Source organism: Sphingomonas sp. ID1715 (genome assembly GCF_013044515.1).
In the GTDB taxonomy this organism is placed as follows: domain Bacteria; phylum Pseudomonadota; class Alphaproteobacteria; order Sphingomonadales; family Sphingomonadaceae; genus Sphingomonas_B.
Genome location: NZ_JABEPR010000006.1, coordinates 114,863 through 171,814, shown reverse-complemented (window position 1 = coordinate 171,814; position 56,952 = coordinate 114,863). Strand labels below are relative to the sequence as shown.

Here is a 56,952-nt window from a genome sequence, read left to right as displayed (position 1 = left end):
GCGCCGGCTGCTCATAGCCGAGCAAGAGCAAAACACGGCCCAGATTGTTGTCGATCGAGCCGAGCCTATCCACCCGCTCGCGCGCCGCCTGTGTGGTCTTGACCAGATCGGCATAATTTCCAGCCGTCCAGTCGATCGCATAATCGCAGAGGAAGGCGTCGGCCGTGGTCGTCTGTCGCAGCCGGGCGGCGTAGCGCTCCGCCTCCTCGGGATAACCCATTTCGAGTGCGGCGACGGCTGCCGAGCCGGTCGCGCGATGCCAGAGCGGGTCGAGCGCAACCGCGCGCCGCAATGCCTGCAGGCGTGCGGCAAAGTCGCCCTCGTTGCCCAGCACGTTGCTGAGCCAGAACTGAAGCTCCGCATCCATCGGATCGAGCGCGGCAGCCTTCTTGATCTCAGCGCGTGCCTCAGCCGGCTCGAAGCGCAGCACCATGCCCAGCACGCCATGAGCGCGCGCCGAATTCGGATCGATCTGCACCGCGCGCCGCGCCAGCCGGACCGCTTCGTCGTGCAACGCCGGCGTCGGGTTGTCCATTTCGGTGACCGCCGCCAAGGCCGCCACCGCCGGCGCATAGTCGGGCTGCAGCACAAGCGCCTTGTTCAGCAAGGTCTTGGCCACGCCGAACTGGTCACCCCTTCGATAGTAGATGATCTCGCGTGCGTTCTCGTAAAGGTCCCGCACCTCGTTCGAGGGCGCAGCCGCGACCGGCGACCTCTGCGGACTGGAGAACCACCAAAGGGCCGTCCCACTGCCCGTCAGAAGCAGCGCAGCAGCCGCGGCGACCAGCGTTGGCGAACGGCTGCGCGGGGGCGATGGCGTGCTCAACGGAGGCACGGGCGCGGCTATCGAAGCGGCTGCAGGAGCGGGAGCGGAGCCGTTTCCGGCGTCGCCCAGCTCCAGCAACCGAGCGTGCAGCGCCCGCGCGGCCCGCGTCTGCCCTTTCGCCAGTGCGCCCGCCGAAGCATCGGCAACCAGGGCCATCAGCACTTCCTGTTGACGCGTGCGTTCGACCTGCAGCCATTCGTCATAGCTCTCGTCGATCCCGTCGAGATTGGCGAAGAGCGTTTCGCCGCGCTCGGGGAGCTCGCCGAACATCTCGTCGCAGCGGCCCTGAGCGGCCAGGCGCTGCCAGCGCTGCATGTCGGTTTCGACCGCCTCGCCACGGAGCAGCACCGTTTCGCGATCGATCAGCAATAACGGCCGGTCAGCCCGGGCGAGCGCGCGCAGCTCGAACAGCGTCTGGCGGAGACTTGCCCGCGCCTGCTCGTCAGGCCGGTCTCCCCACAGCAGTCCCATGATCCGCTCGCGGCTGATCGCCCGATCCGGATGCATGACGAGATAGGCGAGCAAGGCGCGCGCCTTGCGGCCACGGAGCCGGATATCCTGATCGGCCGCGCGGTCGGTGAGCGCGAAGTCGCCCCAGCAACGCAGCGCATAAGGCTGCGAGGCCGTTGGTACCGCTGCCAACCGAGTCGCCATGGGCTCACCCTCCGGCGCCGCACATACCGCATTCGGCAGGCGCATGCGACCGACATGCTTGGCAAATGGCGGTCAGACCGGCCATCATCCCCGCCATGGCCGTCTACACCCAAGTGCCGACCGAGGAGCTCGCCGCGCTGATCGCCCGCTATGGCGTGGGTGAGCTGGTCTCCGCCAAAGGCATCGCGGAAGGCGTGGAGAACTCCAATTATCTGGTCGACACCACCGAAGCCCGGTTCATCCTGACGCTCTACGAGAAGCGGGTCGATGAAGCGGACCTGCCCTTCTTCCTGAGCCTGCTCGACCATCTGGCCGCGCGTGGCAATCCGGTACCGCAAGCGCTGAGGGACGCGAACGGCACACAGATCCAGCGCGTGTCGGGGCGGCCCGCCTGCCTGATCGAGTTTCTGCCCGGCGTGTCGGTCACGCGACCCACACCGGCCCAGGCGCGCGCTGCTGGGGCTGCGCTCGGCCGCATGCACGTGGCGTTGCGCGACTTCCCGCTGGAGCGGCCGAACAGCCTGGGACCGGCCGGCTGGCACGATCTCGCGCGGCGCTGCGGCGCGCAGCTGGACGGGATCGCTGAAGGACTGGGGGATCGGATCAAGGTGGAGCTCAATTGGCTCGACGCCCATTGGCCCGCCGACCTGCCGCGGGCGGTCGTGCATGCCGACCTCTTCCCCGACAATGTGCTGATGCGCGGCGACCAAGTGAGCGGCCTGATCGACTTCTATTTCTCGTGCACCGAAGTGCGCGCCTGGGACCTCGCCGTGATGCACAGCGCCTGGGCCTTTGCGCCGGACTTCGACCCAGCGGTCGGCGACGCGCTGATCGCCGGCTACGAGTCCGAACACCCGCTGCTTGGCGAAGAGTGGGCGGCCTTCCCCGCGCTCGCCCGCGGTGCCTGCCTGCGCTTCCTGCTCACCCGCGCCTGGGACTGGCTCAATACGCCCGCCGATGCGCTGGTCACGCGCAAGGACCCCCTCGCCTTTCTGCGCCGGCTCGACCACTACGCCGCGCTGTGAACGAACTTCCGCTGGTCGAGATCGCCACCGATGGCGCGTGCAAGGGCAATCCGGGTCCCGGCGGCTGGGGCGCGATCATCCGCTATGGCGCGCGTGAGAAGGAGCTGTCGGGCGGCGAACCGCTGACGACCAACAATCGCATGGAGCTGACGGCCGCGCTCGAAGCGCTGAACGCCCTCAATCGGCCCTGCCGGGTCCAGCTCTCGACCGACAGCCGCTACGTGATGGACGGCCTGACCAAATGGCTGAAGGGGTGGCAGCGCAACGGCTGGAAGACGGCCGACAAGAAGCCCGTGAAAAACGCCGACCTCTGGCAAAGGCTGATCGATGCGGCGGCGCCGCACCGGATTGAATGGACCTGGGTGAAGGGTCATGCCGGCCATCCCGACAATGAACGTGCGGATCGGCTTGCCAGCGACGCCGCGCGCGCCCAGCCGCGTTAAGTCATTTCACCCTTCAACTTGATCTGGAATGTTGTGCCGAAGTGACACACAATGATTGTGTCCGCTTATGTCGGCTTGCGGACAGACGTGTCAGCTAAGTGGCGGTAGTCGTTACGCCAATGACGGTTTTGGTCCGTGGGGGGCCAGCCACGCCGGGGGGCGCGATGAACAACGATAATAATGACGTGCGCAGCGACGTGGCGACCTTGAACGTGGCCCTGCAGTTCGCGGGCAACCGCCTGCTCGCTTCGCTGAAACCCGCCGAACGCGCCATGATCGAGCCGCTGATGACGGCGGTGATCCTCAATCGCGGCGACGTGCTGTTCGAGCCGGGCGAGGACGTGACCCAGACCTATTTTCCAGGACCGGGCGTGGTCGCGTCCCTTGTCGTGACGATGAGCGACGGGCGCGCCGTGGAAGCCGCGACGATCGGCCGCGAGGGCGCCATCGGCGGTATCGTCAGCGCCGGCAGCAAGCCCGCCTTCGCGCGCGCGGTCGTGCAGATCGGCGGTACCGCGCTCAAGATGGATACGATAGCGCTGGAGGCGGCCAAGGAACGCTCGGCGGCAATCCGCGACCTGTTCAGCCGCTATGCCGACACGCTGCTGGCGCAGACGATGCAGTCGGTCGCCTGCAATGCTCTTCATCCCATCGATGCCCGGCTGTGCCGGTGGCTGCTGACCACGCACGACCGCGTCGATTCCGACGAGATCGCGCTTACCCAGGAATATCTGGCGGAAATGCTGGGCGTGCAGCGGACCACCGTCAGCGGCGTCGCGCGGGTGCTGCAGGAGCGCGGGCTGATCGCCTATAGCCGCGGCCGCATGGTGATCCTGGATCGGCCGGCGATCGAGCAATGCGCCTGCGAATGCTATCGCGACGTCCAGCGTCATCTGCGCGCCGTGCTACCCGATACGCGCCCGCAAAAAGTGGTGGACGCGAAGACAGCCGTCTAGCGCCTAGTGCCGGTGCTCCCGGCGGAGCTGGTAGCGGCCGTCGCGATAATCCTCGAAGATACCGTCGATCGCCGGGTGGCTGACCGGCCCCGCATCGTCGTCGGACACGAGGTTTTGCTGACTCACATAGGCGACGTAGCTGCTCTCCGCATTCTCGGCGAGCAGGTGGTAAAAGGGCTGGTCCTTCCGCGGACGCACCTCTTCCGGGATCGCCTGATACCATTCCTCGGAATTGGCGAAGACCGGGTCGACATCGAACACCACGCCGCGGAAATCGAACAGCCGATGCCGGACGACGTCCCCCACCGCGAAGCGGGCGTGAACGATCGGCGGAGCGGCGATGGCGGTTTCGGACAGGGCGGACGTCTTGTTCATTACGCACCTATTTAGGTCGCGCCGAAGCACACGCAAGCAGACGCTTGTGCCCTGTCATCCGTTCCGCTAGGGGCACCGCTTCGCTCGACCGGGTGCTCTTCCCCGTGCCCAAGCATCTCGCGGAGAGGTGGCTGAGTGGTCGAAAGCACCGCACTCGAAATGCGGCGTGCCGGCAACGGTACCGAGGGTTCGAATCCCTCCCTCTCCGCCAGCGACTGCGACGGCCGGACGTCGATTTGACGCTCGTCCACCGAAGCAGCGCTGCAGGGAGAGCCGGGGTGCTCAGGCCGCGCGTTCGAACACCGCGGCGATGCCCTGGCCGCCGCCGATGCACATGGTCTCCAGGCCATAACGGCCGTTGCGCCGCTGCAACTCCCGCGTCAGATTGGCGAGGATGCGGCCGCCGGTCGCGCCGATCGGGTGGCCGAGCGAGATGCCGGAACCGTTGACGTTGAGGATGTCGTGCCGGCTGTCATCCTCGCTCCAACCCCAGCCCTTCAGCACCGCGAGTACCTGCGGCGCGAAGGCCTCGTTCAGCTCGACGACGTCCATGTCGGACCAGCTGAGGCCGTTGCGCGCGAACAGCCGTTCGACGGCCGGCACCGGGCCGATTCCCATCCGGCTGGGATCGCAACCCGCCGCCGCCCAGCTGTGGAACCAGGCGATCGGCTCCAGCCCCAGTTCCTCGAGCCTGTCCTCGGCGACGACCAGGCAGGCAGCCGCCGCGTCGTTCTGCTGGCTGGCATTGCCGGCGGTGACGACGCCCCCTTCGATCGGCCGCAGGCTGCCGAGCGTCTCCATGCTCGCATCGGGCCGATAGCCCTCGTCATGCGCAAACGTCAGCGGTTCGCCCTTGCGCTGCGGGACCGCCACGGGAACCAGCTCGTCATCGAAGAGGCCGCCGGCCCAGGCGGCCGCGGCGCGCTGGTGGCTGCGGACCGCATAGGCGTCGCATTCCTCCCGGCCGATGCCATAATCCTTGGCCAGGTTCTCGGCAGTCTCGATCATCCCGCTGATCACGCCGTAGCGTTCGATTGGCTGGCTCATCACCCGGCCCCGGGTCAGCCGGTCGTGCAGCGTCAGCCCGCCCATGCGCGCGCCCTTGCGCAGCTCGGTCGTGTAATGCTCGACATTGGACATGGATTCGCAACCGCCGGCGATCACCACGTCCGAGACGCCGGTCTGCACCATCATCGCGGCGTTGACGATCGCCTGCAGCCCCGATCCGCAGCGCCGGTCGAGCTGATAGCCGGGCACGCCTTCCGGAAAGCCGGCCAGCAGCCACGACCAGTGCGCGATGCACGGCGCCTCGCCACTGCCGTAGCCCTGCGCGAAGATGACGTCGTCGACGCGCGCCGGGTCGATCTTCGTGCGCTCGACCAGCGCCTTCAGGATGACGGCGCCGAGTTCGCCCGCGGTCAGGCTGGACAAGGCACCGCCAAACTTGCCCACGGCAGTGCGGATCGGAGCGACAATAGCGGCACGACGGAGAATCACGCGTCTTCTTCCTTCAACGAGGGGCCATGGGAATACAGCCGGATTCGCCACTGAAGCATCAAAAATCGAATGTCGCAGGCGCTGGTTTGGCGCTTTCCGCCATGCTGCCAACCGGTTCCCAGAAGAGCATCGAACAGCCAGACCGCCGATGTGGGGAGGCGCAAACCCCACCGCTGTCGACCAGCGTCTGGACCATATAGTGCGGCATAAGGAGGGTAGTCGCGCGCATGTACCAGCTCTTATCCGGCCTGACCGTCGTCGAAGCATCCTCCTTCGTCGCGTCGCCCACCGCCGGCCCTTATCTCGCGCAGATGGGCGCGGAGGTAATCCGCATCGACCAGATCGGCGGCGGCCCGGACTTCAGGCGCTGGCCGCTCGGGCCGGATGGCTCCAGCGAGGGCCGAGCCTTGGTGCGCCGATGCTGGAACGGCAGCGGCCCCGCGCCGCACCCAGGCTGGGCGCGCATAGCGGCGAAGTGCTGTCGGACCTGTTGCACCTCGGCGACGCGGAGATCGCCCGGCCCGCCGAAGACGGAGTCGTCGCGTTGGGCTAGCCGGGACAGGCGATGGCGATCTCAGAAGTCCGCCTGAATGCCCCCATAGATGGCCCGCCGCCGGCCGGGCTCGAGGCCGGTCTGGAACACGCGGGCATAATATTTCTCGTTGAACAGGTTCTGCACGCCGCCCTGTAGCCGGACATGGGGCAAGACCGTCCACTCGCCGGCCAGGTCGAACACGCGATAGCCGGGCACCTTGGCCGGCACCAGGCTGGCACCACTGCCGACCGGAAGATTGGAATCCTGGAAATATTGCGCGCTGACGGCCAGGCCCGTCAGGGCAAGGCTGTATTTGCCCGTTTCCCGCCAGGTGATCCCGCCCTTGACGATCGACTTGGGGGCAAAGGCCGGCCGCTTGCCGATCTGCGCCGGATTGTCGGAGTCGACGAATTTCGCGTCCAGCAGCGACAGGTTGACGAACGCCGTCAGATGCTCGGCCGAACGGCGACCGGCGAGGAAGTCGTAATGAACCTCCCCCTCGAAGCCGCGATGGCGCGTGTCGCCGGTATTGACGTTGATCACGTCGGTCGCGTTCAGGCGCCGGCTCTCGATGCGGTTGCTGAAGTTGATCTGGAACAGGCTGACATCGTAGAACAGGCCGGTGAGCGGCGTGCCGTGCACGCCGGCCTCGTAGGAAGTCGAGCTGGGCGCATCCGCCTCCCGGCCGGGGCGCAGGTTCGAGAAGGGCGAGGCCACGTCGAAATAGCGCAAGGGGCGATAGCCCTGGGTGATGCTCAGATAGGTCTCATTGTCCTTGCCGAAATCATTGCCGATGCCGACGCCGAGCAGCGGCACCGTCCGGCTCACTTCGACATTGGCGAGTGGCCGGGTAAGGTTCGGCGGGCGCACCGTTTCGCGGATGCGCAGCTTCTCCACGTCGAGCCGGCCGGACAGCACGACATGGAAACGGTGCGGCAGGCGGAACACATTTTCGGCGAAGACCGCGCCGTACCAGCTGTCGCGCGCCTGATCGAGCCGCGGCGTGCCGCCATGATCACCGCGGTCGGCCTTGATGTTGGTGCTGGTGAACTGCTTGAAGGGCGCGTCGCTGTGCGTGCCGGTCACGCCGAAGGTAAACGCATTGCCCCGCCCCCAGCGCTTGCGCGCGCGAATGTCGAGCCCCTCATTGTGGAAATATTCGTCCTGCAGCGTGGTCGTGGCGGGGTTGGCACCGGCTGCGGCCGCACGCGTGTACAGCTGCAGCGTCGACGCCCAGGCCTTGCCCTCCAGGCGCCAGCCGTCGCCCAGTTCGAGCTCGTTGCCGAGGATCACGGCGCCCCGCCGCACCCAGTCGCGATTGAACGGCGTCGGCGCGAAATTCTGATCGGCGAGAAATTGCGGCTGGCTGATCCGGCCGGGATTGCCGGCCTCGGCGCTGTGGCCTTGGACCCGCACATACCAGAGCGCGCGATCGCTCGGCCGCCAGCCGAGGTAAAGGTCGCCCTGCAGCAGGTTGGAGGCACTGTTCCGCCTTTGCCCGTCGCTGTGAGTATAGCCGAGCGCGGCGCGATATTCGAAGCTGCCGGAGGCACCCTCGGCGACATTGTAGGTCGAATAGAGGCCGTCGCTGCCGGCCAGCTGCTGGGTGGAGGCACGGAAGGCTGGGCCCTTCGGGTCCGGCCGCTTGGACACGAAGTTGATCGCAGGCGCGGGTTCCGGGCCGTAGATCAGGCTCGAACCGCCGCGGATCAGCTGCACTTCGGACAGGCCTTGCGGGAGCGGCACGTAAAAGAGCGTCGGAAAGCCGATCCAGTCGGACTGTATCGGAATCCCGTCCTGCAGCACGAGCACGAACTCCGCTTCCTGCGGATTGCCGAGCCCGCGATAGCTGATGTTGTACTGGGTCGGTGTCTGCTGCTCGGACACGAGCACGCCGGGTGAGCGTGCGAAGAGCTCGCGGCCCTGTGTCTCGACCACCGGGGGCTGCTGATCCAGCTTGGTCGTGCTGTTCTTCTTGGTGACGGTGATGCGCGTCCCGTCCACTTCGGGCAGCAGGTGGTTGAGCTTCGGCCTTGTGCCTTGCTGCGGGACGGGACGCGCGCCCTCTACCCGGATGGTGCCGGGGCGCGTGTCCTGAAGCCCCGCCGCCGCAGCGGCGAGGCCCAGTGCCAAGTCGATCATCTCAGTCCTTTTCGCCCAATGCCGTCAGCTTCGTCAGGTCGCCGACGAAGCGCAGGCCCACCATGCCTTCAGCAAGCGCCTCCAGGTCACCGCCGCCGGTCTCTTCCGGCAGTTCGATAGCGGCAAGGTCGACCGGCTCCAGCCCATTCGCGACAGCGGCGGTCTGCAGCTTCTTCATTGCGTCGCCCTTCAGCGCGGCCCATTGCGCCTCGACTTCGGACAGCTCCTTTTCGAGCGCATCAAGCCGAGCGATCGCATAGTTGGTCGGCCGCTCCTCGCTGGAAGTGACCAGGCCATAGGCGCGGTCCATATGCTCGCGCAGCCGCTCCTCGCCCGTGATGGCGCCGCCTTCCTTCGTCGCGACCAATTCCTTACGGATCGCATCGGCCTTGTCGGAAAAAGCCTGAGCCTGGGCCTTTTGCGCAGCGGATGAGTCAGGCTTGGCCGCGATCTGGGCCGCCATGCCGCGAGCGCCGTTGATCTCCATCACCACCCGCGTCATCCGGCCGAACAGCGCCTTGACCCGCTCCGCCGCCGCATATTGCGCCGCCCGGTCTTCCGCTGTGAAGGTGGCGCGGCGATCGAGACCGATGACCAGCGGCGCAGTCGAGACTTCGCCGGCCTTGGTCAGCCGCACCGTGTAATTTCCGGGCATGATCCGCTGGCCCTGCGTCGCGTTGAAGGCGAGCTGGGCGGCGGGCGGCACCACCGGCGGCTTGGTGCGCATCGACCAGACCACCCGATTCAGTCCCTTGCGCTTGGACGCCGGCAGCTCCTCGACGACATTGCCCTGCGCGTCCAGCACCTCGAGCTTCATCCGCCCGATCACGTGCCGCGCCTTCTGGTAGTACGTGATCACAGCGCCATTGGGAGGATTGTCGCCCGAATAGACGTCGTTGCCGTCGGACCAGCCGCCATTGCCTTGGATGCGCTGCTGGACCGGCTGGCCGGGCAGCAGCGCCGCATTAGCGGCGAGCTTGGTGGCATCGAGCGCGCGCAATGGGCTCAGATCGTCGATCACCCAGATGCCGCGACCATGGGTGGCAAGCACCAGGTCGTCATCGCGGTCCTGCACGGCAATGTCGCGCACCGCCACATTGGGAAAATTGTTCGGCTTGAACTGCGCCCAGCTCGCACCGCCGTCGGTCGAGGCGTAGAGCCCGAACTCGGTGCCGACGAACAGGATGTTCGGATTGAGCCGGTCTTCCTTCACCACATGCGCATAGCCGCGCACGCTGTCGGTCCGTGGCCCGATCAGCGGACGCCAGGTGCGGCCGAAATCGGCGGTCCTGAACAGATAGGGCGCGAAATCGCCCGACATGTGCCGGTCCACCGCCACATAGGCAACGGCCGGATCGTGGCGGCTCGCTTCGACCCAGCTGATCCAGCTGTCCTTCGGCAGCTTCAGACTCTTGGTGACGTTGGTCCAGTTGGCGCCGCCGTCGCGGGTCAGCTGGACATTGCCGTCATCGGTGCCGACCCAGATCTGGCCCGGTGCCCTGGGGCTTTCCGAGATCGAATAGATGGTCGTGTGCATCTCGGCGGCCGAGTTGTCGACCGTGATGCCGCCCGATTCTTCTTGGCGCTGCTTCAGCGGATTGTTGGTGGTAAGGTCGGGCGAGATGCGATCCCAGGTCTTGCCCTGATCGCGCGTGCGGAACAGGAATTGCGAGCCGATATAGAGCGTGCCCTTCTCGTTCGGGCTCAGGTGAATCGGCGTATTCCAGTTCCAGCGCAGCTTTTCCTTATAACCCGCCGCCGGCTGAATGAATTTCTGCTCCAGCGTCGTGCGATTGATGCGCGAGATCGAACCGCCCTGATATTCCGCATAGACGAAGTTCGGATCGGCCGGGTCGGGGAAGGCCCAGAAACCGTCGCCGCCGTAGAGATTCTCCCAGCGGTTGTTGGTGACGCCGCCCGGATATTCCTGGTCGCCGACCCAGGAACTGTTGTCCTGCAGGCCGCCATAGACCTGATACGGATCGCGGTCGTCGGTGCTGACGTGGTAGAATTGGCTGATCGGCAGGTTGCGGGCATGCTCCCATTTGTTGCCGCCGTCATGGCTGATCCACAGCCCACCATCGTCGCCGCCGATCAGGTGCTTCGGATTGGTCGGATCGATCCAGACATCGTGCCAGTCGGCATGGCTCGCGCCGGCCGAGTCGGCGAAGCTCTTGCCGCCGTCTTCCGAGGCGCTGACGCGGTAGCCCATCTTGAACAGGCGCTTGTCGTTCGTGGGATCGACCGAGATCTTGCCGAAATAGAAGGGGCGCCAGACCATGCCCTGGCTGCGGTCCCGCTCTTCGAACGTCTTGCCGCCGTCTTCCGAGACATAGAGCGCCGAGCGCACATTTTCGACGAACGCATAGACTTGGCGCGGATTGGACGGCGCGAACACGACTTCGACGCGGCCCCAAGGCTGTTTCGGCAGGCCCTTGGTGTTGCCGTCATTGAGCTCGCGCCAGCTGCGGCCGCCATCGAGCGTCTCAAGGAGGCGGCTGCCGGAGGGCGCGTTGGGCCCGTCGCCGCCGGACCGGAAGGTCCAGCCCTTGCGCCGGAAATCCCAGGTGCCGGCGAGCAGCCGGTCGGGGTTCGACGGGTCCATGGTCAGGCCCGAGCAGCCGGTCGACAGATTGGCCGCGCGCAGGATCAGGGCCCAGCTCTTGCCGCCGTCGGTCGTCTTGTAGACGCCGCGATCGGCGCTGTCCGACCAGAGCCGGCCCGGCGCGCAGACATAGACGGTGTTGCCGTCGCGGGGGTGGACCAGGATCTTGACGATCCGCTCGCTGGTCGGGAGCCCCATAGACTCCCAGGTGTCGCCGCCATCGCTGGACTTGTAGATGCCGTGGCCGATCGAGACGGAATTGCGCGTCCAGCTTTCGCCGGTGCCGACCCAGACCGTCTGCGAATTGTTCGGGTCGAGCGCGATGGCGCCGATCGACTGGACGGGCTGCTTGTCGAAGACCGGCTTGAAGGTCGTACCGCCGTCGTCGGACTTCCACACGCCGCCTGAGGCGGAGCCGACGAAGATTGTCGTCTTGCCGTCCTTTTCCGCGCGCGCGGCGATGGCCGCGACCCGGCCGGACATCTGGGCCGAGCCGATGTTGCGAATGCCTAAGCCCGACAGGTCGGGCGCGGTCGTCGCCGCGAGCGCAGGAGCCGCGATCAGCAGGGCGGTGGTGGCGAGAAGCAGGTTGCGCATCGGTCGGCTCACTTGGCGCTGGAGGGGGAAACGGGCTGGGCGAACATCGCGGGCGTCACCGGCACATTGGCGACCGCCTTCTCGATGGTGACGCGCTGCCGCTGGCTCGACTGGCCGTCCTGCCAGCTCTCGATCGACATCGGAAAATAGACGCCGGCGACCTTCTCGTAATCGCCCAGCTCATATTCGGTGACCTGCTGCGCACCCCGGATGCGCCGCGTCTCCGTCATCTTGATCGCCAGCATCGTCTCGGGCTCGAGCAGATAGACGAACTCGTCGCCGTCCTTCTGCACGACCTTCAGCCTATAGGCGTCGGTGCCGTCGAAATCCTCGCGGCCCAGATAGCTGACCGCGGAGCCGTCCGCTTTGGCGTTCACCAGCGGCCCGAGCACCGATCCCGAGTCGGCGATCGAACGCGCCTCGTCCGCAGACATGGTCTCGGCGTCCTTGCGGCCCTGAAAGGGATTGATGCGCCAGCCGGACTTCCCGTCAAAGCCCTGGGTCAGGGTCAACCCTTGCAACGCCGCTTCGGTGCGCGAAGCGCCGTTCTCGCGTGCGCGCACTTCCTTGTAGGTCAGCTTGAAATCGCCGGGAAAGCGCAGCTCGCCGTCGAATTCCACCGAGTTGAGCGCGGCCAGCGCCTGCTGCCCGCCCAGCGCATCGATATGGCGGGCAAGCAGCGACTCGGCGGTAGGCTGCGCCTGTGCCCATGCGGCGGGCGCCAGCGCGATCGCCGCGGCAAGCGCCGCAACTGCCTTCAACGTCATGAAATCCTCCCGGTTCGACCTATCGGGAAGGTCTGGGAGATTATCCGAGGAGGGTCAACCGATCGACCGACGGATGGTTTATTCGGGGTGGAGAATAGCGAGGCGGTTCCCCGACCCCCCGAAAGATAATGGGGGCTGATGTCGCCATCAGCCCCCACTTTCCCGGTCCGCTGCGCTGCCCCAAGGGGTGGCTGCAGGACTGGGCGGATCGGAAGTCCTTGACCTCGCGGCCAGGTGCCTCCTCTCGGGTCTCGCCTTCGCATCGCTGCTCGGACGCTCCCCATTTGCGGATCGTCAATCAGAAGCATTTCTGCTTCGATCAACAATCCTTTTGCAACACCTCGCCCGAAGGCACGAGCATCGCCGGACTGTTCCAAGATCGAAATCAAGTCACCGCTTGCGCGCTTTCTTGACTAGATCTTCTCGCTCGCCCTGCCCTCTGTCTGCTTCGTCTCGAAAGACTTGGCTTCCGTCGAGCTGTGCTTCGGATCGTCTTCCCGTTTCCGGTGGACCGCTCCGAACCACAAAGAGAAGCTGTCATGACTTCTGAGTCGCGGCAATACACAATGGCCTGTGGATAACGGGGATATCGGGAATGGAATGAAGCAATTCTGCACCCGCTTGCCCGCCTCCAATAGCGGCGATAAGGGATGCGCCGGCACCGGCGGGTATGATGTAATGGTAGCCTGTCAGCTTCCCATGCTGAACGCGCGGGTTCGATTCCCGCTACCCGCTCCAGAATTCTCCAGGAAGATCAGGGGATCAGCTGCGCGATGATGGCGTCGGCCGCTTCTTCCGGCGTCATCAGCGTGGTGTCGATCCGGATCTCCGGGCGCTCGGGCGGCTCATAGGGGCTGTCGATGCCGGTGAAATTCTTGAGCTGCCCTGCCCGCGCCTTGGCGTAGAGGCCCTTCACGTCGCGCCGTTCCGCTTCGGCAAGCGGGGTGTCGACGTGGACTTCGAAGAACTCGCCTTCGGGCAGCATCGTCCGCACCATGTCCCGTTCGGCGCGGAACGGCGAGATGAAGGCGGTGATGACGATCAGCCCGGCGTCCGTCATCAACTTGGCGACCTCGCCGATGCGGCGGATATTCTCGACGCGGTCGGCATCGGTGAAGCCCAGATCCTTGTTCAGCCCGTGGCGCACATTGTCGCCGTCGAGCAGGAACGTGTGGCGGTTCATCCGCGCCAGCTTCTTCTCGATGAGGTTGGCGATGGTCGACTTGCCCGCGCCCGAAAGGCCCGTCAGCCACAAGACTGCGGGCCGCTGGTTCTTGAGCTCGGCGCGCCGCTCGCGGGTCACGTCCAATGGCTGCCAATGGACGTTCCGCGCGCGGCGGAGCGCGAAATGGATCAGGCCGGCGGCGACGGTCGCATTGGTGAATTTGTCGATCAAAATGAAGCCGCCGAGCGTGCGGTTGCGCGCATAGGGTTCGAAGACGAGCGGCCGGTCGGTCGAGAGATTGGCCACGCCGATCGCGTTCAGCTCCAGCGTCTTCGCCGCGACATGCTCCAGCGTGTTGACGTTGACCTGATATTTGGGCGCCTGGACATTCGCGGTGACCGTCTGCGTGCCAAGCTTCAGCCAATAGCTGCGGCCCGGCAGCATCGGCTCGTCGGCCATCCAGATGATCGTGGTTTCGAACTGGTCCGCGACTTCCGGGGGATCGCCGGCTGACGCGATCACGTCGCCGCGGGAACAGTCGATCTCGTCCGCAAGCGTGAGCGTCACCGACTGGCCGGCCACCGCCGTGTCGAGATCGCCGCCCGAAGTGACGATCCGTGCCACCCGGCTGGTCTTGCCCGATGGCAGCACCCGCACCTCCGCGCCCGCCGCCACGGTGCCGCTGGCGACCTGGCCGGCAAAGCCACGGAAGTCGAGATTGGGCCGGTTCACCCATTGCACCGGCATGCGGAAGGCACTGGTGGCATCGGCCGCAAGGTCGAGTTCGACCGTCTCCAGATGCTCGATCAGCGACGGCCCGTCATACCAGGGCGTGTTCGCCGACGCGGCCGTGATGTTGTCGCCCTTGAAGCCGGAGATCGGCAGGGCGACGAAGGCGCCGATGCCGATCGAGGCCGCGAACGTGCGATAATCGGCGACGATCGCATCGAAAACGGCCTGATCATAGCCGACCAGGTCCATCTTGTTCACGGCCAGCACGATGTTGCGGATGCCGAGCAGGTGGGCGAGGTAGCTGTGCCGCCGCGTCTGGGTCAGCACGCCCTTGCGCGCATCGATCAGGATCACGGCCAGGTCCGCGGTCGAGGCGCCGGTGACCATGTTGCGCGTATATTGCTCGTGACCCGGCGTATCGGCGACGATGAACTTGCGCTTCTCGGTGGCGAAGAAGCGGTAGGCGACGTCGATCGTGATCCCCTGCTCGCGCTCGGCGGCAAGACCGTCGACCAGCAGCGCGAAGTCGATCTCCTGCCCCTGCGTCCCCACGCGGCGCGAGTCCGCTTCCAGAGCCGCCAGCTGATCCTCGAAGATCATCTTGGAATCGTAGAGCAGCCGCCCGATCAGCGTGGACTTGCCGTCATCGACCGACCCGCAGGTGATGAAGCGGAGCAGCGACTTGTGCTGATGCCGGTCGAGATACGCCTCGATGTCGCGGGCGATCAGCTCGTCGGTGCGATAGGCGGGGTGATCCGCCATCAGAAATACCCCTCCTGCTTCTTCTTCTCCATCGAAGCGTCGCCGGCATCCTTGTCGATCGCCCGGCCCTGGCGCTCGGAGGTGGTGGTGAGCAGCATTTCCTGGATGACGTCGGGCAGCGTCGTCGCCTGGCTCTCGACCGCTCCGGTCAGGGGATAGCAGCCGAGCGTACGGAAGCGGACCGAGCGGGTGACCGGCGTCTCTCCGGGCGCGAGGCGGAAGCGGTCGTCGTCGACCATCAGGATCAGCCCGTCGCGCTCCACCGTCGGGCGGGGCGCCGCGAAGTAGAGCGGCACGATCTCGATCCCCTCCAGATGGATGTACTGCCAGATGTCGAGCTCGGTCCAATTGGAGATCGGGAAGACGCGGATGCTCTCGCCCTTGTTCTTGCGGGCATTGTAGAGGTTCCACAGCTCCGGCCGCTGGTTCTTCGGGTCCCAGCGGTGATTGGCGGAGCGGAAGGAAAAGACGCGTTCCTTGGCCCGGCTCTTCTCCTCGTCGCGCCGCGCCCCGCCGAACGCCGCGTCGAAGCCGTGCAGGTCGAGCGCCTGCTTCAGCCCTTCCGTCTTCCACATATCGGTGTGGAGCGGACCATGATCGAAGGGATTGATCCCCCGCTCTTTCGCCTCCGGATTCTGGTGGACCAGCAGCTCCATGCCGGCATCGCGCGCGGCCTTTTCGCGCAGCGCATACATGTCGCGAAACTTCCAGGTCGTGTCGACATGGAGCAGCGGGAAGGGCGGCGGCGCGGGGAAGAATGCCTTTTTGGCAAGGTGCAGCATCACCGCCGAGTCCTTGCCGATCGAATAGAGCATCACCGGCCGCTCGGCTTCGGCCACCACTTCGCGCATGATGTGGATGCTTTCGGCCTCGAGCCGTTCGAGATGGGTCAGGTGCCTTGCCACTTCGATCCTTTCGCCGCCCGACTTAAGCGGTAGAAGCTGCCTCACAAGAAACTTTTACCTGCCGTCGCTCAAGCCGCGCGCAACAGGTTTCTGGCAATCACATGCGCCTGGATCTCCGCCGCGCCTTCGAAGATGCTGAGGATGCGCGCATCGCAGAGCAGGCGGCTCGCCTCGAATTCCGGCGCATAGCCGTTGCCGCCGTGGATCTGCACGCACTGATCGGCATTGGTCCAGGCGACCCGTCGCGTAGAGCTTGGCCATGCCCGCCTCGACATCGCAGCGCCGCCCGGCATCCTTGGCGCGGGCGGCGGCGTAGCAAAGCTCACGGGCGATCACCGTCTCGACCGCCATCAGCGCGATCTTGTCGGACACGCGGGCGAAGGCGTGGAGCGGCTTGCCGAACTGCCGGCGATGCCTTCTGCGCGTCCGTGCCGGCGGCCGAGATGAGCTCGGCCGCGATCTCCGCGCGGGTGCCGAGCGAACCGGCGCAGATCCAGGCGCGGCTCAGTTCTTCGGAGACGATCGCCATGGCCAGCTTGCCAAGGCCGAGGCCGCCATGTTCGGGCGCAATCGTGACCCCGACAGGCCGAGATCGGCCATTTCGGCGACCACTTCGGCGGGGATCAGCGCATCGGCCCGATGCCAGCGATGCGCGTGCGGCGCGATCCGGTCCTTCGCGAAGGCGCGCACCTGATCACGCACCCCGTCCAGCGTGTCGTCGCCGCTCCGCTCGCTCGGGCGTTCCCCTGCGAGCAGCCGGTCGGCCAGTTTGCGCCGGGTGTCCCGGTCGCCAGCGGCGAGCCAGGAGGCCCTCGCTTGCTGGAGCCGGTGCGATTTGGCCTCGAGGCCGAGTTCCCACGGGCGCACCACCTCGTTCCCGCTCATCGCGATGCCGCCGACCAACTCGCCCAGCAGCTGCGCGGCGCCGATCCGCTTCATGCTCCAGTCGAGATCGGTATCGGCTTGCCACGCGAGCAAGGCGTCCAGCGCCGCCGCGATGGTCGCCATCCAGGCAAAGGCGTGGGTGTCCAGCTGGACTACGTCTCCATCTGCTGCGGGGTGGTCGGCAGCGCGGTCACGAGCAGCATCGAGGAAGCGTCGGACTTCGCCGATAAGAGATCCTTCGTTCGTCACTGCATGACGCTAGGGGACTGGCGGCCGTTCGCCACCTTGCTCCACCGGCGATGGAGGCTAGGGGAACAAGGATGACCGAAGCAGCCAAATGGCATTTCTGGATCGATCGCGGCGGCACCTTCACCGACATCGTCGCGTTGCGGCCCGATGGGCAGATCGTCACGCATAAGCTGCTCTCCGCCAATCCGGATCGATATCGCGACTCCGCGATCCAGGGCATTCGCGAGCTGCTGGGCGTCGACGCCGGAGCGCCGCTGCCTGCCGACCGGATCGGCAGCGTGAAGATGGGCACGACGGTCGCCACCAACGCCCTGCTGGAGCGGGCCGGCGAGCCGGTCGCGCTGGTCGTGACGCGCGGTTTCCGCGACATGCTGCGCATCGGCTACCAGAACCGTCCCAAGCTGTTCGACCGCAACATCGTGCTCCCCGATCGGCTGGAAAGCTGCGTGATCGAAGCCGATGAGCGGATCGATGCGCAGGGCGAGGTCCTTTCCCCTCTCGACGAGGCAAGGCTGCGCAGCGACTTGCAGGACGCGTTTGGCAAAGGTCTTCGCGCTGCCGCGATCGTGGTGATGCACGGCTATCGCTATCCGCAGCACGAGGAAGCGGCAGCCCGGATCGCGGAAGAGGTCGGCTTCACCCAGGTCTCGGTGAGCCACCGGGTCAGTCCGCTGATGAAGATCGTCAGCCGCGGCGACACGACGCTGGTCGACGCCTATCTCTCGCCGATCCTCGACCGCTATGTCGGTCAGGTGCGCGAGGCGCTCGGGCCGGAGGTGCCGCTCTCCTTCATGCAATCGAACGGCGGGCTCGCGCCGGCCGAGGCGTTCCGGGGCCGCGACGCCATCCTGTCCGGCCCGGCCGGCGGGATCGTCGGCATGGCGCGGACGAGCGAGGCGGCCGGCTTCGCCAAAGTGATCGGCTTCGACATGGGCGGCACCTCGACCGACGTGTCACATTATGCCGGCAGCTTCGAACGGACATTGGAGACGGTTGTCGCCGGCGTGCGGCTGCGCGTGCCCATGATGAGCATCGACACGATCGCGGCGGGGGGCGGCTCGATCTGCAGCTTCGACGGCGCGCGGATGCGAGTCGGGCCGGAAAGCGCCGGCGCCGATCCCGGGCCGGCCTGTTATCGACGCGGCGGCCCGCTCACCATCACCGACTGCAACGCCGCGCTCGGCAAGCTGCAGCCCGACGTCTTCCCGCATGTGTTCGGCGCGAACGGAGACGAACCGCTCGACATCGCTGCCGCACGCGCCCGGCTGGTCGAGATCGCCGAGGCTATGATCGCCGCCGGCCTGCCCGCCCGCACGCCGGAACAGATTGCGGAAGGCTTTCTCGCCATCGCTGTCGACAACATGGCCAATGCGATCAAGAAAATCTCGATCGCGCGCGGCCATGACCTTGCCGATTATGCGCTGGCCTGTTTCGGCGGCGCCGGCGGTCAGCACGCCTGCCTGGTCGCCGACGCGCTCGGCATGACCAGCATCGTCATCCATCCGCTGGCGGGCGTGCTGTCGGCCTATGGGATCGGCCTCGCCGACCAGCGCGTGCTCCGCACCCGCGCGGTCGAGGCGCGGCTCGACGAGGGGCTGCTCGGCTCGCTCAATGCGAGCTTCGGCGCATTGGAAGCGGAATGCCTAGCCGGCATTGCCAGCGACGGCTTCGACCTCGCCGGGCGCCGCTTCGAGCATCGGCTGAGCGTCCGCTATGAAGGTACCGATACGGCGTTGGACGTCGCTCCCGGAGATGCGGCGACGGTCAGGGAGCGTTTCGAGGCGCTCTACCGGCAGCGCTTCGCCTTCACCTCACCGGGCACGCCGCTGATCGTCGAAAGCATGACCGCCGAACTGATCGTGCCCGCGACCGTCGCGCATGGCAGTCTCGGCACCGAATCACGCGATGCCGAGGCAGCCATCGTTCCGGCCTTCGTGTCCGGGGAATGGCGCGAAGCGCGACTGCTGGCGCGCGAAGCCCTTGCTCTCAACGAACCTCTGGCAGGTCCGGCAATCCTCCATGATGCGAGCGCGACGACCGTCGTCGAGCCGGGCTGGAGCGTCACCCGGACCCAAGCCGGTGACCTGATCCTCAGCCGGACCGGAAGCGGACGATCGCACGAGGAAGCCAGCGACCTGGCCGCTCCCGACCCGGTGCGGCTCGAAATCTTCAACAACCTGTTCATGGCCATTGCCGAGCAGATGGGTCAGGCGCTGCAGAACACGGCGCTGTCGGTCAACATCAAGGAACGGCTCGATTTCTCCTGCGCGCTGTTTGATGCCGAAGGCCGGCTCGTCGCCAATGCGCCGCACATGCCGGTGCATCTCGGATCGATGGGCGACAGCGTCCGCGCGATGCGCGAAAAGGCGCAGGCGAGCGCACGCGGGCTGAGGCGCGGCGACGTCTATCTGATCAACAATCCCTATGACGGCGGCACGCACCTGCCCGACCTGACCGTGGTGATGCCGGTATTCGGCGAGGGTGACGCGCCCGACTTCTATGTCGCCGCTCGTGGCCATCATGCCGATATCGGCGGCCGCACGCCCGGCTCAATGCCGCCCGACAGCCACACGTTGGACGAAGAAGGCGTGCTGTTCGACTCGCTGCTGGTGGTCGAGGACGGCACCTTGCTCGAAGCCGAGTTCCGCGCCGCCTTGGCGTCCGGCCCGTGGCCGGCGCGCGATCCGGATCGCAATGTCGGCGACCTCCGCGCCCAGATCGCGGCCTGTGCCCGCGGCGCAGCCGAACTCGATCGCATCGTCGCCCAATATGGCCGCCCGACCGTCGTCGCCTATATGCGCCACGTCCAGGAAAATGCCGCCGAGGCCGTGCGGCAGGTGCTCGACCGGCTGCCCGATCGCAGTTTCGAATATGAGATGGACAATGGCGCGGTCGTGCGGGTCGCCATTACGGTCGATCGAACCGCCCGGCGGGCGCGCGTCGATTTCACCGGCACCAGCGAGCAGCTGCCGTCCAATTTCAACGCGCCGCCGTCCATCTCCCGCGCGGCAGTGCTCTACGTGATGCGGACGCTGGTCGACGACGCCATCCCGATGAACGATGGCTGCCTGGAGCCGATCGACATCGTGATCCCCGACGGCTCGATGCTGAAGCCGCGCCATCCTGCCGCCGTCGTTGCCGGCAATGTCGAGACCAGCCAGGTGATCACCGATGCCGTCTATGGCGCGACCGGAGCGCTGGCAGCGGCGCAGGGCACGATGAACAACTTCACCTTCGGCAATGCGCGCCACCAATATTATGAGACGATCTGCGGCGGTGCCGGTGCGGGCCCGGACTTCGACGGCGCCTCGGCCGTGCACACGCACATGACCAACTCACGGCTGACCGACCCGGAAGTGCTTGAATGGCGCTTCCCGGTGCTGCTCGAAAGCTTCGCGGTTCGGCACGGCTCCGGCGGTGCTGGACGGCAGCGCGGCGGGGATGGCGTCGTGCGCCGCATCCGCTTTCGTGAGCCGATGACTGCCGCCATCCTCTCCAACCGCCGCCGTGTCCCGCCCTTCGGCCTGGAAGGCGGCGGGCCCGGTGCCTGCGGCCGGAACAGCGTCGAGCGGGCGGACGGCTCCGTCGAGGAGATCGGCGCAGCGCAGGCCGTGGAGGTGGCCGCCGGCGACGTGTTCGTGATCGAGACGCCGGGTGGTGGCGGCTTCGGTCAGCCCCGAGGCGGCATCGTGTAGTTGAGGCCCAGCCGCCCGCCGTCCGGGTAGATGGTTTGGCCGGTCAGATAGCTGCTCTCGTCCGTTGCGAGGAACAGCGCGATCGAGGCGACCTCCTCCGGCGCGCCTGTCCGCCCCAGGGGCGTGCGACTGAGGACGCGTTCCTCGGCCGCCTTGTCGCTCATAATGCCCCGCGCCAAGTCGGTGAGGATGGTGCCCGGACCGATCGCATTCACCCGGATGCCGCGCGGCGCCAGCGCCAGCGCCGTGACGTTGGTCAGCTGCTTGAGCGCGCCCTTCGAAACGACATAGGGAATCTGGTTGGGGATCGCGAGCACGGCATTGACGGACGACATGTTGATGATCGCACCACCCTCGCCCATCAGCCGCGCCGCGCGCTGCGTTCCGAACAGCGCCGCCTTCAGGTTGATCGCGAGAACGCGGTCGAAATCGTCTTCGGTGAGTTCGTCGAGCGTCGCCGCGTGCGTTACCCCCGCATTGTTGACGAGAATGTCGAGCCCGCCCCAATCCTGGTCCACCCGGGCGAAGATCGCGTCGAGCCCGGCCGAGCCGCACAGGTCCGCTACGACCCAACGCTGACCGAGCCGCGCCGCCACCGCCTCAAGCTCCGCCGCCGCGATATCCGCGAGCAGCAACTCGGCACCCTCCGCCGCGAAGCGTTCCGCGATCGCGCGCCCGATTCCATTCGCCGCGCCGGTGATCACCGCGCGCTTGCCGTCCAGTCTTGCCATTCAACGCCTCCTGACGCGCTCGCTTGTCTCCCTCGCGCGCGCTCGGCAAGAGGGACGCGGGGGTATGCCGATGTCCAGGCGCAAGCCGCTCTTCTTCATCCTTGCGACGATCTTCATCGATTCAATCGGCTTCGGGCTGATCATGCCGGTACTGCCGCGATTGCTGATGAAGGTCGGCGGACTCGATCTGGCACAGGCGATCGAACTCGGCGCCTGGATGGGGCTGGCGATCGCGGTCACCACCTTTTTCGGGGCGCCCATTCTCGGCAATCTGTCGGACCGGTTCGGCCGACGCCCCGTCCTGCTGATCGCGCTAGGCGGTCTCGCCATCGACTATCTGCTGCTGGCCATCGCGAACACCATTCCCCTGATCTTTCTCGGCCGCTTGCTCTCCGGCGCGTTCGGGGGCAGCTATGCGCCGGCCCAGGCGGCGATCGCCGACACGACTCCGCCCGACCAACGCGCCCGCACCTTCGGCTATGTGAGCGCCGCGTTCGGCGTCGGCTTCGTGGCGGGACCGGCGATCGGCGGCCTGCTCGGCGAACTGGGGGAGCGTGCGCCCTTCTACGCGGCCTCGGCGCTGGCCGCGCTCAACTTCCTCTACGGGCTGACGCTCTTCCCGGAGACGCTCGCCCAGGACAAGCGCCGCGCGTTCGACTGGCGCCGCGCAAACCCGCTCGGCGCGGTCGCCGCGGCCCGCGCTGTGTCGGGCATGTGGGGCGCGGTGGTGGTGCTGACGCTCTGGCAGACCGCGAGCATGGTCTATCCGATGACGTGGAGCTTCTACGTCATCGCCAACTTCGGTTGGTCCAACGCCATGATCGGCGCGAGCCTGGCCGCCGTGGGCGTGGTGATCGCCCTGTCCCAGACCCTCCTGACCGGCCCCGCGGTGCAGCGCTTCGGCGAACGCGACGCGGCGACGATCGGCCTGATCGCCGCCATCACCGGCTTCATCGCCTATGCCTTCGCGCAGAGCAGCTGGCAGGCCTTTGCGATCATGATCGCGATCGCCGTGCAGTCGCTGGTGCAGCCGAGCCTGATGGCGATGCTGTCCCGCCGTGCCACCCCGGAGACCCAAGGCGAAGTGCAGGGCATCGCCAGCATGAGCATGGGCGTCGGCAACATCGTCGCGCCGCTGGTGCTGACCCGCGTGATGGCGGAGTTCACCGGGGCGGATGCGCCGATCCACTTCCCCGGCGCCGCATTCCTTGTCGCCGCGCTACTCGGGCTCGCGGCGCTGGTCCTGCTCCGTCGCCTACCGCGCGCCGACCAGGTCCAGCAGGGCTTCGACCGCTAAAGCTTCCTGCGTCGGGGCCAGCCGTGCGCGAAAGCCGGGCGCGAGCTCCCGGGCACGACGCTGGAAGCTGTCATTCTGGTAGAGCTGGCGAAGGGACGTCGCGAACGCGTCCGCCTGGATCGATCCGGTATGGACATGGCCGCCCAGCTGCATGCGCGTGACCGCCTGGCCCGTCAGTCCCTTTTCCAGATCATGGTGCATGACCACGACGGGCAACCCGGAGGCGAGCGCGCTGCTGACGAAGCCCAGGCCTCCCGAGGTCATCGCCAGGCGCGAGCGGGCGGCGATGCGCTCGAACGGCACCGGCTGCACCTCCACCTTAAAGCCGAGCCGCACCATTTCCGCGCGCTGTGCCGGGGTCGAGCTGGGCGCGTAGACGCGCACCGGCAGACCCGACCTGACCAGCCCGTCCCACAAAGGTCCGGCGCGGAGCAACGTCGCATCGGCGTAGAGGAAGATTTCCTCCCCTTCGGCCGTCTCGCCCAGCGGATGCGACACGGACGGCGCGACGACCGGCTCTTGGCGCCACGGCGCATAGGGGTCGAGTTCGGTGAACGTGCCGGCGAGCACTCGATCGGCGCCGAAGATGGCGGGCAGCCGGTCGAGCGTCGGCACGCCCATCTGCGCAAGTCCCTTGTTCACCTGCTCCAGCAAGGGCGCTTCGGCATAAACGGGCGGCTTGCCGGTCAGGCTGGGGAACTGTTCGAGCTGGGGCGGAATCGTGTCGAAGCCCAAGCCAACGGCAACCACCGGCACCGAACCCCGGACTGCACAAAGCAGCGCCGGCGCGAAGTCCGCGGCGACGGCATCCGGCTTCACCGCGGCCATCAGCGCCTGCCATCCCGCGATCAGGGCCGGCAGCGCGTCCGGGTTCTCGAGCGCGACGCGATAGAGAATGTCGCCCATGGTGTTGGGCAAGTCGCCGCCCACGGCACCGACATTGGCGAGGAGGCGCGGCCATAGCGGGGCCTGCCAGAGCGTGACGCCGGCCGGCCAATCGAAGCTGAGATCGAGCCGTTGCGACGCGACGGCGACCTCATGCCCCCGCTCGACCAGCCCGCGCGCCATTTCCGCCAGCCGCACCAGATGGCCGCGATTCGCCCCCAGCTCCCAGCCCAGCAGAAACCGCGCCATGAACGCTCAGATGCCGCCATCGACCGGTGCGCGGCCGGCATCGATCAGCCGCGCGCGAAGGTCTCCCAGGCACGCCGCAAGCGAGTTCGCGTCGGTCGACCGTATGACGAAGTTCGCGCCCACCTTGCCTTCGCGGAAAAAGGGGTAGCTGCCGATCTGACAGCCTTCATGCGCCTTTTCGGTCGCACGCAGGAGGTCCGCCACTTCGCTTTCCGCCACCCAGCAGCCGAGCGTCTCCGACAGCAATGGCCGGCCGCCCTCCAGCGTGCCGGCGAGCGCGTCGAGCATCATCGCGGTGATGTGCGGCACGCCCGCCATGATGAAGATATTCTGCCAGCGGATGCCGGGCGCGCCCGACATGCGGTTTTCGATCAGGTCGGCGCCTTCGGGCACGCGCGCCATGCGCAGCCGCGCCTCGCTCACCCCACCGCGCGTCTCGTAATAGCGCTCCAGCATCTGGCGCGCGCGGGGATGCACCACCACCGCAACGCCCAGCGCGGCGGCGATTGCGTCGACGGTGATATCGTCGTGAGTCGGACCGATGCCGCCGGTGGTGAAGAGATAATCGTTGCGGGACCTGAGCGCGTTCACCGCCTCGACGATCGCCGCTTCGGTGTCGCCGACCACCCGCACTTCGGCCAGGCGGATACCCTGCAGGTTCAGCCACAAGGCGATCTGCGCGATGTTCCGGTCTTGCGTCCGCCCGGACAATATCTCGTCGCCAATGATGACGAGCCCCGCGGTCCAGATGCGTTCGGCAACCATTCGCCGGCTCTAACCCCGCCGCCACGCGGTGCAAGCATTCAGAGGCGCAAAAGAAAAGGGCGCCGGCATCGCTGCCGGCGCCCCGTCCTGTTTTGCAAGCCGCGATCAGTTGCTGGCGGGATCGTCGTCGTCGAACACGACGAACACGGCCAGGGCCACCACGGCTGCGACGGCAAGGCCGATCAGCACGAGGTTTCCGCCGAGCTGATTGCCGTTCTCGACCTGGGCAGAGGAGCGCGCCGCGCTCGTCAGCGAGAGTTTGGATGCGCTCGTCTGAGCCATCGCCGGCGCGGCGGCCATGCTCAGCGCGGCAGCAAGTGCGATCAAGCTACGCTTCATGATTCTACTCCCTTCGCGACCCGCGTGGGTGGTGCGGATCGGAGCCAGCATAGCCCGGCGTTTCGCAAGCGCATCAAAAATCTGGCACTTCGCCCATAATGGAGACATTTGGTTCCTTCGGTGCGACGGCTTATATGAGCGCCATGACCAGCTATATCGACGCCGACTCCGCCTCGACGCGCACCAACGCGATCAAGCTGCACGGACCCGAGGGATTCGACGGCATGCGCAAGGCCGGGCGCCTCGCGGCCGAAATCCTCGACGCCATCGTGCCGCACATGGTCCCAGGGGTCGAGACGCAGGCGATCGACGCCATCATCCGCGAGCATATGCTGCGCGCGGGCGCCGTACCGGCCACGCTCGGCTATCGCGGCTACACCCATTCCAGCTGCATCTCGATCAACCATGTCGTCTGTCACGGCATTCCGTCCGACCGAACGTTGAAGGATGGCGACATCGTCAATGTCGATGTGACTCCGCTGCTCGACGGCTGGCACGGCGACACCAGCCGCATGTACCTGATCGGCGATGTGCCGGTGAAGGCGAAGCGGCTGGTCGACGTCACCTATGAGGCGATGATGCGCGGCATCGAACAGGCAAAGCCGGGCAATCGGATGGGCGACATCGCGCATGCGATCCAGAGCTTCGCCGAGAAGCACCGCTATGGCGTGGTGCGCGATTTTTGTGGCCACGGCCTCGGCCGCCTGTTCCACGACGCGCCGGAGGTGGTGCATGCCGGCCGCCCGGGCACGGGACCGGAACTCAAGCCGGGCATGTTTTTCACGATCGAGCCGATGATCAATATCGGCCGGCCCGACTGCAAGGTGCTGGAGGACGGCTGGACCGCGGTGACCCGCGACCGCTCGCTATCCGCCCAGTTCGAGCATTCGGTCGGCATCACCGAAACCGGCTGCGAGATTTTCACGAAAAGCCCGACCGACCGCGACAAGCCGCCTTACGCCTGAGGGTGTCGGCCGATCATCAACGCGACCACGGCCAACGAATAGAAGACCAGTCCTCGCCTGACCTCTGGCAGCAATGCGGCCGGGGGCAGCGCGAGGAGCTTGTGCATGGCGAGCGTCACCGCCAATCCGGCCGCCGCGCAAAGCATCGCGATCGGCAGGTGCGCGAGCGGCAAGGCCGGCCAGGGGACTTTCGGCGGCTGCAAGGCGTATGTCGCGCGGCGGGCGAAGGGCAGGATCAGGAGCAGTCCCGGCCAGCGGGCCAGCCCCCACTCGCCTAACGCCACCAGCAGATAGCCGAGTCCCGACAGCGCCAGCGCAAGCAGGATCACTGCCTCCCTGCCCTGCCGCGGATCGTCACTCTTCACCAGCCGAGCCATTCGAAAAGCCGTGGCAAAACGCAACCTGTTGTCGCACAGTGCCGACAAATAGAGCGTGGAGAGGTGGATGCGGGCGATGGTGGCGGCGGCGCTGGTGCTGGGCGCGGCGGCTTATGCGAAGACGGGCGAAAAGGTGGACGGCGCCTATCTGACCAAGGGCGGCGACGGCAGCGACTGGCCGGCGATCGGCCGCGACTATCGCGAGCAGAGGTTCAGCCCGCTGACCCAAGTCACGTCCGGCAATGTCAATCAGCTCGGCATCGCCTGGTTCGCCGACCTGCCGGACGCGCGTGGCCTCGAGGCGACGCCGGTGATGGTGGATGGCGTGCTTTATGTGACCGGTCCCTGGTCCAAGGTCTTCGCCTTCGACGCGGTCAGCGGCAAGCCGCTGTGGAGCTACGATCCCAAGGTCGATGGGCAAAAGGGCGTGCAGAGCTGCTGCGATGTGGTCAATCGCGGCGTCGCGGTGTGGAAGGGCAAGCTCTATCTGGGCGCACTGGACGGCCGGCTGATCGCGCTCGATGCCGCGACCGGCAAGGAGCTGTGGAGCGTCCAGACCACCGACACCACGCGCCCCTATACCATCACCGGCGCGCCGCGCGTCGTGAAGGACATGGTCGTGATCGGCAATGGCGGCGCCGAGTTCGGCGTGCGCGGCTATGTCACCGCCTATGACGCTGCCACGGGCAAAAAGCGCTGGCGCTTCTACACCGTGCCGAACGCTCAAGGTCAGCCGGATGGCGAAGCCTCCGATCCGATCATGGCGAAGGTGGCGGCGACCTGGAGCAAGGACGGGCAGTGGAAGTCGTCCGGCGGCGGCGGCACCGTCTGGGATGCGATTGTCTACGATCCCGAGCTGGACCAGCTCTATCTCGGCGTCGGCAACGGTTCCCCTTGGAACCATGGCATCCGCAGCGGCGGCGAAGGCGACAACTGGTTCCTGTCGTCGGTCGTTGCGCTCGATCCGAACACCGGCGCATATAAATGGCATTACCAGGAAACGCCGGGCGAGAGCTGGGACTATACCGCGACGCAGCCTATCCTGCTGGCGGACATGGGCGGCCGTAAGGTGATGTACCACGCGCCCAAGAACGGCTTCTTCTTCGTCATCGACCGGACGACGGGCAAGCCGATCTCGGCCGACATGTTCACCGAGGTGAACTGGGCGACTGGCTATGATCCGAACAGCTGGCGGCCGATCGAAAATCCTGACGCCCGCTTCTACAAGACCGGCAAACCGTGGATCGGTGCGCCGGCGCCGATCGGCGCCCATAGCTGGCAGCCGATGAGCTATTCGCCGGCGACCGGGCTCGTCTATCTGCCGGTCAATGATATCGGCTTCGGCTTCATCCCGCCGCTGGTCGCGGAGGATGCGCAGAGGAAGGCGCTCGGCTTCAACGTGGCGGCGAATATGGGCGAAGGCGCGCTGCCGCCCGATCCCGGCTTCATCAAGGCAGCGATCGCCGCCACGAAGGGCTCGCTGGTCGCCTGGGACCCGGCCGCGCGCAAGGCGCGCTGGCGGGTCGAATATCCGACGCCCTGGAATGGCGGCACGTTGGCGACCGCCGGCAACCTCGTGTTCCAGGGCACCGCGCTCGGCGAGTTCCGCGCCTATGCGGCGGATAGCGGCAAGCAGCTCTGGGCGCTGCCGGTCCAGTCGGGCGTGATGGCGGCCCCGTCCAGCTATGCGATCAAGGGCGTGCAATATGTCGCCTTCACCACCAGCCGCGGCGGCGCCTGGGACTTGACGTCCGGCTATGCCGGCCTGCCCGCCAAGAAGGTGCCGAGCATTCCGCGGCTGATCGTGCTGAAGCTGGGCGGCAAGGGCCGGCTGCCCGCCGCGCCCGAACAGACGGCGATGCGGCTCGATCCCCGCGCCGCCACCGCGCCGTCGGCCCAGGTCGCCCAAGGCAAGGCGCTGTTCGGCCGCTATTGCTCGGTCTGCCACGGCGCCAATGCAGTCAGCGGCGGCGTCACGCCCGATCTACGCTATTCACCGGTGCTGGCGGATGCGGCGACCTGGAAGGGGGTGGTCATCGATGGCGTGCTGCACGAACGCGGCATGGTCAGCTTCAAGCCGGTGATGGACGAGGTGGGGGCCGAAGCGGTGCGCGCCTATGTGATCGGCGAGGCCAACTGGGCCAAGACGAACGACAGCAAGATCATGGGCAGCCGCTAGGCTTCCTTCGCTCGTCCTGAGCGAAGCGCGGAGCGCATAGTCGAAGGGCCCGGGTGCAGATGCTCTTCGACTCGGCCTGCAGCCTCCGCTCAGGACGAGCGGCAAGTTAGCTATAACCAGAACAAAACGTGTACAATGGCGCCCGACTCGCCATGTACACCGAACTGAACGTCACCACCCATTTCAGCTTCTTGCGCGGGGCATCGTCGTGTGACGAGCTGTTCGCGGCGGCGGCCTTGCTCGGCTACAAGGCGCTTGGCATCACCGATCACAACAGCATCGGCGGGCTGGTCCGGGCGCTGATTGCAGCCGATGCGACCGGCATTCGCGCGATCAATGGCTGCCGGCTCGATCTGATGGACGGCAACGCCCTGCTCGTCTGGCCCGAAGATCGGGCCGGCTGGTCGAGCCTCACGCGCCTGCTCACCGCCGGCAAGCTGCGCGCGGATCCCGCCAAGGGGGAAAAGGGCCAGTGCTTCCTCCATTGGGAGGATGTCGAGGCCCATGCCGATGGCCTGGTCGCCGCACTGATCACCAACCAGCCCGATGATGCGGCGCGGATCGCCATGGGCCAGATCGCGGACCTGTTCGGGGACCGCGGGCATGTCGCACTTGCCCATCACCGCCGGCCCGGCGACCCGATCAGGCTGCACCGGCTTGCCGCGATGGGGCGCTCCTTCGGCCTGAAGCCGCTCGCGACCGGCAATGTGCTCTACCATTCGCCCGACCGCCGGCTGCTGCAGGATGTGATGACGGCGATCCGCAACAAATGCACCATCGACGAACTGGGCTTCCGCCGCGAGCGCCATGCCGACCGGCATCTCAAAGGGCCCGAGGAGATGGCGCGGCTGTTCCGCAGCCACCCCGACGCGATCCGTGCCAGTGCCGAGATCGCCGAACGCTGCACCTTCTCGCTGCGCGAGCTCAGCTATCAATATCCCGAAGAAGTGGTGATGTCCGGCCGCAGCCCGCAGCAGGCGCTGGAAAGGCTCACCTGGACAGCGCTGCAGGCGCGCTTTCCCGAGGGCGTGCCCGACGCCTATTCAAAGCTGCTCACGCACGAACTGCGGCTGGTCGGGCAGCTCGACTACGCCCCCTATTTCCTGACCGTGAACTCGATCGTCGGCTATGCCCGCAGCCAGGGCATCATGTGCCAGGGCCGGGGCTCCGCCGCCAACTCGATGATCTGCTTCGTGCTCGGCATCACCTCGATCGATCCGGTGCACCACAAATTGCTGTTCGAGCGCTTCATCTCGGGCGAGCGCCGCGAACCGCCCGACATCGACGTCGATTTCGAGCACGAGCAGCGCGAGGAGGTGATCCAGTGGATCTACCGCACCTATGGCCATGAACATGCGGCGCTCACCGCCGTGGTCAGCCGGTTCCGCGCGCGCGGCGCCGTGCGCGAAGTCGGCAAGGCATTGGGCCTGCCCGAAGACCTGACCGGTGCGCTGGCCGGCCAGGTCTGGGGCTGGTCGCAGGAAGGCGTCGGCGAAAAGCATGTCGAGCAGCTCAATCTCGACACCAGCGACCCGCGCATCCGGCTGACCCTCGACCTCTCGCGGGAGTTGATCGGCACGCCGCGCCATCTGAGCCAGCATCCGGGCGGCTTCGTGCTGACCCGCGATCGGCTGGATTCGCTGCTCACCGTCGAACGCGCCGCCATGCCCAATCGCTGGGTGATCGGCTGGGAGAAGGAGGATATCGAGGAACTGAAGTTCATGAAGGTCGACGTGCTCGGCCTCGGCATGCTCGGCTGCATGCGCCGGGCGTTCGACCTGCTGAAGGCGCATAAGGGCATCGCCCTCGATCTCGCCTCGCCCGAGATGCAGGAGGACGATCCCGAAGTTTACCGGATGATCCAGCGCGCCGACACTTTGGGCGTGTTCCAGATCGAAAGCCGCGCGCAGATGTCGATGCTGCCGCGGATGAAGCCGAAGGAGTTCTACGATCTCGTCATCGAAGTCGCGATCGTCCGGCCGGGGCCGATCCAGGGCGACATGGTCCACCCCTATCTCCGCCGCCGCGAAGGCAAGGAGCCGGCCATCTACCCGTCCGACGAGTTGCGGGAGGTGCTGGAAAAGACGCTCGGCGTGCCGCTGTTCCAGGAACAGGCGATGAAAGTGGCGATCGTCGGCGCCGGCTTCACGCCGGCCGAAGCGGACGCGCTGCGCCGGTCGATGGCGACGTTCAAATTCACTGGCGGGGTCAGCCATTTCCGCGACAAGCTGGTCAACGGCATGATCGCCAAGGGCTACAGCCCCGAATTCGCCGACCGCACCTTCCGCCAGATCGAAGGGTTCGGCAGCTATGGCTTTCCCGAAAGCCACGCCGCCAGCTTCGCCAAGATCGCCTACGCATCGAGCTGGATGAAGTGCCACCATCCCGACATCTTCTGCGCCGCCCTGCTCAACGCCCAGCCAATGGGCTTCTACGCGCCCGCCCAGATCGTCCGCGACGCCCGCGCCCATGGGGTGAAGGTGCTGCCCCCGGACGTAAATGACAGCGGGTGGGATACGGTGGTCCTATCGGAAGAATACGCCCAACCCCGTTCGCTTCGAGCGCAGTCGAGAAGCGTAAGCTCCAGAACCCAGGGTTTCTCGACTTCGCTCGAAACGAACGGAGAAGCAGACAGGCTCTGGCCGTTAAGACTCGGCCTCCGCGTCGTGCGCGGGCTGGCGGCAGACCATGGCGCGGCGATCATCGCGGCGCGGGGCGACCGGCCCTATGCCAGCATCGAGGAGGTCTGGCGCCGTTCCCGCGTGCCCGTCGCCGCGCTGGAACGCCTGGCGGAAGCGGACGCGTTCGCCGGTCTTGGCGTCGACCGGCGCCAGGCGCTCTGGCAGGTGCGCGGGCTGGGGCACACCGAGCTGCCGCTCTTCGCCGCCGTCGAGACGCGCGAGGAGCCGGTCGCGCTCCGGCCGATGACCGCGGGCCGCGAAGTGGTCGAGGATTACCGCTCCACCCAGTTGTCGCTTCGCGCCCACCCGCTTTCCTTCCTGCGGCCCGAGCTCAAGCGGCGCGGCATGGTCGCCTGCGCCGATCTCGACCGCGTGCGCGACGGCCGTCGCGTCGAACTGGCCGGCATCATCCTCGTCCGCCAGAAGCCGGGCAGCGCCAAGGGCGTGCTGTTCATCACCATCGAGGACGAAACGGGCGTCGCCAACCTGATCGTCTGGCCGGACCGCTTCGAGGCGCAGCGGCGGACGATCATGTCGTCGGCGATGATCTCGGTCGTCGGCAAGGTGCAGAAGGAAGGCCAGGTCATCCACATCATCACGGAGACGGTCGCCGACGAAACGGCGCTGCTGCGCTCGGTCGGCGAGATGGACTTCCCGCACCGTCCCGGCCCCGGCGACGGCGCCACCCATGGCGGCTCACCGGATCGCGGCGAAGCCGGCTGGGAAAAGCGCGTCCGTGACAGCTACCACAAGCCGTTCCGCACCGGCGCCGACCCGGAAGATGTGATCAAGGTGAAGACGCGGGATTTCCATTGATCCTGCTCACCCACGCTCGTCCCGAGCGAAGTCGAGGGGCGTTCCTCCGGACCTAATCAACAGCGCCCTTCGACTACGCGCTGCGCGCTCCGCTCAGGACGAGCGAACGACGGCCCCTACTCCGCAGCTTCCAGCATCGGCTCCGGCGCGCGCACCTTGGCGCCGGCCTTGCGGAAGGTCATCGCGCCATCCTCGACCTTGCCGAATTTCAGGTCGAGCAGGTCCTTGGCGTAATTCTGGTGCACCTTCCACGGCCGCTTCGAGCCCTGTTTCGGCAGATGCGCGAGCGCGCGCTGCACATAGCCGGAGCTGAAGCTCAGCCACGGCTCTTCCTGCACTTCGGGGTCGTTCAGCACCGGCACGGCGATCTGGGTGCCGGTCTTGTCCATGTGGTTGATGAGCCGGCAGACATACATGCAGGTCAGGTCCGCCTTCAGCGTCCAGCTCGCATTGGTATAGCCGAACGACGTGGCGAGGTTCGGCACGCCCGAAAACATCATCGCCTTGTAGGTCATCGTCTGGTTGGGGGCGATCCGCTCGCCATCCACCAGATATTCAACTCCGCTCAGCAGCTGCAGGTTCAGGCCCGTCGCGGTCACGATGATGTCGGCTTCGATCTCCGTGCCGTCCTTCAGCCGGATGCCCGTTTCGGTGAACCGGTCGATATGGCCGGTCACCACGTCGGCCGAGCCGCTCTTGATTGCTTCGAACAGATCGCCGTCCGGGACGAGGCAGAGCCTTTGGTCCCAGACATTATAGCTGGGCGTGAAATGGGCCATGTCATAGCCCTGGGGCAACAGCGCCTTCACGCGGTCCAGCACCCACCGGTTAACGCCCTGCGGATTGGTCCGCGCCTTCTTATAGAAATACATGCCGAACAGCACGTTCTTCCACCGCGTCAGGCCGTAGGCGAGTTTCGACGGCAGCACCTTGCGCAGACCGTTCGCGACTTTGTCCTCGGCGGGCCGTGAGACCATGTAAGTGGGCGAGCGCTGCAGCATGGTCACATGGGCAGCGTCCTTCGCCATCTCCGGCACCAGCGTCACCGCCGTGGCGCCGGACCCGATCACCACGACACGCTTGCCTTTGTAGTCGAGCTGCTCGGGCCAGTGCTGCGGGTGGACGATCTGCCCCTTGAACGCGTCGCGCCCCTCGAACTGCGGCGTGAAGCCCTCATCGTAATTGTAATAGCCGCTGCACATGAAGAGGAAGTTGGCCGAAAAGGTCACCGGCTCCCGCTCAGGCCCGCGTTCCGCCTCGACCGTCCAGCGCGCCGTTTCGCTGTCCCAGGCGGCGCGCTTCACCCGGTGCTGATAGCGGATGTGCCTGTCGATCCCGTAATCGCGCGCCGTCTCGCGCAGATATTTCTTGATCGAGGGACCGTCGGCGATCGCCTTCGCTTCCTTCCAGGGACGGAAGGAAAAGCCGAGCGTGTGCATGTCGGAATCGGAGCGGATGCCGGGATAGCGGAACAGGTCCCAGGTGCCGCCCAGATCGTCGCGCGCTTCGAGGATCGCGTAGCTCTTGCCCGGACAATAGGTCAGCAGGTGATAGCCTGCGTCGATCCCGGAGATTCCGGCGCCCACCACCAGCACGTCAACGGACTCGATCGTCATCTTCTCTCTCCTGACGTTTACGTAAGCCGGAAGCGAGGACAGGTCCAGACGATGCCCGTCGACCGGCATTGGCCAGTCGTCGAGCGGAGATTGCCCCGAGCCGCCCGCCGCAGCAGCTGTGCGGTCAGGGGGACTGACGATGCGTGCCTTGCTCGTGCTGCTGTTCTTGCTCGCCACGCCAGTGCAGGCGGCGAGCTGGCCACCGTTCGATTCGCGTCAATTGGCGCGCGGCATCCATCTGCTGACGATGCCGGACGGCTATGTCGGCGCGGCGATCAGCAACGTCACCGTGATCGAGCAGCGGGACGGCATGGTCGTGATCGACAGCGGCGCCACCGCCGGCCATGGCCGCGCCATCGTCGGTTTCGTCAGGTCGCTCGGTCCCAAGCCGGTCAAGGCGCTGCTGATCACTCACTGGCATAACGACCATCCGCTCGGTGCATCCGAACTGCAGCGGGCCTGGCCACACATGCGGATCATCGCCACCCAGGCGACCCGCCGACATCTCGCCGGCAAGACGCTGAGCCTGGTCGGCCGGCAGCCCGATGAGAAATACGACGTCGCGGTCTGGAACCAGGTCTCCGGCACCCGCGCGCAATTTGCCCAGCGCCGCAACCTGCCGGACACGAGCGACGAGCAGCGCGCCCGCTTCGATCGGGCAACGCGGGAGCTGGAGGATTTCGCCCGCAGCTACCCCGGCACCCACATCGTGGTTCCAACGGAAAGCTTCACTGACCGCCTGACGATTGCGGACCCGGAGCGGCCGGTCGAACTCCGTTTCTTCGGACGCGCCAATACCGATGGCGACGCCCTTGCCTGGTTGCCACGCCAGCGGATTATCCTAACCGGCGACATCGTCGTCGCGCCGCTCCCGTTCGGCTTCTTCAGTTATCCCGGCGAGTGGATCGACGTGCTGGCCAAGGTGAAGGCGCTGGACTTCGCGCTGCTCGTGCCCGGCCATGGCGCTCCCCAGGAGGACTCAGCCTATCTCGACAAGCTGACCGTGGCGCTGAACGACCTGCGCACGCAGATCGGTCCGATGGCACGAGAGGGGCTCACATTGGACGAAGTCCGCAAGCGCTTCGATCCGGCGCGACAAAAGGCGGCATTCGTCACTTCGCCCCGGCTGGAGCGCGCGTTCGAGGCAAATTGGCTGTCGCCGATGATCGTCAACAGCTGGTTGGAAGCGCGCGGGCAAGCCTTTGTGCAGGGCGACCAGAGCCTGTACAAATAAGCGGAACCTCGGCCCGCTTCGGGCATTTTGCTGCACCGCACAATTCGGCTTGAAAATCGGCCACCGCTCCTATATTGTGCACTGCAGCAAACCGGGGAAAGACCTCTCGATGAGCACCAAAGTCGTCAAGACCGGCACCAAGGCGCCGGCCAAGAAGATTGCCCCAGCGGCGACCGCCGAACCGGCGATGACCGCGCCCGCCGCGATTGCCGCAGCGACGGTCGAGGCCGTGGCGGAGCCCATCGTGGCTCAGCCGGTAATCGAACCTGCCATCGCCGAATCCACGCCGACCGTCCAGCCGGTTGCGACCGAAACGAAAGGACCGACCATGACCGACACCGTCAACACCACTGCCGAGCAGACCAAGAACTTCGCTCAGGACGCCCAGGCGCGCGCCACCGCGATGTTCGCTGACGTCAACACCCGCGCCAAGGCGGCGATGGAGCGTTCGACCAAGCTGTTCGAAGAGCTGAACGAGTTCAACAAGGGCAACATCGAAGCGATCGTCGAATCGTCGAAGGTCGCGGCCAAGGTTGCCGAGCAGATGGGCCAGAACGCGGCCGAAACCGCGCGCAAGAACTTCGAGCAGGCGACCGCCGCGCTGAAGAGCTTCGCCGCGGCGAAGACCCCGACCGAGTTCTTCCAGCTGCAGAGCGAGTTCGCGCGTTCGGCCTTCGACCAGCTGATCGCCGAGACCTCGAAGAACAGCGAGACCGCGCTGAAGCTCGCCGGCGACATCTTCCAGCCGATTTCGAACCGCTTCGCGGTCGCGGCCGAGAAGTTCAAGCACGCCGCCTGAGCGGTCCCAATCTGAGGCCGGCATCCCTTCCCGCTGGCTTCGAGCGACGGCCGCCCCGTTTTCGGGGCGGCCGTTTTCGTTTGCACCCTTGCCCGCCGGGCGCGCGTTGCCATATTCTCCGCTTGCGTGACACGGATATCCCAATGACCGAACGACCGACGCTGATGGCAGGCGAAGGCCGCGACGATGATGCCGGCACGGGCGTCGGCGTCGCCACCCGCACGCGCGCCAAGGCCAAGAAGCCGTCGCTCTATAAAGTGCTGATGCTGAACGACGATTACACGCCGATGGAGTTCGTCGTGCTCGTCCTGCAGCGCTTCTTCCGGATGAGCATCGAGGACGCGACGCGTGTCATGCTCCACGTCCATCAGAAGGGCGTCGGCGTGTGCGGCATCTTCTCCTACGAAGTCGCGGAATCGAAGGTCAGCCAGGTGATCGACTTCGCCCGCCAGAACCAGCACCCGCTCCAGTGCACGCTGGAGAAGGCGTGAGCCACGAAGGTGGCGAGCGCCCCGGCGTAGGCCGGGGCCCAGATCGGCCGTGAAGCTGGACCCCGGCCTGCGCCGGGGAACGGCTTGCGTCACGGGAACGACCCGCTAATCCCCCGCCATGGACCGCATCATCATCCGCGGCGGGCGCCCGCTCGAAGGCCGCCTGCCGATCTCCGGCGCCAAGAACTCCGCCCTCACCCTCCTGCCCTGTGCGCTGCTGACCGACGAGCCGCTGACCATCCGCAACCTGCCGCGGCTCGCCGATGTCGACAGCTTCGGCCATCTGCTCAATCAGCTCGGCGTCTCGACCACCATCGAAGGCACCAAGCCGGAGGAATTCGGCCGCGTGATGACGATGCGCGCGACCAGCCTCACCGCGACGATGGCGCCCTATGACATCGTCCGGAAGATGCGCGCCTCAATCCTGGTGCTGGGGCCGATCCTCGCGCGCGCCGGCGAGGCGACCGTGTCGCTGCCGGGCGGCTGTGCGATCGGCAACCGGCCGATCGACCTGCACCTGAAGGCACTCGAGGCGATGGGCGCGCGGCTGGAGATGAGCGCCGGCTATGTGCGCGCGATCGCCCCGGGCGGCCGTTTGCCGGGCGGCACGGTCAAATTCCCGATCGTGTCCGTCGGCGCGACGGAGAACGCCCTGATGGCGGCCGCCACGGCCAGGGGCCGCACGGTGATCGAGAATGCCGCGCGCGAGCCGGAGATCGTCGATCTTTGCCGCTGCCTGCAGCGCATGGGCGCGAAGATCGACGGCGTCGGCACCTCCACCCTCACCATCGACGGCGTGAAGGAACTGCACGGCGCCACCTATGCGGTGATGCCGGACCGGATCGAGGCGGGCAGCTATGCTTGTGCGGTCGGCATCACCGGCGGCCGGCTGGAGCTCGAAGGCGCGCGCGCCGACGAGATGCAGGCGACCATCGCCGGACTGCGCGAAGCGGGCGTCGAGGTCGAGGAGCGCGAGAACGGCCTTCTGGTCAGCGCGACCGGCGAGCTGAAGCCGCTCACTCTGTCCACCGACCCCTATCCTGGCTTCGCCACCGACATGCAGGCCCAGTTCATGGCCATGCTGACGCGTGCCCACGGGTCGAGCGTGCTGACCGAAACGATCTTCGAGAACCGCTACATGCACGTGCCCGAACTGTCGCGCATGGGCGCCGATATCCAGGTCAAGGGCCGCACCGCCGTCGTTCACGGCGTCGAGCAACTGAACGGCGCGCCGGTGATGGCGACCGACCTGCGCGCCTCGATGAGCCTGATCATCGCCGGCCTCGCCGCCAAGGGCGAGACCCAGGTCAACCGCGTCTACCACCTCGACCGCGGTTACGAGCGCTTGGAAGAGAAGCTCTCCGCCGTCGGCGCCGACATCGAACGCGACAGCGACGGGTGATTATCCGCGCAAACACCACCGAGAGATTGCCCGGGCCTACGCAGGCGTATTGAAGCACAAATCCGTCCTGCATTCACCGCCCGGCCGAACTCCTGTCTGATACTGCGTTCATGACAGTGACCGTCATCATGACGTCACCATAGCATCGCTTTGCGCGCCTAGCCGAACCCCTGTCCCTGCTCGTGCGAATCGAGCCGGGCGCCGTCGTTCCGACAAACACAGGGGTTGATCATGAAGCCTTCCCGAATTCACGCACTGCTCCTTGGCGGCCTCGTCCTTGCTGCCGTTCCTGCAGGGTCGCAGGCGGCGATCGTGTTCACGCCGCTGAGCTCCAGCGCCACGCTCGGCTCGCGCCCGGCGGATCAGCCCTTCGTCCTGGCCAACGGCTGGACCCAGCGTACCTTGTTCACGAATCAGGAGAACGGCCTGTGGCGCGCCGGAGCGGGCCGCAATGGCAACTCCAACTTCGACATGATCGTCCAGAACGAGACCGGGCCGAATGCCGGCCGCTACCTGTTCACGGTCAATGAATCGGCGGGCGGTGGCCTGGTTCGCTACGACCGCGTCACCGACACGCCGGTGCAACTGCTCGAGGGCGCTCTCAACGGCACCAGCTATCGCTCGCTTGATCCCATTCGCTGGACGCCCTGGGGCACGGTGGTGATCGGCGAGGAAGTCGCCAATGGCCGACTGATCGAAATCACGAACCCCCTCGCCGCTCCCGGTTCGATCGTCGCCATAGACCGGCCGAAGATCGGTCGTTCGTCGCTCGAAGGCGTCGCCTGGGATGCCAAGGGCAACCTCTATTATCAGGATGAGGACAATAACGGCGGCATCTACAAGTTCGTGCCGAACAACAAGGCCGCCGACTATAATCCAGACGATCCGAACACGAGTCCGCTGGCGGGCACCGGCCAGATCTTCACCTTGCGCATCAACGCCGCGAATGCGGAGCAGCGCGAAGGCGTCGCCGAATGGGTGCCGCTCAACAATCCGGATGGCACGCCGATCCCCGGCATCACCGATCCCACCGTCAACGCGCGCCAGGCCGGCGATCAGGTGAACGCGACCAACTACCGCCGTCCCGAAGACATGCATCTCGTCAACAAGGATGGCGTGGAATATCTGGTCGTTGCGGCTACCACGGCCGACGCCGGCTCCAGCCCCGGGCGCCATCACGTCTATTCGATCGATTTGTCCAACCCCGATGCGCCGCAGGTTCGCTCCTTCGTCGACGACCGCGTGACGATCGACCAGGCGACCGGACTGACCCTCGACGCTTCGAGCGACACCTTCATCAATCCGGACAATATCGCGATCGACGCGTTCGGCGATGTCTGGATCGTCGAGGACAATGAGCCGGGTGACATCTGGAAGGCAACCTGGGGCGCCAATGGCGTCGCGGCGTCGCTGGCGCGGTTCGCCAGCCTGTCATCGCTGGGCGCGGAGCCGACCGGGCTCTATTTCGACATCACCAATCCCTTCAGGGCGTTCGTCAATGTCCAGCATCCCAGCGACGGCATCGACCGAATGGTCGAGTTCAGCCTCGCGTCGGTTCCGGAACCGGCAACCTGGGCCATGATGATCGGCGGCCTGGGGCTCATGGGTGCGGCCGTCCGCCGCCGCTCCACGCAAGTCACTTTCGGCTAACGAACCGGCACAGACGCAACGCCGCCGGCCTGGCCGGCGGCGTTGCGCTTCGACCGAGGCTGGTTGAGGGCCAGACCTCCATCGCTTGGATGAGCAGGCCGTCAACTGCGGCACTTGTCTGCGCATCCAAGCACTTGCACCTGAAGTATTTTCTGCGGGCCGTGCCCGTAACGGTCGGAACGCTGCTCGTGCCGGCGCGCTGACTCGCTGTCCTATCCAGCGAGGAACGACCCCGATGTTTATGCACAACAAGCGGCTGCAATATACCGTCCGCGTGTCCGAGCCGAACCCGAAGCTCGCCTGCATGCTGCTCGAACAGTTCGGCGGCGCCGAAGGCGAGTTGGCGGCGGCGATGCGCTACTTCACACAAGGCCTCGCCGAGGAAGATCCGGGCCGCAAGGACATGTTGCTCGATATCGCGACCGAGGAGCTCAGCCACCTGGAGGTGATTGGATCGATCATCGCCATGCTCAACAAGGGCGTGCGGGCGCAGCTCACCGAGGCCCAACTCGCCGAGACCGAGCTCTACCAGATGGTCGGCACCTCCAGCACCAGCGTGAAGGAATCGGTCCTGTTCGGCGGCGGCCCCGGCCTGATCGACTCGGCCGGCGTGCCATGGAGCGCCAATTATATCGACAGTCGGGGCGAGCCGACCGTGGACCTCCGCTCGAACATCGCGGCCGAGAGCCGCGCCAAGATCGTCTACGAGCGACTGATCGCCGTCACCGACGATCCCGGCATCAAGGAAGCGCTCGGCTTTCTGATGACGCGTGAGATCGCGCACCAGAAGTCGTTCGAAAAGGCGCTGTTCGCGATCGAGGACAATTTCCCGCCGGGCAAGCTGCCGGGCGTCGATCCCTATACCGACATGTATGTGAACGCCTCCCAAGGCGAGGGCGACATGCAGGGTTCCTGGAACAGCGGCGAGCAATGGAACCGGGTCGACGATCTCAACGAAGTGCTGCCAGCCGATCCCGGCGGCGACGGCACTGCGAGCGTACAGCTCGGACCCGTTGACACGGCTGCCATGGGCAAGATGATGGCGCGGCTGAAGTCCGATCCTGCCAAGAACCCCGTCACCGGCGCCGATCTGGGTGCCGGTCCCGGAGCCGGAAAGACGACCAATGGCGACATGGGAGCATCCAGCACCATCCACACCGCCACCCGCGACGCCGAGGTCGCTGCGGCCCACCAGATGAAGGAGCGAGCCGATGCGGAATGAGCCACTCGCCATTGGCGGCCTGCTGCTGCTGGGCGCAGCGGCGGCGATTGGCGGCCCCAAGGCGCTCAACAAGGTTCGTCTGGCCGCTCACCGCGCGACCGGCACGACCTTCCGGAGCGGCATTTCCCGGCCCGGCGTTCGCGCGACGGCCTACCCCGCGCGCGGCATTCCGGCCTAGCCTCTGACGTTGAAGGGGCGGCTGCTGTGCCGCTCCTTCAAGCTCTCGAGGGGTCCTCGAGCATCCCGCGAGGCGATCTCGTCAGAGCCACACCTCGACGGCATGGATCAGCAGGCCAACCAGGCCGCCGACGATCGTGCCGTTCACGCGGATATATTGCAGGTCGCGGCCGACCGCATCTTCCAGCCGGCGGGTAATGGTGCGCGTGTCCCAGCTGCGCACCGTCTCGCTGACCAGCTTGACGATGCTTTCCCCATAGCGTGCGGAAAAGCCGACCGCCGAGCGGCGCGCGAAGCGGTTGATGGTGACGCGCAGCCGCTCGTCATTCTGCAGCGTCTCGCCAAGCTGACGCAACGTCTCCCCGAATTTGCCGCCGAGCGCGCCACGCGGATTGCGGGCGGCACGGAGCAGCGCGGCGCGGCCTTGTTCCCACAGTCCGTCCAGCCAGCGCCGCATCGCATCGTTATCGAGCAGTTCGTCGCGCCAGTCGGCGACCCGTGCCTGCATGACCGGATCAAACTGCAGGTCCTCCGCCAACCGGGCAAGCGCATCCTCCGCCTTCAGCCGCACCGGGTGGCCCGGATCGACCGACAGGTCGTCGAGCAGGCGCAGCAACCCGTCCATGATCTTATCCGCGAGCGTTTCGTCGAGCCCGGTCCAACGCAGGATCGACCCGGCGCGATCGTGTACCATCTGCCGGATCAGATGTTCATTGCCTTCGAGCGTCCGTGCGGCCCAGCGAATCATGCCCTCCAGCAGCGGAATATGGCGATCCTTGGCGATTGCCGCCTGCAGCGCCTGGCCAAGCATCGGCGCCGCGTCGAGAGCGCGCAGGCGGCCGTCGATCAGCCCCTTGACCATGCCGCCGAGCCGCTCCTGATCGAGCGCTTCCATCACATCGGCGACGATGCGTGCCGCGGCCTCGCGCGTCCGCCCCTCAGCTTCGGTCGGATTGGCGAGGAAGCGCCCGGCCGTGCCCGCCAGGTCGACCCGCCGCATCCGTCGCGCGACCACGCCCGGGATCAGGAAATTGTCCTTCAGGAATGCGGCGAGCGTGTCGCCGATCCGGTCCTTGTTCCGCGGGATGATCGCGGTGTGAGGGATCGGCAGGCCGAGCGGGTGGCGGAACAAGGCCGTGACCGCGAACCAGTCCGCAAGCCCGCCGACCATCGCCGCCTCGGCAAAGGCACGGACGAACCCCCAAGCGGGATTATGTTGCTCGAGCGCGCGCGCGACGAAGAACAAAGCTGCCATCGCCACCAGCATGCCGGTGGCGACGATCCGCATGCGGCGCGCGCCATGGCCGTTGCGGATCGTCAGGGCAGGCACGCCGGTCATCGGCTAACCAAAGCGCGGCGCGCGCCAAGGTTCAACTCCCCATGCGCGGAAGGAGGCGCGGCCGTCGCCTACTCCGCGGGCTGCGGCGTCGGGCTCTGCTTATCGTCGCCAGGCTTGAAGGTCAGCATGCGCGACAGCTTGGGCGCGAGCCACTTTTCGAAGCTGTCGGCCAGGCTGAATGCCGCCGGCACGATCACCAGGGTCAGGAGCGTCGACAGGATCAGGCCGCCGATCACGGTGATGCCCATTGGCTGGCGCCACGCGCCGTCGCCGGACAGCGAGAGCGCGGTCGGGATCATGCCCGCGACCATCGCGACCGTGGTCATCACGATCGGCTGCGCCCGCTTGTGACCCGCGTCGATGATCGCTTCGAATTTGGGCACGCCCTTGGACATTTCCTCGATGGCGAAGTCGATCAGCAGAATCGAGTTCTTGGCGACAATGCCGAGCAGCATCAGCAGCCCGATGAACACCGGCATCGAGATCGGCATGCCGACCAGATGCAGGGCCAGTGCGCCGCCCAGCGGAGCCAGGATCAGCGATCCCATGTTCACGAAGGGCGGCATGACCCGCTTGTAGAGCAGCACCAGCACCGCGAACACGAGCAACACGCCGGAGACCACCGCGATCGCGAAACTGGTCAGCATTTCCGCCTGGAACTTGCTGTCGCCGGCCTGGATCTTCTGCACGCCGTCGATCTTGCCGTCGAGGATCGCCTTCATTGTCGGCAGGGCGTTCAGCTTCTTCATCGCGTCGCTGGTGACGACGCCGGGTGCCAGATCGGCGCCGACGACGACGCGCCGGATCTGGTTGTAGCGGCGGATGGTCGTCGGACCGGCGCCGAACTTCACGTCGGCGACCACTTTCAGCGGCACCGAACCGCCGCTGGTCGTCGGCACCGGCAGGTTCTCGATCGTCGACAGGTCACGCCGCGCATTCTCGTTGATCGACACGCGGATCGGGATCTGGCGATCGGACAGCGAGAATTTCGCGCTGTTCTGGTCGATATCGCCCAGCGTCGCGATGCGGATCGTCTGGCTCAGCGCCTGGGTGGTCACGCCCATGCTGGCCGCCAGGTTCATGTGCGGCGTGATGATGATTTCCGGCCGCTTCAGGTCGCCCGCCATGCGCGCACCACGCAGTTCCGACAGCGTGTTCATCTCGCTGACCAGCTTGTTGGCGGTCGCCTCGAGCTTGGGCGGATCGTCGCTGCCCAGCATGATGATGATGTCGCGGCCGAAGCCGCCGCCCGATTGCGACTGGAAGTTCACCCGCGCGTCGGCGATCTGCTGGAACTTGGCCGCCGTCTTGCGCTCCCAGTCGACGCTCGAGATCGGACGATCCTTCCTGAGCGTCAGGTAGATATTGGCCTGGGTCGGGTTGATGTCGCCGAACGCGGCATCCACCTGGGCCGTATCGGCGGCGAGCATGGACGCGACCTGCAGCGTGACCCGCTTGGTCTGCTCCAGCGTGCTGCCCGGCACCATTTCGATCTGCACCTGGCTGTAATCCTGGTCGATCGTCGGCTGGAAGGTCATCGGCAGGGTCGCGAAGGCGATGATCGTCGCCACGAAAGCGCCGCCGCCGCCGATCAGCACGGTCTTCCAACGGTGCCGGACGCTCCACGTCAGCACCTTCATATACCAGTCGATCCACTTGCCCTCGCCATGGCTCTGCTGGCCATGCGCCTTGAGGAAATAGGCGGCGATCATCGGCGTGATCAGACGCGCGACGGCGAGACTGAGCAGCACGGCCACGACGACCGTCATGCCGAACTGCTTGAAGAACTGGCCTGATATGCCGGGCATCAGGCCGACCGGCAGGAACACCGCGACGATCGACATGGTGGTGGCGAGCACGGCCAGGCCGATCTCGTCCGCCGCGTCGATCGAAGCCTGATAGGCCGATTTGCCCATCCGCATGTGCCGGACGATATTTTCGATCTCCACGATCGCGTCGTCGACCAGCACGCCGGCGACCAGGCTCAGCGCAAGCAGGGTCAGGAAATTGAGCGTGAAGCCCATCATGTCCATGAACCAGAAGGTGGGGATGGCCGACAGCGGAATGGCCAGCGCCGAGATGATCGTCGCACGCCAGTCGCGCAGGAACAGGAACACGATCACCACCGCCAGCACCGCGCCCTCGATCATCGTGTCGATGGAGCTGTGATACTGGCTTTTGGCGTATTCGACGCTCGTATAGAGCTGCTTGAACTTGACGTTCGGATATTGCTTCTGAAGCTTGTCGATAACCTTCAGGGCGTCGTCATAGACGGACACGTCGGAGGCGCCCTTGGCCCGCTGCATCGAAAAGCTCGTCACCTCCTTGCCGTTCATAACGGAGAGGTTGCGCTGTTCGGCATACATGTCGCGCACGTCGGCGACGTCGGCGAGCTTGATCATGCGGCCGTTGCCGACCGATATCTGGGTCTCGCCGAGCTGATAGGCGCTGCCGGCATTGCCGAGCACCCGCACCGACTGTTCGGCGCCGGCGATCTCCGCGCGGCCGCCTGCGGCATTGAGGTTGATCTGGCGCAGCGCCTGGTTGACCTGCACCGCGGTCAATCCCTGCGCCTGCAGCTTCGCGGGATCGAGGATGACGCGGATTTCGCGGCTGACACCGCCCCCGCGCTGCACCTTCGCCATGCCGGACACGGCGAGCAGCTGCTTGGCGACAGTATTGTCGACGAACCAGCTCAGCTGCTCGAGCGTCATGTCGGTCGATTCGACGCTGAAATAGGCGAGCGGCCCGCCGTCATTCGTCTCCATCCGCGTGACCTGCGGTTCCAGGATGCCATCCGGCAGGTCGCTGCGGATCTGGTCGACGGCATTGCGCACATCGTTAAGCGCGCGGTCGACCGGGGTGCCGATGTTGAACTGCACGATGGTGAAGCTCGTGCCTTCATCCGCGCGCGACGAGATGTCCTCGACGCCGCTGATGCTCCGCACCGCGGCCTCGATCCGCTGCGTGACCTGGGTCTCGAGCTCCGTCGGCGCCGCGCCCGGCTGGGTCACCGTGACCGTCACCGCCGGGAAGGACACGTCCGGAAAGTTGTTCACGTCCAACCGCATGAAGCTGATGATGCCCGCCAGCGTCAGCGCGATGAACAGCACGATCGGCGACACCGGGTTGCGGATCGCCCAGGCCGAGATGTTGCGGAAGCTCATGGAACCCGTCCCTTAGCGGCGCGCGGCGGCGCGCGTGGGTCGCACCGTCTCACCGGGGTTGAGGAATGCGCCGGCCGACAGCACGACCTGCTCGTTTCCGCTCAGCCCCGCCAGGATGGTGACGCCCGCGTCGGTGACCTGACCGGTCTTGACCTCGCGCCGCTGCACCTTGTTGTCGGGGCCGACCACATAGACATAATGGCTGGTATCGCTGCTCATCACCGCAGATTCCGGCAGCAGCGGCGCGTCCATCCGGCCGGTGACGATCTCCGCCTGCGCGAAGCCGCCGGGCCGCAGCGCCGGATCATAGGTCAGCGCGACCCGGGCGATGCCCTGGCGCGACTGAGGATCGATCACCGGCGCGACCTGCCAGACCTCGCCGGAGAAGCTGCGGGTCGATCCGACAGGCGTGACCGTCGCACGCGAACCCACGCCGACCGTCGCCAGATCGGCTTCGGACAGCTGGGCACGCAGCTCCATCTGGCCGCCCATCGCGATGCGGAACAAGGTGCCGCTGGCGCCGCCGATCACCTGGCCGGGCTCGACCGCACGGGTCAGCACCAGGCCGGCGGCCGGCGCGCGAATGTCCAACCGCGCGTTGCGGTTGAGTGATTCGCGATATTGCGCCTCGGCAACGCGCACCTGGGCGAGCGTCTGGTCGCGGGTGGCGATCCGCCGGTCGACGTCGGCCTTGGAGATGAAGCCGCGCGACACGAGCTGCTGGGCGCGGGCGAGTTCCTGTTCGGCCAGGCGGGCATTGGCGCGCGCCACGCCGATCTGCGCCTGGAGCGAGGCCGCCTGCTGCGCCTGCACCGAACGCTCAACCACCGCCAGCACCTGGCCGGCGCCGACCCAGGCGCCCGGCTCGACCAGCACGCGCGTGACCATGCCGCCTTCGCCGACCACGCCGACCGGCATTTCCCGGCGCGCCGCCAGCGTGCCGGTCGCGGATACGGTGCGCGCCACCGGCTGGCGGCCCGGCACCACGACGGTCACGCTCGGCGCCGGCGCCTTGTTCTGCTCGGCACCTGCCGCGGGCTTGTCGCCGCCGCGGAACATGAAGAAGGCGATCGCGATGGCCGCCACCAGCACCAGCGCGCCGATGATCAGCGCACGGCGCCGCCCCGCATTGCCGTCGCTTTCGACGGGATAACCGGCTGCGTCGGTCCGGATGCTGGTTTCATAGTTCATGTTCACGTGCCTTCCGCCCCGACGATTTCGAGTTATCGGAGCTGTGTTACATCAATAAGTCACCCACCTCAAGGGTGGAAACGGCGGAATCATGCTCGCTTTCGGGCCTGCGCCCGGGGACCGCCTTGGACGCGCTTTCCGTGCGAGCATTTAGTGGAGACTGGCCGAGGTGGGAAGGGACCTGTTCGTCTGGACCCTTGCCGACGCGACCATTGGACCCGCGCCCGAATCCGTTAAGCCCCCAGCCAGCGGCGGTGCACGAGAACGGCTCCGCAACAATCAGCGGAGGCAAGAGATGAAGAAACAATTCGGGCTGGGACTGGCGCTCGCCGCCGCACCCGTCGCGGCGCAGACCCAGGCGCTGCCGGTGCAGCCGATCAGCGGAACGGTGCTCGACGTGACCGCACAGGGCGAGACCCGGCGCACGCCCGATGTGGCGACGATCAGCGCCGGGGTCGTCACCCAGGCGGCAGATGCCGCATCAGCGATGCGCGACAATGCCGCGCGGATGGATCGCGTCATCGCCGCGCTGAAAAAGGCGGGAGTTGCCGATCGGGATGTCCGCACCGCGAACATCTCGCTGTCGCCGCAATATCGCTATGCCAATAACGAGCCGCCGGTGATTACCGGTTATCAGGCGTCGAACACCGTAACCGTGCGGTTTCGCGACATTGCGCGCTCCGGGACCATCCTCGACACGCTGGTCGCGACCGGCGCCAACCAGATCAACGGACCGGACCTGATGCTCGACCAACCGGCGACGGCGCTCGACGAAGCGCGGCTGGATGCCATGGCCAAGGCGCGCGCGCGCGCGGAGCTCTACGCCAAGGCGGCAGGGCTCAGGATCAAGCGGATCCTCTCGATCAGCGAGGCTTCGTTCGACATGCCCCGCCCGATGCCAGTCATGATGCGCATGGACGTGGCCGAGGCGGCGCCCGCCTCCAAGATTCTGCCGGGCGAACAGGCGCTGCAGGTCAGCGTCTCGGTCCGCTTCGAACTCGAATAGGCACAAAAAAGGGCCGGGCGCTGCCGCCCGGCCCATTCTTCGTGCGTGACGAACCTGTGCTTAGCGCACGCTGCCGCGACGGAACAGGTTCACGATCGCAAGCAGAACCACCGCACCCAGCAGCGAGACCAGGAACGAGTAAAGATTCAGCCCGTTGTTGTTGATGCTGCCGCCCGAAAAGATCAGGCCGCCGATGAACGCGCCGACAATACCGACGATGATGTTGAGCAGGATACCCTGCTGCGCGTCAGTCCGCATGATGATGCTGGCAAGCCAACCGATGACGCCGCCGACGATCAGCCAAACAATAAGTCCCATCCTAACCTCCTGTTCGAACCTGCTACCCTTAGTCCTGATCTTTGGTGTAGAACCGTGGCACTAGACGCACAGAGGGCCGCAACGGTTCCGCAACGTTATTTGCAGAGCGTTGCGATGGCTGATCGGCCATGCGATACAAGCAGGCTTAGGAGGAGGATCGGATGGCAACCGCGGTGCTGCGCAATTCCACGATGAGCGAGGCCGAATGGGCGGCGCGGCAGGAGCTGGCGGCCTGCTACCGCGTCTTTGCGATGCTCGGTTGGGATGAGTCCATATACAACCACATCACCGTCAAGGTGCCGGACGAGCCGGACGCGTTCCTGATCAATCCCTTCGGTCTGCACTTCAGCGAAGTGAAGGCATCGAACCTCGTCAAGATCGACATCGACGGCAACAAGCTCGACGACAACCCCTATCCGGTGAACCTGGCCGGCTTCGTCCAGCACAGCCTGTTCCACCGCCATCTGCCCGACGCGCACGCGATCGCCCACACCCACACGACCGCCGGCATGGCGGTCAGTTCGCTGGAAGGCGGACTGCAGCCGACGAACTTCTACGCCGCCAACTGGGTCGGCCAGATCGCCTATCACGACTTCGAGGGCGTGACGGTCCGCGCGGAAGAAGGCGAACGGCTGCTCGAGCATCTCGGCGACAAGCGCGTCATGCTACTGCGCAACCACGGCATCCTCGTCATGGGCCGCACGATCCCTGAAGCCTTCGTCAAGCACTGGTCGCTGCAGCGTGCCTGCGAGATTCAGCTGGCGACCCATTCGATGGGCAAGCCGCTCACCATCCCGCCCGAAGTGATCGCCATTCACCAGCGCGACATTTCCAAGGCCTCTGCCCCCGGCGGGCCCGGCAAGGCGGACTTCGACGCCATGGTGCGTCGCGTCGACAAGATCGACCCGAGCTGGCGCGACTGACCGCTTGACCCGGTTCACCGTCAACAACCAGCCGGTCGAGTATCTGCTCGATCCGGAAACGCCGCTGCTATGGGCGCTGCGCGACGCGTCCAATCTGACCGGTACCAAATATGGCTGCGGCACCGGCGAGTGCGGCGCTTGCACCGTCGACATCGACGGCGCCGCGGTGGCGAGCTGCCGCATCTCGATCGCTGCCTGCGAGGGCCGCTTCGTTACGACCATCGAGGGCCTGTCGCGCGACCGCAGCCATCCGGTGCAACAGGCCTTTGCGGCGTTGAACGTCTCGCAGTGCGGCTATTGCATCCCCGGCATGATCATGGCCGCGTCGGTATTGCTGAAGCGCGTCCCGGCGCCCACCGACGCGGACATGGACGCCGCCATCACCAACATCTGCCGCTGCGGCATCTATCCGCGGCTGCGAGAGGCGATCCAACGCGCGGGCCGGGCGGCGAGGGGCGAGCCCATCGGTGCCTTGCCAGTGCCGGGCACCGACCCGGGAGAAGCGGCGCGGCATGTACCGGCATTAAGACCCGGACAATAATGAACGGCCGTTAATCGAACACGTTCAAAGATTTACGTCAGATAACCAAGTCATTCGAAACGTGTTCAGCGCAGGAGTCGCATAGCGCCCCCAACTCAGACTTGGGGTCGATGATGATTCATTTCGAAAAGCGTACCCGCCACGGTGCACGTTGGGATGAAACGGCAGACGAGGAGCTGCGCCGTCGCTTTGCGGAAGGCCAACTGCTGCCGGAGGTCGCTCGCGCCATGAACCGGTCGCAGGAGGCGGTCCGCACCCGCGCCAATGTCCTGCATATCCCGGTGCGGTCGACCGCACGCCGCAATGGTGACGCCGCCTAGGCGGCAGCCGCGTAGACGAGCGGCCCGTCGGCAAGCATGACCTTGTTGCGGCCCTCGTTCTTCGCCCGATACAGTGCGCAATCCGCGTCGTGCAGCAGCGTCTCGACGGCGGCGCTGTCCCCCGCCGCCACGCCGATACTCACCGTGACCGGCGGCAGGCTGGTTTCCTCTTCGAAGGTCTGGCCGATGCCGATCCGGATTCGTTCGGCGATGGTGGATGCGCGATTGAGATCGTAGCCGCGGAGCGCAACGACGAATTCCTCGCCGCCATGGCGGCCGACCACGGCGCCCGATCCGGCGACTCGCGCGACATGAAGCGCGACGTGGCGCAAGATCGCGTCGCCCTTGGCATGGCCATGCTGGTCGTTGACCCGCTTGAAATGATCGATGTCGATCAGCAGCAGCGCCATCGGGTACGGCTCGGGATGGGCGATTGCCGCCCGCTCCAGCGCCTCACCGAAGCCGCGGCGATTGGCGAGCCCGGTCAGCGCGTCAGTGTGCGCCTGCCGCTCCAGCATTGAATGGCGCTCTGCCGCGCGCTCATGGTCGATGCGCAGCGCACGGATGCGGCCGGCGACCGGCAGCGACAGGATCAGGCACTCCATCGTCGCGGCGAACATCATCAGGCCGTCGGGCAAGACGCCGTTGCCGATCAGCCCCATGGTACGAGCCGGGTACATGAGCGACACAGAGATCGGCAGGCTCCAGCCGAGCACCAGGGCGCTTGCCATTGGTTCGCGTCGCGCCAGCGCGTTCAGGATGATGCCGGTGGTCAACAGGATCGAGTGCATCGCGACCAGATTGGCGACGATGAACACGGCATAGTCGATCGAAGGGGGCGCAATCACGAGAGCGACGGCAGCCGTCGCGGAAGCGCAGGCGGCACCCATTGCCCAGCGGCGGAGCCAGCGCGGCGTTACCGGACCGAGGAATTCGATGACGAAGGCGATACCGGTCGCCGTCGCCGCTGCCATGGTGAAGCTGACGATGTCGGAGATGGCGCCGCTGCCGAGCTGGGGAGCGACGAGATGGATCAGCCCGGAATAGGCCAGGCCATAGCCGAGCAGCAGGCCGACATGAATGCAATAGATCAGCTGGAAACGCCGCCGCATCGCGAAGAACAGGCTCATGTGGAACAGGATCGTCAGCGCGAGCATGCCGACGCCGATGCCGTAAAGCGCGGTCTGGTCGCGCTCGATCGGCGCGAACACCTTGGCGCGGGCGAGGCGCGGCGGCCGCACGAAGGTGACGCCCTGCGCGTCCTGCAGGCGTACGACCAGCCGTTCGACGTCACGCTCGGGCGTGAACAGGATCGACTGATAATTGCCCGCCGTCCATTCGCGATCGGGCGCGTTCGGATCATAATGGTGATGCTGAACCGTGCCGCCGCGCTGCACGACAAAGAGATCGACGGCGCTGGATCGATGATTGTCGAGCGTCAGCCGCCAGGTCCTGGTGGGGAGCAGATAGACGCCGAACCGGTCATAGCTGAGCCAAGTGGTGCCGACATGGTGATAAGAGGTCGGCTGCGAACAGCGTTTGAGTGCGGGCAGTATTTGGGCAAGCGACGCGGCATTGTCGCTTGCGACTCGGCAGCTTTCGGTGAGTCTGACGGGGGATTGGGCCACAGCCGCCGTAGCGCCGCCAAGCAGGGCGGCCGCCCACAAGGCCAAGCCGATCGCCAGCCAGCCGAACCTTGGAAGTCGCGCCCCACTCACGCCGAATGGAATAGCCGCCGACTTCCTGAAGGTTCGTTAACCGCGGCGCATGGAAGCTGTGGATTACGGGGTTAATGCCCGGCGAATTCCATCAGTGCACTCGGCTCGACCCCTGCGTCCCGCAGGCGCGTCGCTCCCCCGAGTTCCGGCAGGTCGATAACGAAGAGAGCCGCCGGGACCTCGGCACCCCACCGACGCAGCAGCTCGACCGTGGCGAGCGCCGTGCCGCCGGTCGCGATCAGGTCGTCGACCAGCAAGACACGGTGTCCAGGCACGCAGGCCCCTTCGTGGATCTCCAGCCGGTCGCTGCCATATTCCAGCGCATAGTCGATGCCGATGCGCGGGCCGGGCAGCTTGCCGGGCTTTCGCACCGGAAGCAGACCGGCGCCCAGGGCGCGCGCGACCGGACCTGAGAAGATAAAGCCTCGCGCCTCGATGCCTGCGATTAGGTCGGCGCCGTAGGGCTTGGCGAGTTCCACCAGCCGGTCGACGGCGGCCGCAAAGCCACGGCCGTCGATCAGCAACGTGGTGATGTCGCGGAACTGAATCCCCGGCTTGGGAAAGTCCGGGATCGTGCGCACCAGTGCCTTCAGGTCGAGTGTCAAGCCACTACCTTTTCGCGCTCCGGCGAAGGCCGGAGCCCTTGTCACTGGACTCCGGCCTTCGCCGGAGCACAATGAGCCGGTCTCCTCACCCCCGCGCCAGCGCGCCCTTCTTCGACGCCCAGATGTTCTGGTAGGACATGTAGGCGAGCGCGGTGAAGACGAGCAGGAAGATCAGCACGGCAAAGCCGGTCTGATGGCGCCGCTCCATGCGCGGCTCGGCCGTCCAGGTCAGGAACGCGGCGACATCCTTCGACATCTGATCAACGGTGGCCTTCGTGCCGTCCGCATAGGTCACCTGCCCGTCGCTGACGAGCGGCGGCGGCATGGCGATGTTGAGGTTGGCGAAATACGGATTGTAATAGAGGCCCTTGGGCGTCTTCACGTCCGGATATTTCTTCAGCAGCGCCGCCGGCTGCTGCGCATAGCCGGTCAACAGCGAATAGACGTAATCGGTGCCTTCGTGGCGCGCCTTGGTGATCAACGACAGGTCCGGCGGCAACGCATTGTTGTTGGCAGCCCGCGCCGCGACGTCATTCGGATAAGGCGACGGGAAGTGATCGGCCGGCAGGTTCTTGCGGGTCGAGGCTTCACCGGTTTCCGGATTGATCGACGGGGACTGCACCGCCCACTGATCGGCGATCGCCTTCACTTCCGCCTCGGAATAGCCCAGGTCGGACAGGTTGCGGAACGCGACGTAGCGCAGCGAGTGGCAGCCCGAGCAGACTTCCTTGTAGACCTGGAAGCCGCGCTGCAGCTGCGCCCGGTCGAACTTGGTGAACGGGCTGCGCCCGGCGACATCCGCCTCGCGCGGATGCTTGTGGAACTCGCGCTCCGCGGAATGGGGCAGCCCCTCGCCCACCACCGTCGATGCGCCGGTGATGAAGCTGATGAGCAGGACCAGGACGAAGCCGAGGCCGGCCAGGAAAGCGATCAGTCGAGCCATTGTCCGTCAGTCCTTATTCGGCCGGCTGCACGTTGCCGAAGGTGCCGCCCGCACCCAGCGGCGCGGATTCCTTTTCCTCGCCGTGCAGCACCGATTCGGTAATGGAATTGGGCAGCGGCAACGGCTTCTCGATCGCCGAGACGATCGGCAGGATGATCAGGAAGTGGGCGAAATAATACATCGCGGCAATTTGCGAGATCATCACATAGGGCTCTTCCGCCGGCGCGCCGCCGCAATAGCCGAGCACCAGGATGTCGAGGATGAGCACCCAGAAAAACGGCTTGTAGAGCGGGCGATAATTGGTCGAGCGGATCGGGCTCCGATCAATCCAGGTGAGGAAGAACAGCAGGATGATCGAGCCGAACATCGCGATCACGCCCCAGAGCTTCGCCGGCAGGATGAAGTCCACCGTGAAGGCGCGCAGAATCGCGTAGAACGGCCAGAAATACCATTCGGGCACGATGTGCGCGGGGGTCGAGAGCGGGTTCGCCGCGATATAGTTGTCCGGGTGACCCAGATAGTTCGGCGCGAAGAACACCATGAAGCAATAGAGCAGCAGGAACACGCCGACGCCGAAGCCATCCTTCGCCGTATAATAGGGGTGGAACGGCACCGTGTCCGATGCCTGCTTCACTTCAACGCCGGTCGGGTTGGACGAGCCCGGAATGTGCAGCGCCCAGATCTTCAGGATCACCACGCCGGCGATCACGAACGGCAGCAGATAGTGGAGCGAGAAGAAGCGGTTGAGCGAAGGATTGTCCGGCGCATAGCCGCCGAGCAGCCACACCTGGATCGGCTCGCCGACGAACGGCACCGCACCGAACAGGCCTGTGATCACCTTCGCGCCCCAGAAGCTCATCTGCCCCCAGGGCAGCACATAGCCCATGAAGGCGGTCGCCATCATCAGCAGGAAGATGACAAGGCCCAGCAGCCACACCATCTCGCGCGGCGCCTTGTAGGAGCCGTAATAGAGGTTCCGGAAGATGTGAATGTAGACGACGATAAAGAAGAAGCTGGCGCCGTTGGCGTGCATGTAGCGGAGCATCCAGCCGCTGTTCACGTCGCGCATGATGCGCTCGACCGATTGAAACGCGGTCGCGCCGTCTGTCGAATAGTGCATTGCCAGCACGATACCGGTGACGATCTGCAGCACGAGCGCGAGGCCCGACAGCACGCCGAAATTCCAGAAGTAATTGAGGTTGCGCGGGACGGGATAGCCGCCGCCGATCGCGTTGTAGACGAGCCGCGGCAGGGGCAGCCGCTCATCCAGATACTTCATGAACGGGTGCTTCGGCTGGTAATGATTGGCCCAGGGAAAGCTCATGCCGCCACTCCCACTTCGACGACGGTGTCCGACCGGAACACATAATCCGGCACTTCGAGATTCTTCGGCGCAGGGCCTTTGCGGATGCGCGCGGCGGTGTCGTAGGACGAGCCGTGGCAGGGGCAGAAATAGCCGCCGAACTCACCCTTGTTCTCGCCCTCGCCCGCGCCGAGCGGCACGCAGCCCAGATGGGTGCACACACCCATGGTGATCAGCCACTGCTCCTTGCCCGGCTTGGTCCGGTCGGCGAGCGTCTGCGGATCGCGCAAGCTGCCGGTGGGCACGGCATTGGCGGCAGCGATCTCGGCCGGCGTCAGGTGACGCACGAACAAGGGCTGCTTGCGGAAGATCGTCTTGATCGACTGGCCCGGCTGGATCTGCGACAAATCGACTTCGGTTGATGCCAGCGCCAGCGTGTCGGCCGCCGGGTTCATCTGGTTGATCAACGGCAGCACGACCACGGCGGCGCCGACCCCCGCGAAGCTGACCGCGGCGATGTTGATGAAGTCGCGACGGCGATGGCCCTGTTCTTCGGCCAGCGCTTCTTCGCGGTGCTGATGCTCGACTGTGGCCATCATCTGCCTTTTGCGAAAACCCTTGAAGGCCGCGGGCCTGGGCGGGATCGGAAGGTCCCTGCGCTCATGCCCGCGCGACCGCGACGGGACACCCCCGGCACGGCTGGCGCGCTGATAGCGCCGATTGCTGCGGTTGCAAATATTCTGTTTCGGTTCAGGAAGCGGCGAATGCGCATCGCCCTGTTCCAGCCCGATATCCCCGGCAATGTGGGCGCCGTCCTGCGCACCTGCGCCTGCCTGGGCGCCCCGCTCGAGCTGATCGAGCCGCTCGGCTTCCCGTGGGACGACAAACGGGTGCGCCGCTCGGCCATGGACTATTACGATCAGGTCGCCATCTCCCGCCACCAAGGGTGGAACGCGTTCCGATCCGCGCGGCCGGAACGGCTGGTGCTCATGACCGCGCATGCGAGCGTGCCGATCACCCGCGCGCGCTTCGAACCGGACGACATCATCATCATGGGCAGCGAAAGCGCCGGCGCCCCGCCGCATGTCCACCAGGCCGCCGAACTCCGCATCCGTATTCCGATCACCGCTGGACTGCGCTCGTTGAACCTTTCGGTGGCCGCCGGTATCGCCCTGCACGAAGCGCTGCGGCAGACCGGGGGACTCACTGAATGATCGAACTGGACGAACAGCAGCGCGCCGCGCGTGCCTGGTTCGAGAGCCTGCGCGACCGCATCTGCGCGGCGTTCGAAGCGATCGAGCGCGATGCCGGCTCGGACGCGGCATTCGATTACACCCCCTGGGACCGCACCGACCCGGACGGGACGCCGGGCGGCGGTGGCGTGCGCGGCGTGATGAAGGGCCGCGTGTTCGAGAAGGTCGGCGTCAACGTCTCGACCGTAGGCGGCCGGTTCGAAGGCGAGTTCGCCAAATCGATTCACGGCGCCGGCGACGATCCCCGCTTCTTCGCGACCGGCATCAGCCTGGTCGCGCACATGGCGAACCCGCACGTGCCGGCCGTGCATATGAACACCCGCTTCCTGCGCACGACCAAACAATGGTTCGGCGGAGGCGCCGACCTCAACCCGCCCTTGCCGCGCGACGACGACACCGCCGACTTCCACGCCCGCCTGAAGGCCGCCTGCGACGCGCACGACCCCGGCTATTATGAGCGCTTCAGCAAATGGGCGGACGACTATTTCTACATTCCGCACCGCAAGGTGCATCGCGGCGTGGGCGGCATCTTCTACGATCATCTGGAGGGCGAGTTCGACGCCGACTTCGCCTTCACACGCGACGTCGGCGAAGCGTTCCTCGACATTTACCCGCAGATCGTCCGCCGCCGGATGGACGAGCCCTGGACGGAGGCCGACAAGCGCGCCCAGCTCGTCTGGCGCGGCCGCTATGCCGAGTTCAACCTGGTCTACGACCGCGGCACGCTGTTCGGCCTCAAGACGGGCGGCAACATCGACGCCATCTTGATGAGCCTGCCGCCCGAAGCGGCCTGGGAATGAAAACGGGCGGCGAGTTGCCTCGCCGCCCGTCACCCCCTTCGGAAGTCCGAAGGGCCGTTCAGCCGATCAGCTTAGCTGACCTTCATGTTGGCCGAGACGTTGTTGAAGGTGGTGCCCACCTTGCCGCCCAGCGACGACATGGCGGTGATCGCGGCGACGGCGATCAGCGCGGCGATCAGGCCGTACTCGATCGCGGTGGCGCCTTTGTTCTCACGAATGATCTTGCGGACGAACTGCATCGGGGTCTCCATACTCTACTCAAAGCCTGCCGGCCGTGTGTCAGCCATGGCCCGATTACCCCTGCGACGGTTGAAGGACTCTTAAAGCCGCGCACGATTAATGCTTAACGCTAAGCACACCCAAAAATCAGGATTGCCCGTCCATGCCGCTTGCCGCCGTTCTACCAGGCCAGGTCGCCGCGATCGTCACCTCGCTGGAAATGCGCGAGCGCCCGCCACTTCGCCCGCTCCCACCGGCGCCGCTGCGGCTGGTGCGATGGGCGGCGCCCGACCTCGGCAAATACCGCGCCCTCTTCCGGCGTGTCGGCGAACCCTGGCTGTGGTTCTCGCGTCTGGTGATGCCCGACGACGAGGTACGGGCGATTATCGCCGATGCGCGGGTCCAGGTCTTCGCGGTGGAGGACCGCGCCGGCATCGAGGTCGGCATGCTGGAACTGGACTTTCGCGAGCCCGCCACGTGCGAACTCGCCTATTTCGGACTGGTCCCGGAGCTCGCCGGGCAGGGTCATGGCCGCTGGCTGATGGCCCAGGCGCTGGCGCTCGCCTGGGCGAAGGAGGTGCGCCGCGTCTGGGTGCATACCTGCTCGCTCGATCAT

At 66.2% G+C, this 56,952-nt stretch carries 47 protein-coding genes, 2 tRNA genes and 3 pseudogenes (2 of these 52 only partly in view); 26 read left to right on the top strand and 26 right to left on the bottom strand.

What is annotated here, in order from left to right; all coding sequences use genetic code 11:
• Nucleotides 1-1,480: the 5' portion of a winged helix-turn-helix domain-containing protein gene (locus tag HJG53_RS14665; protein WP_171131840.1), read on the bottom strand. 626 nt of this gene lie to the left of the window's left edge; only the first 1,480 of its 2,106 coding nucleotides appear in the window; its start codon is at nt 1,478-1,480; its stop codon lies beyond the left edge, outside the window.
• Nucleotides 1,481-1,575: 95 nt separating this feature from the next.
• Between HJG53_RS14665 and thrB the strand changes: the two genes are divergently transcribed.
• The 3 genes from thrB (at nt 1,576) to HJG53_RS14650 (ending at nt 3,904) form a co-directional block, all read left to right on the top strand.
• Nucleotides 1,576-2,505 carry a homoserine kinase gene (thrB, locus tag HJG53_RS14660; protein WP_171131913.1) on the top strand — a complete coding sequence of 310 codons (930 nt, stop codon included), beginning with the start codon at nt 1,576-1,578 and terminating at the stop codon, nt 2,503-2,505.
• A complete protein-coding gene (gene rnhA, locus HJG53_RS14655) occupies nt 2,502-2,948 on the top strand; it encodes a ribonuclease HI (RefSeq protein ID WP_171131838.1) in 447 nt (148 codons plus the stop codon). Before thrB ends, rnhA begins: the two co-directional genes overlap by 4 nt.
• Before the next feature lie 164 nt (nt 2,949-3,112).
• On the top strand, nt 3,113-3,904 hold the full coding sequence (locus tag HJG53_RS14650; protein ID WP_171131836.1) for a Crp/Fnr family transcriptional regulator: 792 nt from the start codon (nt 3,113-3,115) through the stop codon (nt 3,902-3,904).
• A gap of 3 nt (nt 3,905-3,907) precedes the next feature.
• On the opposite strand, the gene hspQ is transcribed toward HJG53_RS14650, so the two are convergent.
• Entirely contained in the window at nt 3,908-4,279 is a 372-nt protein-coding gene (gene hspQ, locus HJG53_RS14645; RefSeq protein WP_171131834.1) for a heat shock protein HspQ, read from the bottom strand.
• 121 nt (nt 4,280-4,400) lie between these two features.
• Here hspQ and HJG53_RS14640 point away from each other — a divergent pair.
• Nucleotides 4,401-4,490 (top strand) — tRNA-Ser (locus tag HJG53_RS14640).
• A gap of 71 nt (nt 4,491-4,561) precedes the next feature.
• On the opposite strand, the gene HJG53_RS14635 is transcribed toward HJG53_RS14640, so the two are convergent.
• Nucleotides 4,562-5,776 (bottom strand): acetyl-CoA C-acetyltransferase, encoded by a 1,215-nt coding sequence (locus tag HJG53_RS14635; protein ID WP_171131832.1) that lies wholly within the window; start codon nt 5,774-5,776, stop codon nt 4,562-4,564.
• Between the two features lie 227 nt (nt 5,777-6,003).
• Here HJG53_RS14635 and HJG53_RS14630 point away from each other — a divergent pair.
• A pseudogene (locus HJG53_RS14630) lies at nt 6,004-6,153 on the top strand (CoA transferase); the annotation flags it as partial.
• 41 nt (nt 6,154-6,194) lie between these two features.
• Entirely contained in the window at nt 6,195-6,329 is a 135-nt protein-coding gene (locus tag HJG53_RS19015) for a hypothetical protein (RefSeq protein WP_302477394.1), read from the top strand.
• 21 nt (nt 6,330-6,350) lie between these two features.
• Here HJG53_RS19015 and HJG53_RS14625 read toward each other — a convergent pair whose 3' ends face one another.
• The 3 genes from HJG53_RS14625 to HJG53_RS14615 are packed head-to-tail and all read right to left on the bottom strand — an operon-like array spanning nt 6,351 to nt 12,422.
• On the bottom strand, nt 6,351-8,453 hold the full coding sequence (locus HJG53_RS14625) for a TonB-dependent receptor (protein WP_171131830.1): 2,103 nt from the start codon (nt 8,451-8,453) through the stop codon (nt 6,351-6,353).
• Between the two features lies 1 nt (nt 8,454).
• Nucleotides 8,455-11,655 (bottom strand): sialidase, encoded by a 3,201-nt coding sequence (locus tag HJG53_RS14620; protein WP_171131828.1) that lies wholly within the window; start codon nt 11,653-11,655, stop codon nt 8,455-8,457.
• A gap of 8 nt (nt 11,656-11,663) precedes the next feature.
• Nucleotides 11,664-12,422, bottom strand: a complete 759-nt coding sequence (locus HJG53_RS14615) for a hypothetical protein (protein WP_171131826.1) — start codon at nt 12,420-12,422, stop codon at nt 11,664-11,666.
• A 664-nt stretch (nt 12,423-13,086) separates the two neighbouring features.
• Here HJG53_RS14615 and HJG53_RS14610 point away from each other — a divergent pair.
• Nucleotides 13,087-13,160: transfer RNA gene (locus HJG53_RS14610), tRNA-Gly, on the top strand.
• A 16-nt stretch (nt 13,161-13,176) separates the two neighbouring features.
• Here HJG53_RS14610 and cysN read toward each other — a convergent pair.
• From cysN to HJG53_RS18845, 4 genes and pseudogenes are all read right to left on the bottom strand, one after another.
• A complete protein-coding gene (gene cysN, locus HJG53_RS14605; protein ID WP_171131824.1) occupies nt 13,177-15,081 on the bottom strand; it encodes a sulfate adenylyltransferase subunit CysN in 1,905 nt (634 codons plus the stop codon).
• Nucleotides 15,081-16,031: a sulfate adenylyltransferase subunit CysD gene (cysD, locus tag HJG53_RS14600; protein WP_171131822.1), complete on the bottom strand. Its 951-nt coding sequence runs from the start codon at nt 16,029-16,031 to the stop codon at nt 15,081-15,083. Before cysD ends, cysN begins: the two co-directional genes overlap by 1 nt.
• Before the next feature lie 23 nt (nt 16,032-16,054).
• Nucleotides 16,055-16,358: pseudogene (locus HJG53_RS18850) on the bottom strand (acyl-CoA dehydrogenase family protein).
• Nucleotides 16,309-16,871: pseudogene (locus HJG53_RS18845) on the bottom strand (acyl-CoA dehydrogenase family protein). Before HJG53_RS18845 ends, HJG53_RS18850 begins: the two co-directional pseudogenes overlap by 50 nt.
• 320 nt (nt 16,872-17,191) lie before the next feature.
• Between HJG53_RS18845 and HJG53_RS14590 the strand changes: the two are divergent.
• Nucleotides 17,192-20,815, top strand: a complete 3,624-nt coding sequence (locus HJG53_RS14590; RefSeq protein WP_171131820.1) for a hydantoinase B/oxoprolinase family protein — start codon at nt 17,192-17,194, stop codon at nt 20,813-20,815.
• On the opposite strand, the gene HJG53_RS14585 is transcribed toward HJG53_RS14590, so the two are convergent.
• Entirely contained in the window at nt 20,791-21,546 is a 756-nt protein-coding gene (locus tag HJG53_RS14585) for an SDR family NAD(P)-dependent oxidoreductase (RefSeq protein ID WP_171131818.1), read from the bottom strand. The genes HJG53_RS14590 and HJG53_RS14585 overlap by 25 nt on opposite strands.
• Here HJG53_RS14585 and HJG53_RS14580 point away from each other — a divergent pair.
• On the top strand, nt 21,512-22,843 hold the full coding sequence (locus tag HJG53_RS14580; protein ID WP_368039592.1) for a TCR/Tet family MFS transporter: 1,332 nt from the start codon (nt 21,512-21,514) through the stop codon (nt 22,841-22,843). The genes HJG53_RS14585 and HJG53_RS14580 overlap by 35 nt on opposite strands.
• Here the strand turns inward: HJG53_RS14580 and HJG53_RS14575 are convergent.
• The 3 genes from HJG53_RS14575 to HJG53_RS14565 form a co-directional block, all read right to left on the bottom strand.
• A complete protein-coding gene (locus HJG53_RS14575; protein WP_171131814.1) occupies nt 22,802-23,977 on the bottom strand; it encodes a glycosyltransferase in 1,176 nt (391 codons plus the stop codon). The genes HJG53_RS14580 and HJG53_RS14575 overlap by 42 nt on opposite strands.
• 6 nt (nt 23,978-23,983) lie before the next feature.
• Nucleotides 23,984-24,742 (bottom strand): molybdopterin-binding protein, encoded by a 759-nt coding sequence (locus HJG53_RS14570; RefSeq protein ID WP_171131813.1) that lies wholly within the window; start codon nt 24,740-24,742, stop codon nt 23,984-23,986.
• A 105-nt stretch (nt 24,743-24,847) separates the two neighbouring features.
• Nucleotides 24,848-25,081 carry a hypothetical protein gene (locus HJG53_RS14565; protein WP_171131811.1) on the bottom strand — a complete coding sequence of 78 codons (234 nt, stop codon included), beginning with the start codon at nt 25,079-25,081 and terminating at the stop codon, nt 24,848-24,850.
• A gap of 143 nt (nt 25,082-25,224) precedes the next feature.
• Between HJG53_RS14565 and map the strand changes: the two genes are divergently transcribed.
• Nucleotides 25,225-26,046: a type I methionyl aminopeptidase gene (map, locus tag HJG53_RS14560; RefSeq protein ID WP_171131809.1), complete on the top strand. Its 822-nt coding sequence runs from the start codon at nt 25,225-25,227 to the stop codon at nt 26,044-26,046.
• Here map and HJG53_RS14555 read toward each other — a convergent pair.
• The gene (locus tag HJG53_RS14555) at nt 26,037-26,411 is read right to left on the bottom strand and encodes a hypothetical protein (protein WP_171131807.1); all 375 of its coding nucleotides are present in this window, start codon (nt 26,409-26,411) and stop codon (nt 26,037-26,039) included. The genes map and HJG53_RS14555 overlap by 10 nt on opposite strands.
• A gap of 79 nt (nt 26,412-26,490) precedes the next feature.
• Here HJG53_RS14555 and HJG53_RS14550 point away from each other — a divergent pair, with 79 nt between their 5' ends.
• Together HJG53_RS14550 and HJG53_RS14545 are read left to right on the top strand one after the other, a co-directional pair.
• Nucleotides 26,491-28,602 (top strand): PQQ-dependent dehydrogenase, methanol/ethanol family, encoded by a 2,112-nt coding sequence (locus HJG53_RS14550; RefSeq protein ID WP_171131805.1) that lies wholly within the window; start codon nt 26,491-26,493, stop codon nt 28,600-28,602.
• Nucleotides 28,603-28,754: 152 nt separating this feature from the next.
• Nucleotides 28,755-32,099, top strand: a complete 3,345-nt coding sequence (locus HJG53_RS14545; protein ID WP_171131911.1) for an error-prone DNA polymerase — start codon at nt 28,755-28,757, stop codon at nt 32,097-32,099.
• Nucleotides 32,100-32,215: 116 nt separating this feature from the next.
• Here HJG53_RS14545 and HJG53_RS14540 read toward each other — a convergent pair whose 3' ends face one another.
• Nucleotides 32,216-33,715 (bottom strand): NAD(P)/FAD-dependent oxidoreductase, encoded by a 1,500-nt coding sequence (locus HJG53_RS14540; protein WP_171131803.1) that lies wholly within the window; start codon nt 33,713-33,715, stop codon nt 32,216-32,218.
• Between the two features lie 139 nt (nt 33,716-33,854).
• Here HJG53_RS14540 and HJG53_RS14535 point away from each other — a divergent pair, with 139 nt between their 5' ends.
• The 7 genes from HJG53_RS14535 to HJG53_RS14505 all read left to right on the top strand — a co-directional run bounded on the left by HJG53_RS14535 (nt 33,855) and on the right by HJG53_RS14505 (nt 40,691).
• Nucleotides 33,855-34,949, top strand: coding sequence for an MBL fold metallo-hydrolase (locus tag HJG53_RS14535; protein ID WP_171131801.1), 1,095 nt, complete (start codon nt 33,855-33,857; stop codon nt 34,947-34,949).
• 109 nt (nt 34,950-35,058) lie between these two features.
• On the top strand, nt 35,059-35,748 hold the full coding sequence (locus HJG53_RS14530; RefSeq protein WP_171131798.1) for a phasin family protein: 690 nt from the start codon (nt 35,059-35,061) through the stop codon (nt 35,746-35,748).
• 143 nt (nt 35,749-35,891) lie between these two features.
• Complete coding sequence (gene clpS / locus HJG53_RS14525) at nt 35,892-36,239, top strand: ATP-dependent Clp protease adapter ClpS (RefSeq protein WP_254447800.1); 348 nt, start codon at nt 35,892-35,894, stop codon at nt 36,237-36,239.
• 118 nt (nt 36,240-36,357) lie between these two features.
• Nucleotides 36,358-37,641: a UDP-N-acetylglucosamine 1-carboxyvinyltransferase gene (murA, locus tag HJG53_RS14520; protein WP_171131796.1), complete on the top strand. Its 1,284-nt coding sequence runs from the start codon at nt 36,358-36,360 to the stop codon at nt 37,639-37,641.
• Nucleotides 37,642-37,872: 231 nt separating this feature from the next.
• Complete coding sequence (locus tag HJG53_RS14515) at nt 37,873-39,291, top strand: alkaline phosphatase PhoX (protein ID WP_171131794.1); 1,419 nt, start codon at nt 37,873-37,875, stop codon at nt 39,289-39,291.
• A 235-nt stretch (nt 39,292-39,526) separates the two neighbouring features.
• On the top strand, nt 39,527-40,513 hold the full coding sequence (locus HJG53_RS14510) for a manganese catalase family protein (protein WP_171131792.1): 987 nt from the start codon (nt 39,527-39,529) through the stop codon (nt 40,511-40,513).
• Complete coding sequence (locus tag HJG53_RS14505) at nt 40,503-40,691, top strand: hypothetical protein (protein WP_171131790.1); 189 nt, start codon at nt 40,503-40,505, stop codon at nt 40,689-40,691. The genes HJG53_RS14510 and HJG53_RS14505 overlap by 11 nt, the downstream gene beginning before the upstream one ends.
• Nucleotides 40,692-40,772: 81 nt before the next feature.
• Here the strand turns inward: HJG53_RS14505 and HJG53_RS14500 are convergent, their stop codons facing one another.
• The 3 genes from HJG53_RS14500 to HJG53_RS14490 form a co-directional block, all read right to left on the bottom strand.
• Nucleotides 40,773-42,029 carry a DUF445 domain-containing protein gene (locus tag HJG53_RS14500; protein ID WP_254447799.1) on the bottom strand — a complete coding sequence of 419 codons (1,257 nt, stop codon included), beginning with the start codon at nt 42,027-42,029 and terminating at the stop codon, nt 40,773-40,775.
• A gap of 68 nt (nt 42,030-42,097) precedes the next feature.
• Complete coding sequence (locus tag HJG53_RS14495; RefSeq protein ID WP_171131789.1) at nt 42,098-45,196, bottom strand: efflux RND transporter permease subunit; 3,099 nt, start codon at nt 45,194-45,196, stop codon at nt 42,098-42,100.
• A 12-nt stretch (nt 45,197-45,208) separates the two neighbouring features.
• A complete protein-coding gene (locus tag HJG53_RS14490; protein ID WP_171131787.1) occupies nt 45,209-46,387 on the bottom strand; it encodes an efflux RND transporter periplasmic adaptor subunit in 1,179 nt (392 codons plus the stop codon).
• Nucleotides 46,388-46,682: 295 nt separating this feature from the next.
• Here HJG53_RS14490 and HJG53_RS14485 point away from each other — a divergent pair, with 295 nt between their 5' ends.
• Nucleotides 46,683-47,393 carry an SIMPL domain-containing protein gene (locus tag HJG53_RS14485; RefSeq protein WP_171131784.1) on the top strand — a complete coding sequence of 237 codons (711 nt, stop codon included), beginning with the start codon at nt 46,683-46,685 and terminating at the stop codon, nt 47,391-47,393.
• Between the two features lie 60 nt (nt 47,394-47,453).
• On the opposite strand, the gene HJG53_RS14480 is transcribed toward HJG53_RS14485, so the two are convergent.
• Nucleotides 47,454-47,711, bottom strand: a complete 258-nt coding sequence (locus tag HJG53_RS14480) for a GlsB/YeaQ/YmgE family stress response membrane protein (RefSeq protein WP_171131782.1) — start codon at nt 47,709-47,711, stop codon at nt 47,454-47,456.
• Nucleotides 47,712-47,872: 161 nt separating this feature from the next.
• On the opposite strand from HJG53_RS14480, the gene HJG53_RS14475 reads away from it, so the two are divergent.
• The 3 genes from HJG53_RS14475 (at nt 47,873) to HJG53_RS14465 (ending at nt 49,495) form a co-directional block, all read left to right on the top strand.
• Nucleotides 47,873-48,634, top strand: coding sequence for a class II aldolase/adducin family protein (locus tag HJG53_RS14475; RefSeq protein WP_171131781.1), 762 nt, complete (start codon nt 47,873-47,875; stop codon nt 48,632-48,634).
• A 4-nt stretch (nt 48,635-48,638) separates the two neighbouring features.
• A complete protein-coding gene (locus HJG53_RS14470) occupies nt 48,639-49,175 on the top strand; it encodes a (2Fe-2S)-binding protein (protein ID WP_171131779.1) in 537 nt (178 codons plus the stop codon).
• Nucleotides 49,176-49,285: 110 nt separating this feature from the next.
• Nucleotides 49,286-49,495, top strand: a complete 210-nt coding sequence (locus tag HJG53_RS14465; protein ID WP_217352869.1) for a hypothetical protein — start codon at nt 49,286-49,288, stop codon at nt 49,493-49,495.
• Here the strand turns inward: HJG53_RS14465 and HJG53_RS14460 are convergent.
• The 5 genes from HJG53_RS14460 to petA all read right to left on the bottom strand — a co-directional run bounded on the left by HJG53_RS14460 (nt 49,492) and on the right by petA (nt 54,660).
• A complete protein-coding gene (locus tag HJG53_RS14460; RefSeq protein WP_217352868.1) occupies nt 49,492-51,213 on the bottom strand; it encodes a diguanylate cyclase in 1,722 nt (573 codons plus the stop codon). The genes HJG53_RS14465 and HJG53_RS14460 overlap by 4 nt on opposite strands.
• 71 nt (nt 51,214-51,284) lie before the next feature.
• Nucleotides 51,285-51,818: an adenine phosphoribosyltransferase gene (locus HJG53_RS14455; RefSeq protein ID WP_171131773.1), complete on the bottom strand. Its 534-nt coding sequence runs from the start codon at nt 51,816-51,818 to the stop codon at nt 51,285-51,287.
• A gap of 85 nt (nt 51,819-51,903) precedes the next feature.
• The gene (locus HJG53_RS14450; RefSeq protein WP_171131770.1) at nt 51,904-52,761 is read right to left on the bottom strand and encodes a cytochrome c1; all 858 of its coding nucleotides are present in this window, start codon (nt 52,759-52,761) and stop codon (nt 51,904-51,906) included.
• Nucleotides 52,762-52,774: 13 nt separating this feature from the next.
• On the bottom strand, nt 52,775-54,085 hold the full coding sequence (locus HJG53_RS14445) for a cytochrome b/b6 (protein WP_171131768.1): 1,311 nt from the start codon (nt 54,083-54,085) through the stop codon (nt 52,775-52,777).
• On the bottom strand, nt 54,082-54,660 hold the full coding sequence (petA, locus tag HJG53_RS14440; protein ID WP_171131766.1) for a ubiquinol-cytochrome c reductase iron-sulfur subunit: 579 nt from the start codon (nt 54,658-54,660) through the stop codon (nt 54,082-54,084). The genes HJG53_RS14445 and petA overlap by 4 nt, the downstream gene beginning before the upstream one ends.
• A gap of 168 nt (nt 54,661-54,828) precedes the next feature.
• Here petA and HJG53_RS14435 point away from each other — a divergent pair, with 168 nt between their 5' ends.
• Both HJG53_RS14435 and hemF read left to right on the top strand, forming a co-directional pair.
• Nucleotides 54,829-55,278: a tRNA (cytidine(34)-2'-O)-methyltransferase gene (locus tag HJG53_RS14435; protein WP_171131764.1), complete on the top strand. Its 450-nt coding sequence runs from the start codon at nt 54,829-54,831 to the stop codon at nt 55,276-55,278.
• Entirely contained in the window at nt 55,275-56,117 is an 843-nt protein-coding gene (gene hemF / locus HJG53_RS14430; RefSeq protein ID WP_171131762.1) for an oxygen-dependent coproporphyrinogen oxidase, read from the top strand. The genes HJG53_RS14435 and hemF overlap by 4 nt, the downstream gene beginning before the upstream one ends.
• A 71-nt stretch (nt 56,118-56,188) precedes the next feature.
• Here hemF and HJG53_RS14425 read toward each other — a convergent pair whose 3' ends face one another.
• The gene (locus HJG53_RS14425; RefSeq protein WP_171131761.1) at nt 56,189-56,356 is read right to left on the bottom strand and encodes a Flp family type IVb pilin; all 168 of its coding nucleotides are present in this window, start codon (nt 56,354-56,356) and stop codon (nt 56,189-56,191) included.
• 143 nt (nt 56,357-56,499) lie between these two features.
• Here HJG53_RS14425 and HJG53_RS14420 point away from each other — a divergent pair, with 143 nt between their 5' ends.
• A protein-coding gene (locus tag HJG53_RS14420) for a GNAT family N-acetyltransferase (RefSeq protein ID WP_171131759.1) crosses the window boundary here: on the top strand, nt 56,500-56,952 show its 5' portion. It continues 132 nt past the right edge of the window; 453 of the gene's 585 nt are visible here — the first part of the coding sequence; its start codon is at nt 56,500-56,502; the stop codon falls past the right edge of the window.

What these genes read in the sequence shown, in the direction of transcription:
- HJG53_RS14590 (WP_171131820.1), top strand. Translation starts at nt 17,192, where the DNA reads ATGACCGAAGCAGCCAAATGGCATTTCTGGATCGATCGCGGCGGCACC.
- HJG53_RS14500 (WP_254447799.1), bottom strand. Translation starts at nt 42,029, where the DNA reads ATGACCGGCGTGCCTGCCCTGACGATCCGCAACGGCCATGGCGCGCGC.
- HJG53_RS14490 (WP_171131787.1), bottom strand. Translation starts at nt 46,387, where the DNA reads ATGAACTATGAAACCAGCATCCGGACCGACGCAGCCGGTTATCCCGTC.
- HJG53_RS14625 (WP_171131830.1), bottom strand. Translation starts at nt 8,453, where the DNA reads ATGATCGACTTGGCACTGGGCCTCGCCGCTGCGGCGGCGGGGCTTCAG.
- HJG53_RS14585 (WP_171131818.1), bottom strand. Translation starts at nt 21,546, where the DNA reads ATGGCAAGACTGGACGGCAAGCGCGCGGTGATCACCGGCGCGGCGAAT.
- HJG53_RS14475 (WP_171131781.1), top strand. Translation starts at nt 47,873, where the DNA reads ATGGCAACCGCGGTGCTGCGCAATTCCACGATGAGCGAGGCCGAATGG.
- thrB (WP_171131913.1), top strand. Translation starts at nt 1,576, where the DNA reads ATGGCCGTCTACACCCAAGTGCCGACCGAGGAGCTCGCCGCGCTGATC.
- HJG53_RS14425 (WP_171131761.1), bottom strand. Translation starts at nt 56,356, where the DNA reads ATGCAGTTCGTCCGCAAGATCATTCGTGAGAACAAAGGCGCCACCGCG.
- HJG53_RS14485 (WP_171131784.1), top strand. Translation starts at nt 46,683, where the DNA reads ATGAAGAAACAATTCGGGCTGGGACTGGCGCTCGCCGCCGCACCCGTC.
- hspQ (WP_171131834.1), bottom strand. Translation starts at nt 4,279, where the DNA reads ATGAACAAGACGTCCGCCCTGTCCGAAACCGCCATCGCCGCTCCGCCG.
- HJG53_RS14480 (WP_171131782.1), bottom strand. Translation starts at nt 47,711, where the DNA reads ATGGGACTTATTGTTTGGCTGATCGTCGGCGGCGTCATCGGTTGGCTT.
- HJG53_RS14510 (WP_171131792.1), top strand. Translation starts at nt 39,527, where the DNA reads ATGTTTATGCACAACAAGCGGCTGCAATATACCGTCCGCGTGTCCGAG.
- HJG53_RS14540 (WP_171131803.1), bottom strand. Translation starts at nt 33,715, where the DNA reads ATGACGATCGAGTCCGTTGACGTGCTGGTGGTGGGCGCCGGAATCTCC.
- clpS (WP_254447800.1), top strand. Translation starts at nt 35,892, where the DNA reads ATGACCGAACGACCGACGCTGATGGCAGGCGAAGGCCGCGACGATGAT.
- HJG53_RS14620 (WP_171131828.1), bottom strand. Translation starts at nt 11,655, where the DNA reads ATGCGCAACCTGCTTCTCGCCACCACCGCCCTGCTGATCGCGGCTCCT.
- HJG53_RS14535 (WP_171131801.1), top strand. Translation starts at nt 33,855, where the DNA reads ATGCGTGCCTTGCTCGTGCTGCTGTTCTTGCTCGCCACGCCAGTGCAG.
- HJG53_RS14495 (WP_171131789.1), bottom strand. Translation starts at nt 45,196, where the DNA reads ATGAGCTTCCGCAACATCTCGGCCTGGGCGATCCGCAACCCGGTGTCG.
- HJG53_RS14615 (WP_171131826.1), bottom strand. Translation starts at nt 12,422, where the DNA reads ATGACGTTGAAGGCAGTTGCGGCGCTTGCCGCGGCGATCGCGCTGGCG.
- HJG53_RS14450 (WP_171131770.1), bottom strand. Translation starts at nt 52,761, where the DNA reads ATGGCTCGACTGATCGCTTTCCTGGCCGGCCTCGGCTTCGTCCTGGTC.
- HJG53_RS14435 (WP_171131764.1), top strand. Translation starts at nt 54,829, where the DNA reads ATGCGCATCGCCCTGTTCCAGCCCGATATCCCCGGCAATGTGGGCGCC.
- HJG53_RS14465 (WP_217352869.1), top strand. Translation starts at nt 49,286, where the DNA reads ATGATGATTCATTTCGAAAAGCGTACCCGCCACGGTGCACGTTGGGAT.
- HJG53_RS14570 (WP_171131813.1), bottom strand. Translation starts at nt 24,742, where the DNA reads ATGGTTGCCGAACGCATCTGGACCGCGGGGCTCGTCATCATTGGCGAC.
- cysN (WP_171131824.1), bottom strand. Translation starts at nt 15,081, where the DNA reads ATGGCGGATCACCCCGCCTATCGCACCGACGAGCTGATCGCCCGCGAC.
- map (WP_171131809.1), top strand. Translation starts at nt 25,225, where the DNA reads ATGACCAGCTATATCGACGCCGACTCCGCCTCGACGCGCACCAACGCG.
- HJG53_RS14545 (WP_171131911.1), top strand. Translation starts at nt 28,755, where the DNA reads ATGTACACCGAACTGAACGTCACCACCCATTTCAGCTTCTTGCGCGGG.
- HJG53_RS14530 (WP_171131798.1), top strand. Translation starts at nt 35,059, where the DNA reads ATGAGCACCAAAGTCGTCAAGACCGGCACCAAGGCGCCGGCCAAGAAG.
- HJG53_RS14505 (WP_171131790.1), top strand. Translation starts at nt 40,503, where the DNA reads ATGCGGAATGAGCCACTCGCCATTGGCGGCCTGCTGCTGCTGGGCGCA.
- HJG53_RS14575 (WP_171131814.1), bottom strand. Translation starts at nt 23,977, where the DNA reads ATGGCGCGGTTTCTGCTGGGCTGGGAGCTGGGGGCGAATCGCGGCCAT.
- HJG53_RS14550 (WP_171131805.1), top strand. Translation starts at nt 26,491, where the DNA reads ATGCGGGCGATGGTGGCGGCGGCGCTGGTGCTGGGCGCGGCGGCTTAT.
- HJG53_RS14565 (WP_171131811.1), bottom strand. Translation starts at nt 25,081, where the DNA reads ATGAAGCGTAGCTTGATCGCACTTGCTGCCGCGCTGAGCATGGCCGCC.
- HJG53_RS14515 (WP_171131794.1), top strand. Translation starts at nt 37,873, where the DNA reads ATGAAGCCTTCCCGAATTCACGCACTGCTCCTTGGCGGCCTCGTCCTT.
- hemF (WP_171131762.1), top strand. Translation starts at nt 55,275, where the DNA reads ATGATCGAACTGGACGAACAGCAGCGCGCCGCGCGTGCCTGGTTCGAG.
- HJG53_RS14445 (WP_171131768.1), bottom strand. Translation starts at nt 54,085, where the DNA reads ATGAGCTTTCCCTGGGCCAATCATTACCAGCCGAAGCACCCGTTCATG.
- HJG53_RS14650 (WP_171131836.1), top strand. Translation starts at nt 3,113, where the DNA reads ATGAACAACGATAATAATGACGTGCGCAGCGACGTGGCGACCTTGAAC.
- murA (WP_171131796.1), top strand. Translation starts at nt 36,358, where the DNA reads ATGGACCGCATCATCATCCGCGGCGGGCGCCCGCTCGAAGGCCGCCTG.
- HJG53_RS19015 (WP_302477394.1), top strand. Translation starts at nt 6,195, where the DNA reads ATGCTGGAACGGCAGCGGCCCCGCGCCGCACCCAGGCTGGGCGCGCAT.
- petA (WP_171131766.1), bottom strand. Translation starts at nt 54,660, where the DNA reads ATGGCCACAGTCGAGCATCAGCACCGCGAAGAAGCGCTGGCCGAAGAA.